The organism is Patescibacteria group bacterium, from assembly GCA_041661625.1.
Classification (GTDB): Bacteria; Patescibacteriota; Patescibacteriia; order JAHIZJ01; family JAHIZJ01; genus JBAZUB01.
Window position 1 is genome coordinate 173,015 of the sequence record JBAZUB010000002.1, and the last position, 57,671, is coordinate 230,685.

At 50.7% G+C, this 57,671-nt stretch carries 47 protein-coding genes and 3 tRNA genes (2 of these 50 running past the window's edge); 38 read left to right on the plus strand and 12 right to left on the minus strand.

Annotated elements, in window-relative coordinates; all coding sequences use genetic code 11:
• From WC734_04305 to WC734_04330, 6 genes are all read right to left on the minus strand, one after another.
• Positions 1-122: the 5' portion of an FG-GAP-like repeat-containing protein gene (locus WC734_04305; protein ID MFA6198343.1), read on the minus strand. It extends 4,228 nt beyond the left edge of the window; only the first 122 of its 4,350 coding nucleotides appear in the window; the start codon lies at positions 120-122; the stop codon falls past the left edge of the window.
• A gap of 244 nt (positions 123-366) precedes the next feature.
• Complete coding sequence (locus WC734_04310) at positions 367-2,103, minus strand: ribonuclease J (protein MFA6198344.1); 1,737 nt, start codon at positions 2,101-2,103, stop codon at positions 367-369.
• A gap of 313 nt (positions 2,104-2,416) precedes the next feature.
• Positions 2,417-2,503: transfer RNA gene (locus WC734_04315), tRNA-Leu, on the minus strand.
• Positions 2,504-2,791: 288 nt separating this feature from the next.
• Positions 2,792-4,579, minus strand: a complete 1,788-nt coding sequence (locus WC734_04320) for an ABC transporter substrate-binding protein (GenBank protein ID MFA6198345.1) — start codon at positions 4,577-4,579, stop codon at positions 2,792-2,794.
• 39 nt (positions 4,580-4,618) lie between these two features.
• Positions 4,619-4,837 (minus strand): preprotein translocase subunit SecG, encoded by a 219-nt coding sequence (secG, locus tag WC734_04325; protein MFA6198346.1) that lies wholly within the window; start codon positions 4,835-4,837, stop codon positions 4,619-4,621.
• 113 nt (positions 4,838-4,950) lie between these two features.
• The gene (locus WC734_04330) at positions 4,951-5,109 is read right to left on the minus strand and encodes a hypothetical protein (GenBank protein ID MFA6198347.1); all 159 of its coding nucleotides are present in this window, start codon (positions 5,107-5,109) and stop codon (positions 4,951-4,953) included.
• A gap of 203 nt (positions 5,110-5,312) precedes the next feature.
• On the opposite strand from WC734_04330, the gene WC734_04335 reads away from it, so the two are divergent.
• Entirely contained in the window at positions 5,313-5,864 is a 552-nt protein-coding gene (locus tag WC734_04335) for a DUF1772 domain-containing protein (protein ID MFA6198348.1), read from the plus strand.
• A 23-nt stretch (positions 5,865-5,887) separates the two neighbouring features.
• Here the strand turns inward: WC734_04335 and uvrC are convergent, their stop codons facing one another.
• A complete protein-coding gene (gene uvrC / locus WC734_04340) occupies positions 5,888-7,705 on the minus strand; it encodes an excinuclease ABC subunit UvrC (GenBank protein MFA6198349.1) in 1,818 nt (605 codons plus the stop codon).
• A 239-nt stretch (positions 7,706-7,944) separates the two neighbouring features.
• Between uvrC and WC734_04345 the strand changes: the two genes are divergently transcribed.
• A complete protein-coding gene (locus tag WC734_04345; GenBank protein ID MFA6198350.1) occupies positions 7,945-8,400 on the plus strand; it encodes a hypothetical protein in 456 nt (151 codons plus the stop codon).
• Between the two features lie 217 nt (positions 8,401-8,617).
• Here WC734_04345 and truD read toward each other — a convergent pair whose 3' ends face one another.
• Complete coding sequence (gene truD, locus WC734_04350) at positions 8,618-10,045, minus strand: tRNA pseudouridine(13) synthase TruD (GenBank protein ID MFA6198351.1); 1,428 nt, start codon at positions 10,043-10,045, stop codon at positions 8,618-8,620.
• Positions 10,046-10,709: 664 nt separating this feature from the next.
• Here truD and uvrA point away from each other — a divergent pair.
• A complete protein-coding gene (gene uvrA, locus WC734_04355; protein ID MFA6198352.1) occupies positions 10,710-13,616 on the plus strand; it encodes an excinuclease ABC subunit UvrA in 2,907 nt (968 codons plus the stop codon).
• 129 nt (positions 13,617-13,745) lie between these two features.
• Here the strand turns inward: uvrA and WC734_04360 are convergent, their stop codons facing one another.
• The gene (locus WC734_04360; GenBank protein MFA6198353.1) at positions 13,746-15,383 is read right to left on the minus strand and encodes a glycosyltransferase family 39 protein; all 1,638 of its coding nucleotides are present in this window, start codon (positions 15,381-15,383) and stop codon (positions 13,746-13,748) included.
• A gap of 278 nt (positions 15,384-15,661) precedes the next feature.
• Between WC734_04360 and WC734_04365 the strand changes: the two genes are divergently transcribed.
• Positions 15,662-16,606: a hypothetical protein gene (locus tag WC734_04365; protein MFA6198354.1), complete on the plus strand. Its 945-nt coding sequence runs from the start codon at positions 15,662-15,664 to the stop codon at positions 16,604-16,606.
• Positions 16,603-17,988, plus strand: a complete 1,386-nt coding sequence (locus WC734_04370; GenBank protein MFA6198355.1) for an O-antigen ligase family protein — start codon at positions 16,603-16,605, stop codon at positions 17,986-17,988. The genes WC734_04365 and WC734_04370 overlap by 4 nt, the downstream gene beginning before the upstream one ends.
• A gap of 110 nt (positions 17,989-18,098) precedes the next feature.
• Here WC734_04370 and WC734_04375 read toward each other — a convergent pair whose 3' ends face one another.
• On the minus strand, positions 18,099-19,247 hold the full coding sequence (locus WC734_04375; GenBank protein MFA6198356.1) for a hypothetical protein: 1,149 nt from the start codon (positions 19,245-19,247) through the stop codon (positions 18,099-18,101).
• Positions 19,248-19,662: 415 nt separating this feature from the next.
• Between WC734_04375 and WC734_04380 the strand changes: the two genes are divergently transcribed.
• The 12 genes from WC734_04380 (at position 19,663) to WC734_04435 (ending at position 29,474) form a co-directional block, all read left to right on the plus strand.
• Entirely contained in the window at positions 19,663-19,938 is a 276-nt protein-coding gene (locus tag WC734_04380) for a co-chaperone GroES (protein MFA6198357.1), read from the plus strand.
• A gap of 19 nt (positions 19,939-19,957) precedes the next feature.
• Positions 19,958-21,613 carry a chaperonin GroEL gene (gene groL, locus WC734_04385; protein MFA6198358.1) on the plus strand — a complete coding sequence of 552 codons (1,656 nt, stop codon included), beginning with the start codon at positions 19,958-19,960 and terminating at the stop codon, positions 21,611-21,613.
• A gap of 542 nt (positions 21,614-22,155) precedes the next feature.
• Positions 22,156-22,344, plus strand: coding sequence for a hypothetical protein (locus tag WC734_04390; GenBank protein ID MFA6198359.1), 189 nt, complete (start codon positions 22,156-22,158; stop codon positions 22,342-22,344).
• 623 nt (positions 22,345-22,967) lie between these two features.
• On the plus strand, positions 22,968-23,435 hold the full coding sequence (locus tag WC734_04395) for a hypothetical protein (GenBank protein ID MFA6198360.1): 468 nt from the start codon (positions 22,968-22,970) through the stop codon (positions 23,433-23,435).
• Between the two features lie 39 nt (positions 23,436-23,474).
• A complete protein-coding gene (locus tag WC734_04400) occupies positions 23,475-23,792 on the plus strand; it encodes a hypothetical protein (GenBank protein ID MFA6198361.1) in 318 nt (105 codons plus the stop codon).
• Positions 23,793-23,871: 79 nt separating this feature from the next.
• Positions 23,872-26,283, plus strand: coding sequence for a phosphoenolpyruvate synthase (gene ppsA / locus WC734_04405; GenBank protein MFA6198362.1), 2,412 nt, complete (start codon positions 23,872-23,874; stop codon positions 26,281-26,283).
• Positions 26,284-26,490: 207 nt separating this feature from the next.
• Positions 26,491-26,826 (plus strand): hypothetical protein, encoded by a 336-nt coding sequence (locus WC734_04410; GenBank protein ID MFA6198363.1) that lies wholly within the window; start codon positions 26,491-26,493, stop codon positions 26,824-26,826.
• A gap of 62 nt (positions 26,827-26,888) precedes the next feature.
• Positions 26,889-27,194, plus strand: coding sequence for a hypothetical protein (locus tag WC734_04415; GenBank protein MFA6198364.1), 306 nt, complete (start codon positions 26,889-26,891; stop codon positions 27,192-27,194).
• 245 nt (positions 27,195-27,439) lie between these two features.
• Positions 27,440-27,526, plus strand: a tRNA-Ser gene (locus WC734_04420).
• A 78-nt stretch (positions 27,527-27,604) separates the two neighbouring features.
• Positions 27,605-28,054 carry an SRPBCC family protein gene (locus WC734_04425; GenBank protein ID MFA6198365.1) on the plus strand — a complete coding sequence of 150 codons (450 nt, stop codon included), beginning with the start codon at positions 27,605-27,607 and terminating at the stop codon, positions 28,052-28,054.
• 60 nt (positions 28,055-28,114) lie between these two features.
• Positions 28,115-28,594, plus strand: coding sequence for an NADAR family protein (locus WC734_04430; GenBank protein ID MFA6198366.1), 480 nt, complete (start codon positions 28,115-28,117; stop codon positions 28,592-28,594).
• Positions 28,595-28,628: 34 nt separating this feature from the next.
• Positions 28,629-29,474: a methyltransferase domain-containing protein gene (locus WC734_04435; protein MFA6198367.1), complete on the plus strand. Its 846-nt coding sequence runs from the start codon at positions 28,629-28,631 to the stop codon at positions 29,472-29,474.
• 36 nt (positions 29,475-29,510) lie between these two features.
• Here WC734_04435 and WC734_04440 read toward each other — a convergent pair whose 3' ends face one another.
• Complete coding sequence (locus WC734_04440) at positions 29,511-29,780, minus strand: hypothetical protein (protein ID MFA6198368.1); 270 nt, start codon at positions 29,778-29,780, stop codon at positions 29,511-29,513.
• 97 nt (positions 29,781-29,877) lie between these two features.
• On the opposite strand from WC734_04440, the gene WC734_04445 reads away from it, so the two are divergent.
• The 21 genes from WC734_04445 (at position 29,878) to WC734_04545 (ending at position 57,191) form a co-directional block, all read left to right on the plus strand.
• Positions 29,878-30,696 (plus strand): ROK family protein, encoded by an 819-nt coding sequence (locus WC734_04445; GenBank protein ID MFA6198369.1) that lies wholly within the window; start codon positions 29,878-29,880, stop codon positions 30,694-30,696.
• Positions 30,697-30,907: 211 nt separating this feature from the next.
• A complete protein-coding gene (locus tag WC734_04450; protein MFA6198370.1) occupies positions 30,908-39,751 on the plus strand; it encodes a hypothetical protein in 8,844 nt (2,947 codons plus the stop codon).
• An 84-nt stretch (positions 39,752-39,835) separates the two neighbouring features.
• Positions 39,836-40,603, plus strand: a complete 768-nt coding sequence (locus WC734_04455; protein MFA6198371.1) for an ABC transporter ATP-binding protein — start codon at positions 39,836-39,838, stop codon at positions 40,601-40,603.
• A 1-nt stretch (position 40,604) separates the two neighbouring features.
• Positions 40,605-41,852, plus strand: coding sequence for an FtsX-like permease family protein (locus WC734_04460; GenBank protein MFA6198372.1), 1,248 nt, complete (start codon positions 40,605-40,607; stop codon positions 41,850-41,852).
• 6 nt (positions 41,853-41,858) lie between these two features.
• Positions 41,859-42,551 (plus strand): hypothetical protein, encoded by a 693-nt coding sequence (locus WC734_04465; protein MFA6198373.1) that lies wholly within the window; start codon positions 41,859-41,861, stop codon positions 42,549-42,551.
• Positions 42,548-43,015, plus strand: a complete 468-nt coding sequence (locus tag WC734_04470) for a hypothetical protein (protein ID MFA6198374.1) — start codon at positions 42,548-42,550, stop codon at positions 43,013-43,015. The genes WC734_04465 and WC734_04470 overlap by 4 nt, the downstream gene beginning before the upstream one ends.
• A 401-nt stretch (positions 43,016-43,416) precedes the next feature.
• Positions 43,417-43,599 (plus strand): hypothetical protein, encoded by a 183-nt coding sequence (locus WC734_04475; GenBank protein MFA6198375.1) that lies wholly within the window; start codon positions 43,417-43,419, stop codon positions 43,597-43,599.
• Positions 43,600-43,665: 66 nt separating this feature from the next.
• A complete protein-coding gene (locus WC734_04480) occupies positions 43,666-44,076 on the plus strand; it encodes a hypothetical protein (GenBank protein ID MFA6198376.1) in 411 nt (136 codons plus the stop codon).
• Between the two features lie 107 nt (positions 44,077-44,183).
• Complete coding sequence (gene dnaG / locus WC734_04485; GenBank protein ID MFA6198377.1) at positions 44,184-45,983, plus strand: DNA primase; 1,800 nt, start codon at positions 44,184-44,186, stop codon at positions 45,981-45,983.
• A 103-nt stretch (positions 45,984-46,086) separates the two neighbouring features.
• Positions 46,087-47,337, plus strand: a complete 1,251-nt coding sequence (gene rpoD, locus WC734_04490) for an RNA polymerase sigma factor RpoD (GenBank protein MFA6198378.1) — start codon at positions 46,087-46,089, stop codon at positions 47,335-47,337.
• A 34-nt stretch (positions 47,338-47,371) separates the two neighbouring features.
• Positions 47,372-47,443: transfer RNA gene (locus tag WC734_04495), tRNA-Asn, on the plus strand.
• Between the two features lie 450 nt (positions 47,444-47,893).
• Positions 47,894-48,094, plus strand: a complete 201-nt coding sequence (locus WC734_04500; GenBank protein ID MFA6198379.1) for a hypothetical protein — start codon at positions 47,894-47,896, stop codon at positions 48,092-48,094.
• Between the two features lie 165 nt (positions 48,095-48,259).
• Entirely contained in the window at positions 48,260-48,604 is a 345-nt protein-coding gene (locus tag WC734_04505; protein ID MFA6198380.1) for a hypothetical protein, read from the plus strand.
• Between the two features lie 449 nt (positions 48,605-49,053).
• Positions 49,054-49,860 (plus strand): ABC transporter ATP-binding protein, encoded by an 807-nt coding sequence (locus WC734_04510; GenBank protein MFA6198381.1) that lies wholly within the window; start codon positions 49,054-49,056, stop codon positions 49,858-49,860.
• Complete coding sequence (locus WC734_04515; protein ID MFA6198382.1) at positions 49,857-50,903, plus strand: ABC transporter substrate-binding protein; 1,047 nt, start codon at positions 49,857-49,859, stop codon at positions 50,901-50,903. Before WC734_04510 ends, WC734_04515 begins: the two co-directional genes overlap by 4 nt.
• The gene (locus WC734_04520; protein ID MFA6198383.1) at positions 50,893-51,672 is read left to right on the plus strand and encodes an ABC transporter permease subunit; all 780 of its coding nucleotides are present in this window, start codon (positions 50,893-50,895) and stop codon (positions 51,670-51,672) included. Before WC734_04515 ends, WC734_04520 begins: the two co-directional genes overlap by 11 nt.
• A 388-nt stretch (positions 51,673-52,060) precedes the next feature.
• The gene (locus WC734_04525; GenBank protein MFA6198384.1) at positions 52,061-52,804 is read left to right on the plus strand and encodes a hypothetical protein; all 744 of its coding nucleotides are present in this window, start codon (positions 52,061-52,063) and stop codon (positions 52,802-52,804) included.
• Between the two features lie 170 nt (positions 52,805-52,974).
• A complete protein-coding gene (locus tag WC734_04530) occupies positions 52,975-53,442 on the plus strand; it encodes a DUF5666 domain-containing protein (protein ID MFA6198385.1) in 468 nt (155 codons plus the stop codon).
• 165 nt (positions 53,443-53,607) lie between these two features.
• Positions 53,608-54,702, plus strand: a complete 1,095-nt coding sequence (locus tag WC734_04535; GenBank protein MFA6198386.1) for a Fic family protein — start codon at positions 53,608-53,610, stop codon at positions 54,700-54,702.
• 190 nt (positions 54,703-54,892) lie between these two features.
• Positions 54,893-56,527: an FtsX-like permease family protein gene (locus WC734_04540; protein ID MFA6198387.1), complete on the plus strand. Its 1,635-nt coding sequence runs from the start codon at positions 54,893-54,895 to the stop codon at positions 56,525-56,527.
• Between the two features lie 10 nt (positions 56,528-56,537).
• The gene (locus WC734_04545; protein MFA6198388.1) at positions 56,538-57,191 is read left to right on the plus strand and encodes an ABC transporter ATP-binding protein; all 654 of its coding nucleotides are present in this window, start codon (positions 56,538-56,540) and stop codon (positions 57,189-57,191) included.
• A gap of 127 nt (positions 57,192-57,318) precedes the next feature.
• Here WC734_04545 and WC734_04550 read toward each other — a convergent pair whose 3' ends face one another.
• Positions 57,319-57,671, minus strand: partial view of a hypothetical protein gene (locus WC734_04550; protein MFA6198389.1) — the 3' portion only. The gene runs 307 nt beyond the window's last position; the window shows 353 of its 660 coding nt (coding positions 308-660); the start codon falls outside the window, past its right edge — the gene reads right to left on this strand; its stop codon occupies positions 57,319-57,321.

Genomic DNA, 57,671 nt, shown 5'->3' on the forward strand with positions numbered 1-57,671 from the left:
GTAGCAATATGCGTGGCATGATCATTAGCTAGTACCGGCTGGTTAAAGGCAATGATTCCTACCGCAAAAACGGCTACAGAGAGAAGCATTGTCCCTAGCTTAGCGAATAATGTGTGTTTCATTTTTTCTGGTTAATGTATTTAACTACTGATATATAAAAAGACCACAAAAGTGTGGCTATGTTAGGCGAGATTATCGACTGACGGGTGGTATTTTTGTTGATTTCCCATTCCTCCGTGTGATTTGTTTCAGCCCGATCTCAGGCAGCAATAGTATTATACACCTTTTTCAGTAAATAGTCAAATAGGGTGTTGATAAATCAAAACGGACCTTAAGGCCCGTTTTGCGTCACGCTTGTTTGTAATACTATACTTCAATCACGACTGGCAGAATCATTGGCCGCCGTTCTGTTTTTTGGAATAGGAACTGGCCGATATCATCCCGCAACTTATTGCGAATGTAGGTATCGTTAAGCGAAGCTTTGGGTTCATGGTCAATCAGGATTTTTTTCACCCGCTGGAGCGTCTGATCTATCAATTGCTGCTGCGACTTCATATAGACAAAGCCGCGGGAGATAATGTCCGGCTGGCCGACTAGGTGGCCGGTTTTACCATGGATCGTAGCTATTATAATCACCATGCCGTCGGCAGCCAGCTGTTGCCGGTCGCGTAAGACCACTTCCGAAACATCTCCAACTCCCAATCCGTCCACCATCACATAGTCGGACGGCACTTTCTTGCTGGTCATCCGCCCGCCTTGCTTGGTGAATTCGAGCACTTGTCCATTATCGGCGATGAATATGTTCTTTGGATCAAATCCAGCCGATATGGCGACCTTAGCGTGGGCGTGAAGGAATGAATGGTTGCCTTCAATGGGGATTAAGTACTTGGGATTAACCAGACGCAGCATCAACTTCAGGTCTTCTTGTTTGGCGTGGCCACCGGAATGAATATCCATCATTTTATAATTGATGACTTCGGCACCCTCACGGTATAGCGTGTCAACCAGGCGCGTGACCGAGCGTTCATTGCCGGGAATGACCGACGAGGAAAATATTACGGTGTCGCCTTTTTCAATGGTGGTAAACCTGTGTTCACGATTAGCCAGCCGCATTAACACGGCTCGATCCTCGCCCTGGGCACCGGTACAGACTATTACCAGACGCTGTGACGGATATCGCTTCATGTCATCATAGGTAATCAGTGTGTCGGGTTTGATGTGCATGTAACCCAGTTGTTGGGCGATTTCCACGTTGGTGCGCATACTGAATCCGTCCAGAATTACTTTGCGGTTATATTTTTCTGCCAGCTGGACAATCTGCTGAACTCGTCCCAACAGCGAGGCAAACGTGCCGATAATCATCCGACCGGGAGCGGTTCGAAAAATATCTTCCATGTTGCCCTTGATTTCTGATTCGCTGAACTGATGTCCCGGCTGGGTAGCGTTGGTACTGTCGGACATCATTGCCAGAACATTTTGATCATGCAGGCCCGCTATCTTGGCAATATCAGTCGGCGTATCGCCCGAAGGCTGAAGGTCAATTTTGAAGTCGCCCGTGTGAACCACAATGCCGACCGGCGTCCGGATAATAATGCCCATCGAGCCTGGGATATTATGACTGACGCCGAAAAACTCAACGTCAAACAGGCCCAGTCGAAGTCGGGATGTATTGTTGATCGCTCGCAGATCCAGCTTGCCGCCCGTTTTGTAGTCATCCTGGCGTTTGGCTATAATGCCCAGGGTTAAGGCGCTGCCGAAAATCGGTGGCCGACCGAGGGCCGGAATCAAATGTGGAATGGCACCGATATGGTCGTAGTGGCCATGGGTGATGATTACTCCCTTAATGTACTTTTCCCGACCTTTGAGATAACTAATGTTGGGGATAATATAATCAATACCGGGCATATCCTCTTCGGGGAATTGCAGACCCATGTCGATCAAGATAATATCATTCTTGTATTCGAGCAAAGTCATATTCCGGCCGACTTCCTCCATGCCACCTAATGGAATAATCTTCAGTTTATCACTCATATCGGTGGGCGGGACTATATTAGGCGTTCGTTTTCGAGCGATTGGTTTTTGTTTCTTTGAACTCATCATCATAATAGTTGATTTAATGCGTGTTAGTGCTGATTATTAATGATATGGACACAATAGTTCATTGACAAACCAGCGTTATCGAATTTGCAATGATTCGATTCAGGGTGCGAAATATATTAATCTAGCCACTACCCAGAGGCCAAAACTTACGAATAATATCTATGTGCCGCGGGGGAGACTTGAACTCCCATGACCTTGCGGTCACACGGCTCCCCGCATGCCGAAGCCATGCGCCTGCCTGTCGGCAGACAGGGCGGGCAGGTGAACCGTGCGTGCCGCGCCTGCCTGGCCGATAGTCGGTTATATTTCGCTTAGATGGTGGGCGAGGAGGGACTTGAACCCTCACTGGATTGCTCCAATACGGCTCTGAACCGTACGTGTATGCCAATTTCACCACTCGCCCCCCATATAGACGCAATACCACTTAGACTTTTCGGCCAGTACGGCGGCCTGCCTGCGCGAAGCCGCTTCGGCGAAGACGGGGCAGGTATGCCAATTTCACCACCGCGGCACATAAACATCATTCTGCTTTTAGGCATAACTGTATAGAACATACCCCCTCCAGGGTTCGGCGGTCTACGACAACGCCTCGCCCGTTGCGGCTCCTCATAAACTGAAGCAGTTCAGTTTATTCGTGGCCGCAACCCATCCCGGCACTGAAGATACAACCTTTGCCAACAATGTATTTTAACTACCTCCAGCGACGCAGAGTCTTGATATACCACTTCTCCACATCGATGAATCGATCGGCTGGTACCGTAATTCTTTCCAAGTAAAATCCTTTTATTTTTTCGGCCAGTCCGTAGGTATACGTGGGATTATACAGGAAGATCGCGGGTAACTGTTCCGCTAGAATGTTTTGAAAATGCAGGTATTTCATCCGACGTTGTTCCGGGTCGCTCGTTTTGCGAGCTTCTTCTAGTAATTGATCAACGTCCTTATTGGCAAAGATTGATAAATTCAATCCCGGATCCTTGCCCTGGGATGAATGCCAGAATGGGTAAGGATCGGGATCCGTACCAACAATCTCGCCTACGAGTAGCGCCTCATAGTCGCGCGGCTTGATTACGTACTTTTCAATTCGAGCCGAATCAATGATCTGCAATTCCACGCCGACACCGATTTTTTCCCAATAATCCTTGAGCTGGTTGGCGGTGGTGACAAAATCAGGCTGGTCGATCGTTGTTAAAGTGAAGCGCAGCTCTTGCTCGCCCTTTTTCCGCAGGGTGCTGCCTTCAGGTACGGTCCAGCCGGCTTTGTCCAGTGTCTCCATGGCTTTGGCGGGATCGTATTCATACTTCTTAATCTCGGGATTGTAACCAATGTAGCCAGGTAATATCGGACCCTGGATTGCCTCGCCTTCGCCGTTCAGCGCGGCCTGGATGATCGCCGGTTTGTCCAATGCATAGGCCAGCGCCTGTTTGATCTCGCTAACTTTTAATAGTGAATTCTTTTGGTTGAGGAATACGGCGGTATATTGCGGTAGGCGTAGGAGCTTGGCGATTATCTCGCGGTTTTTTTCCAACGTGGTACGCGACTCTTTTGGAATATAGCCCAAGCCTTCAACCTTTTTGCTTTTACCAGCGTCAATTTCGCTAGTTAAATCCGGATAAAATAAAAAGGTCATTTTCTCAATATATGGCGCTTGGTTGTAGTAACAATCGTTGCGTACCACCTCATAGGAACGAATGACGCCCGAACGCCCATCCTTTTTTAATACGCGGAATTTGAATGGGCCGGTACCAATCGGTTTAAGATTGGCTTCAGCCAGAGCAAACGAGGTCGCCGGAATGTCGCTCCAAATATGGGCCGGAATAATCCCAAAAGTCAGTGAGTTTAAAAATGGCGCAAAGGGTTCTTTTAGGGTCAGGGTCACGGTTCGGTCGTCGGGTGATTCGACTATGACTCCGTGAAGATTGGGTTCAAGCGGACTGTTGACTTCGGCGGCTTGGATAAAGTCGACCGTAGTCAGTACGTCATTGGCGCCAAATGCCTGCCCGTCGTGCCAGACCACCCCCGATCGCAAGTGGATGGTATAGGTTTTTTGATCTTCACTCAATTCATAGCCTTCGGCCAGGTCAGGCACGATATCACCGGTGGCGTCATATTTAAACAATCCGGAATAAATTAACCGGGTTAAATCCAAATCAGCGTCGTTGGCTTGAGACAAGACCGGATTAATGTATTTGGGATTGCCGACCACGCCCTCCACGTATTCACCGCCGACTTTGGGTTCGACTACGGTATGATGCAGATAAAACCGAATTCCCAGCCAGGCCAGGGCCATAACGCAGGCGATTATCAAGCCGACAAATATTTTTAGCTCAACAGCCGACAACACATCGGGCAACCGGCGCAGCTGGCTCCAAGTCGGCAGACGAAGTTTTTTAGGCAGATCATTGGAACTAGAAAAGCCCGCTCGAAAGCCGGGCAGCTTTCGTCTTTGATTGGACAGAGAACGATTAATTTGGTCGAACAAACGAACCACTAGAAGTGGGTTAGAATTAGAACGTATGAACTATTTTATCATCAAACTGGCGACGCCGATACCAAAAAAAAGTACGGCGACAACGATAGTAAAAATAAACAATACTCGCTCAACACCGCGACGGGTTTGAAAAGCATTACCCTCACCACCAAAAACCCCGCCCAAACCGGAGCCGCGCTGTTGCAGCAGAATAGCCGTTACCAGGAGTACGGCCAGGACGATCATAGCAATGTCTAGATATGTTTGCATAGTTCAACGAAAAAAGCCACTTTGGCTAGGATTCACAATACCAGATGCGGCAATGATTGTCAAGAAAGTATTTCAAGCACACAGCGTAAAAAATAATTCGTGAAGTATTAGTACTATTTGGACGCCTTATTTTCAGCACGCCGTTTGATGGTTTTAACCAAACCAAACACGCTCCGGCTATTTACCTTCATGACCGGGTGTTTTTTGCGATGGCGGCGGGTCGCGCGCTTCTCAACTATTTTTTCCAGCTGGTCAATTTCGGTGTGTGGCATGTTCTTGTAAGTACGTTACACAACTATATTAGCAAATATATCGTAATCGAGGCAATCAGATACTATACATGTAAGATAAACAAAATTGATTCAAGGAGCCATAGTTTCACGTTCACTCTTGACAATATGATTTGGCATCTATATTATGCAAGGTTATCTATTTCGCAGGCTAGTGATAGAAATAATAATTTAATGGTTTAAACATGAGAAATATCAGGTTAGTGCATCTAATATATACTTTCGGTACGGGATTATTTGCCGGGCTATTATACGCGTTTGCCCAGGGCGTAGTGCCGATGCTAAATACCCTGAACGGTTCCGAGTACGCCAAAGTGGAGCAAGGTTTGATTGCCGGCTTGGATGCTTTTCCGACTGGTGTAATCGTGGTAGCGACAATATCCATGCTTTTGCCGCTGTACACGCTAATCAAGCTGCGGAAGCAGCGTTATACCAAGTTTTGGAAGCTGACCTTCTGGGGTTGGCTATTGTTCTTTTTCGGTGTCAGTGTTTTTACGATCGTATTCAATGTTCCGATCAACGAATACGTCAAAACCTGGAATCTATCCAGTCCGCCGGCCGATTGGGAAACCGCTCGGCAAAGCTGGCACACGCTCAACAATATTCGCACGCCGATTAATTTGGTAAGTTTCATCTTATTTATTTGGGCTACCTTTAGCCTAAATGAAATTGGCAATACCAAATCATCGGAACAATGGGAAGAACACGAGGAAAGTAAATCTCGGCCCATTAGATAATCGACGTCTGTTAATATCGGCGCTTAGCTTAGTTGTTCCCGCAACGATTCAGTAAGCTTGGCGCCGATGACGTTCGACAGATCGACATAGTCAGCCCGCCGAATTCCATCAACCGAACCAAACTTTTGCAGCAATTTTTTCTTAATTTTGGGGCCGATACCTGGTATCTCGTCCAGTTGTGATTTCACTGTCGTCTTTCGGTGTGTCTGGCGGTAAAACGATATGGCGAACCGGTGCGCTTCGTCGCGCATGCGTTGGAGCAAGAAAAGCGCCTCAGAATTGGGCGGTAATACAATCGGATTGGGTTTGCCGGGCAAAAAGATCTCTTCTAGCCGTTTAGCCAGTGCGACAATTTTGATGCCGGACAATTCGTTTGAAAGCTCGCGGGTAACGACACCGAGCTGGCCCCTCCCGCCATCGAGGATGATTAGATCCGGTATCGGCCAAACCGATTGGGTTGTACCAGCAGATTCGATACGACCCGCCTGCCGGAGCTGTCTCAACGCAGGCAGGTGTTTCAAGCGTCGCCGCAATACTTCGGCGAGCATGCCCGGGTCATTTGAACCGGTGAATGTATTGATCTTGAACTTACGGTATTCCGACTTCTTAGCTAGGCCGTTTTCAAACACAATCATCGAACCGACCGCGTTCACACCCTGAATATTGGAAATGTCGTACGTTTCAATCCGATGGGGCGGATCGGACAGGCGCAAGGCTTTAGCCAGGTTTTCCAGTGACTGCCGGCCCTTTGCTTGGTCGGTTTCCGCGGCGGTGATTGTTTTTAATAGATGATCGCGGGCGTTAGCTTCGGCCAGTTTTACCAATTTGGCAAATTGACCGCGCTGAACCAATTGGATTTTTAGCTGGAGCAATTTTTCGATCTCTGATGATCGTTCGGGCATTGCCGCCAGCATGACTTTCTTGGGATGATCGGGGGATTGAGTGTAGTATTGTTCGATAAACGTGGCCAGCAATTGAGCTGGTGATTGGTCTTTGATATTACTTAGGATGAAATTGCGCCGATCGATCAGTTTACCATCCCGAAACATGATCACGCTGATACCGGCTTGATTGCGTTCCGGCACCAAGCCAATCATGTCCAGATTGTCCCGTTTGGGCAGAATGACTTTTTGCCGATCCAGTACCCGATTGACCGCCCAGAGACGATCGCGCAGCGCCGACGCCAATTCGTATTGTTGTTTCGAAGCCGCGGTCGCCATTCTTTTTTCCAAGTCGGCCACCACCTCTTCGCCGCGACCCTCTAGGAAACGCATGAACTGCTTGATGATTATCTGGTAGTCGGTCCGGCTAGTGGGAGTTAAATAGTGCCCCACACAGCGGTGGATCTGGGCTTCGAAGCAGGGATCGTCGGGTTTATTCAAACAAACTTTTACCGGAAAGATTTTTTTCATGTGTTTCAATGTCAGCCGGACCGCGTAAGCCGATGAATAAGGGCCAAAGTATTTCGCCGGACCTTTGGATAATCGCCGGACGATGGTGACTGAGGGAAATTCTTCGGCCAGGCCGATTTTCAAGTACGCGAAGTTCTTATCATCCTTCATGATGACATTATAGGGTGGGTGGTATTTCTTGATTAGGGTGGTTTCGAGGAACAGCGCCTCGGTTTCGGAATCGACGATAATATATTCCAGATCGGCGATCAGTTTGACCATGTGCTGTTTGGACGGCTCGAGCGCGGCCGACCGGCGGAAGTACGACGACACGCGATATTTGAGATTGATCGCCTTGCCCACATACAATACCGACCCCTTGGCATTGCGGAATATGTAGATGCCGGGTTGTTTGGGTAGGGAGGCGAGTTTTTGGGAAATTGCCGTCATTGGTGAATTATAGCACGCAGAGAGTTCGTATAAAACATATATTGGTAATGTAATTAGGCTAATATTAGGAAATATACCCGCCTGGCCTCTTGACAATTTTAGTCAGATGCGCTAATATACTACTTCAGTTTAGGAGTGTTCTGTCCAAAACGCCTGTATGAAGCCTGCCTAAATGGGCGGGAATTCGTCGGGCAATACGTTCTACCACCGCGACATAGCTTGCCGCGGAGGAGGTTGCGATGTTCCACCAGATCGTCGAGCTGAAATTCTACGGCGTACAGCTGGCGGAGGCTCGTCCTTTGCCCTCGACGACGTTTGTCACCGACAGCGGTGAACACACGATCGAGGTCGCGGGCGAGACCGGACCGATCTCTATCAAGGGGCTGGCTGCCAGGCTGTTCGACTTCGGCTACAACGTCGAGGGAGTGTACTGGAAGGAGCAGGAAACGCGTCACGGCAGCAAGCAGACGGTCAGCGTCGTGCGCTTCCAGCGCGGCCCCGGCACCCAGCAGCTCCCCAGCGGCATTCCGGCGAACAGGTTCTTCATCTGCCACGTCTGGCGCAACCCGCCAGCTGTCGGACAGCCGTCGGTGACCACCATCAACTTGATCGGTGGGACCGGCAAGTCCCCGAAGGTCGTCCTGACCTTCGATGGCGACAACTTCGCCACGGAGGACATCCCGGCCACCGAGTAGCGCACCACTCTCGCCTCCACGGTAGAACGTCCCCATGCATCCAGGCTCTGGGTGATCAAAATCGTTTCGACTATGTCGATTCGTGAGATCATCCAGAGCCTTTCACTTTTCATGGAAGAATTTAAAAGTCAAATTTTATAATGTAAAACGAAAGTTGCCCCGCGTGACGGGGCTTCAATAATTTTGAATTCTAAATTTATAATTCTTAATTGTCTTACTACATATCCAGCGGTGCCATCGACTTGCCCAGCGCGTCATTGGCCGTTTTAACCGAGCCGATACCGATGGTGGCCTTGATATCTATTTTGTCCCGATCGACCCACTCGGGTACGGGTTCATCGGTAATCAGCGTAAACAGGTTAAGTAGGAAGGTGGTCGCGTAGGAAGCCTTTCCCAGCGTAAAATTGACGATCACGCCTTTGGGCACTGATGTCAGGCTGTGAATATCCGCCTTGATTTTGGTTTCAATATGGTGCCGGGCAATGGCGATTGATGGGAAGGGCTTGATGTATTTAAATATGTCGAGCGTACCGTGCTGTTCGAAGAGGGAACGATAGGGTGCCCGGTCGGCCGTGTCCGGGCTCATCGGCAGGGGCAGCTTCTCGGGCAAGGTACCTTTCTGCGACAGCTCGGATAGTAGCAGATTGAAACAATAACTGACGTATGCCTGAACCCACATTTTAACCTGCGGCTCGAGCATGCACAGCGCACCTAGGCTGTCTTTGGGATTGGCCATCAAATGGCTAACCAGTATCAGCTCACGTTCAAAATAAACCGGGTAACGGCCATACAGCTCGTGTAATTTTGGCCAGTCGCTGTAAATATTTTGCGCCTCCAGCCGAATATTGGCAAACAGCGGCATCTCGTTATCGTTGGTGGCGGTCAAAAACGTTTTCAATGCCTGATCGTATTCGCCGCGGCAGACTAATTTACCCAAGACGTGATTCGAGTGCCGGTTGCCCAGACGGTGCGGCCGATACCCGAACCGCTGGTGGCCGTAGTAGTTCAGGAAACCCGACTGTTCAACCCGCTGGATCGCTGAATTGAAATCCTCTGCCGCGATATCCCGCTCGGTTCGCACCAAAATGGTAAAGCGATTGCCGGCATGCGAGCCGACCCGGATGATATCTTTGCCGTAGTAAAAATTCTTGCAGAAAATACCAGGCAATTTAATGCCCTTAATCTGTTCATACCGAACACCGCGCAGACTTATGAGTTGAGACGTAATGGCTACCTCGTCTTTCAAGCCCGCATATAACACACGGCTTCGGTCAACATTTAGTTCATTGGCCAATCGCCACTGCATGTCGGCCGTACCTACGCCCATCTTTACCACATCGCAATACAGCGTGCGCCGGTCTTCGGCCGTCAAGGTCTCGGGTAGAGTCTCGGGTTCGATCGTGTGAATCGTACCGTCGCGGCTGACCTCCTCCACGATAAAATCTTCCGGGTAAAGCCGGATATAACCCAGCGGCAAGTCTTTGGGCAGCGCCGTCATGCCTAAGAAATTCAACACCTTCGGGTGCAGCGTGACAATGTCGCGATGAAACAGCTCGGGGTGTTGCTGGCGCAGTTCTTTGAGCCGCGCGAATTCCGTCGTTTCCCGTTCGTGCCGGGTGGCTTCGATTGAAGTATCATTGTCCATAATATTATGAGCGTACGCAGATTGAGTCCGAAAGTCAAGATTGAAAAAGTACGAAGCCAATCTTATCGGGCATAATGACCAAATTGAATATTGACTTTTTGAGCGGGTTGCGTTAAGAAAAGTACAGGGAACACCATCTGGGAGGAGGTTCAGATGGCTAGGAGATTTCTGGAGTTGGAACTGCCGACACGCCAGCCAGATCAATGGCCTAAGCGTTGCGGTCGATGGTTGTTGGATGTGGGTTGTGGATGTCTAGGCGTTTTACTTCTTAGTGTGGGTCTGGTGCTGGTAGCCTGCGGTCTCGTCTTTCCTATGGACGATGACGGTGATTCATAGCCCGTGTTGACGCTGTTACGACAGCCTGAAACGCTGGGCTTTTTCTATTTTGTGTCAACCCGCCCCCTAGATACTTGCCAGTATTAACTATGTGCGGTATACTGTCCCGTAGTTATTTTTTATGGTCTTCTGCGTACGCTGTTTTGACCAGGCGTAGTCTGACCCTTAAACAGCTTTGGCTAACTTTTTCGTTGCGGCCTGCGGTTCGGCCTTAGCGTAGCTCAACTACGCTTTCGCCCGAATCCTCAGCCACGCCACGCCTGCCAAAGCTGGCAGCGGCGGGCAGGTCAAATTTAGCTCAAACGCAGAGGTTCAAGATTATTTAAATATGGCTGACAACATTGTTATCAAGGGCGCTCGCGTCCATAATCTCAAGAACATCAGTCTGGAAATACCACGCGATAAGTTAATCGTGATTACGGGCCTGTCCGGTTCCGGCAAGTCATCGCTGGCGTTTGATACCATTTATGCCGAGGGCCAGCGCCGCTATGTCGAATCTCTGTCCGCTTACGCCCGGCAGTTCTTGGGTTTGATGGACAAACCAGATGTTGATCAGATTGATGGGCTGTCACCGGCGATTTCAATCGACCAACGATCGACATCACACAATCCGCGTTCGACGGTCGGTACGGTAACCGAGATATATGATTATCTTCGATTACTTTTTGCCCGAGTCGGTTTGCCCCATTGCCCCAATTGTGGACGGGAGGTGGCGCGTCAGTCAGTGGATCAAATTATCGAAAAGATTATCGCGTTACCAAACGGAACGAAAATTGTTTTATTGGCACCGCTGATTCGCGATCAAAAGGGCGAGCATAAGAATGTCCTGGAAAAAATCCGCAAAGCCGGCTATGTCCGGGTGCGGATTGATGGGTTAATTTATACCCTGGAAGAGGCCGAAGCGCTGAATCTGGACAAGAACAAGAAGCACGCGCTAGAGGTAGTGGTGGATCGGATTGAGATTACTCCGGCGATGCGTCAGCCAATGAAGAAGCAAGAGGCCGAAGGTTCGGATCGGGGCCGACTGGCCGACTCGCTGGAAACGGCGCTCGATCTGGGATCTGGTCTGGTGGCCGTGCAGCACGATGACAATGAAGAAGACATGGTTTTCAGTCAGCATTTTGCCTGTACTAAGTGCGGCATCAGTCTGCCCGAGATCGAGCCGCGCAGTTTTTCTTTTAATAATCCTCACGGCGCCTGTCCGGCCTGCACCGGCTTAGGCACAAAGCTGGAGATCGACGCCGATTTGGTAATGCCCAACAAGAAGCTGACTCTAGCCCAGGGCGCTATCCGGCCCTGGTCGCGCACATCGTCCAATCAAACCTGGTATTTCCGTATCATGGAAGCGGTGGCGAATAAAAATGGTTTTTCGGTCAACACGCCCGTGGAAAAACTGACCGTTAAACAACTCGATATGGTATTGAACGGTACTGGCGATGAAAAGTACGATGTCAATAATGATTTTGACGGCGGAAAAGTGCGCGAGTTCTGGACCACTTTCGAGGGGGTGATACCGAATTTGGAACGCCGATACAAAGAAACCGAGTCTGATTACATCCGCGGTGAAATCGAACGCTATATGCGCATCTCGCCCTGCCCGGTTTGTCAGGGTCGGCGTCTGAAGCCGGCGGCTCTTTCGGTCACGGTGGGCGAAAAGAGCATCGCCGAAGTGGTCAGCCTGACGATTGAACAAGCCGCCGAGTATTTTCAATCGTTAACTGACAAAACGAACCCGCACCGGCTCAATGAGCGCAAGCAAATCATTGCTAAGCAGATCCTCAAGGGGATCCGAGATCGGCTATTATTCTTACGCAATGTTGGCTTGGATTATCTGACGCTCGATCGAGCCGCTACTACGCTGGCCGGCGGCGAGGCTCAGCGCATTCGGTTGGCCACGCAGATAGGCTCAAGCTTAGTTGGCGTGTTATACATTTTAGATGAACCATCGATCGGTCTGCACCAGCGCGACAACGATAAGCTGATCGAAACTTTGAAAAACTTACGCGATCTGGGGAACACGGTTATAGTAGTAGAACATGACGAAACCACCATATTGGAAGCTGATCATGTGGTAGACATTGGTCCCGGCGCCGGCGAACATGGCGGCGAAGTTGTCGCAGCCGGTACGCCTGCCCAGGTCATGAAAGAGAAAAAGTCATTAACCGGCGCTTACCTGTCCGGCCGAATGTCGATTGATCCGCCCAAGAAATATCGTCCCGGAAACGGCAAGTTTATCACCATCGAAGGCGCGGAGGAGTTCAATCTCAAGAATATTAATGTGAAAATACCGCTGGGCAAGTTTATTTGTATCACCGGAGTATCCGGTTCTGGTAAATCAACTCTGATGACCGATATTCTGGCGCGGGCATTATCACAACATTTCTACCGCTCCAAAGAGATTCCCGGCAAGCACAAATCGATCACCGGATTGCAGCATCTCGACAAAGTCATTAACATTGACCAATCACCGATCGGCCGGACGCCGCGTTCCAATGCCGCGACCTATACGGGCGTGTTTACTTACATTCGGGATCTTTTTACCCAGGTGCCGGAATCAAAACTGCGCGGTTACAAAGCCGGCCGGTTCAGCTTCAATGTCAAAGGCGGCCGCTGCGAATCGTGCCAGGGCGATGGATTGAAACGCATCGAAATGCAATTCCTGCCCGACGTCTATGTCGAGTGCGAAGAATGTCACGGCGCACGCTATAATCAGCAGGCCTTAGAGATTCATTATAAGGGCAAGAATATTGCCGACGTACTCAATCTGACAGTGGAAGAGGCCTATGTATATTTTGAGAACATACCGGCGATTCACCAAAAACTGCAAACCTTACTTGATGTCGGCTTGGGCTATATTCATCTGGGTCAATCGGCTACCACACTGTCGGGCGGCGAAGCCCAGCGGATTAAGCTAGCTACCGAACTGTCACGCCGCGCCACTGGCCGCACGCTCTACATTCTCGACGAGCCGACCACCGGTCTGCACATGGACGATGTTAAACGGTTATTGAGCGTCTTGCATCAACTAGCCGACAAAGGTAATACCGTTCTAATAATCGAACACAACCTCGATGTCATAAAGTCAGTCGATTGGATTATTGACCTTGGACCTGAGGGCGGCATAAAGGGTGGGCAATTAGTCGCCGAGGGCACGCCCAAAGATGTGGCCAAGGTAAAAGGTTCGTATACCGGTCAGTACTTAAAGAAGATATTTGATAAGTTGGCGAAGAAATAAAAAACTGGGGTTGGTTTGTTAAAATTTTCGATAATTTAGCATTATGCCAAAAGGTGATTTGAAACGAGAAACAAGTATATTTATACAAAAACACCTTTTGACCAAAAGGTGAATCGTCTCCTGCAGCTATTATGGCTGGTACAACTTGAATATCTGTACATACGGGCCTCGTACTAAATCGAGCCGGAATGTTTTTAATACTACCCAATCGTTTGATTCCACTAGCCGTTTAGTGGTTCGGGCAATATCCGTCGGAATTTGATAAACTAACGCGCTATTTCGTTCTAACTCCGTATAACCCTTTAGCGCGTTGCTAAAGTTCGTATTCGAACCTAATCGATCAACCTCACTGGCCATCACGCCTTTGACATTTTCATTGGGAATAAAGTATTCAATGCCTTGGGTCCGATACCAGGTTAAATCGTGCCAACTCAAATTTGGCAGGCTGATAATCTTGTATTGATTGGTCGGCAAAGCTGGCGAGTAAGGTTCGACAGCGACGGTAGAGTCTGGCGGAATATTATTTATCGCCCATCCTTGAGCCGAAGCGACCGTATAGGGATGGCCGTAGCCAGACATGGTTCGAATCAGCCGCAGGGCTGGCCCGATGACCAGAATAAGCAGGATGGCCACCAATAAAACCGGTCGATGCCGCAGGCGATGGATTATTCTATCAATGGCGTGAGCGGTGAAAAAAAATAGTAACGGAATTAGCGGAATTACCCAGCGCTCCCAATGCAGATTCAGTACTGCCAGGCAGCCTAGATAGCTGGCCATAATGGCGATAACCACCGCAGCGTAGATATCATGCTCACTGTTAATTCGGCGTCGGGCAATTTTTACCAGAATCAATCCTACTACAATCAGCGTTAATATGAACAACAGCGTACCGATCTCCCAATCCAGAGCGTGGGTGAAGTACCAGCCCAGATTACCAAAGAAGCCCAAACGATCGTGACCACCGTGGGTATCGCGCCCCTCAATGATTACGTCATGCAACACTCGTACCGGGTCAAGATATAAAAATGGTCCGGTAATAAAACTGGTAAGCAGCGATATGACAGCAGCGAGCAACCATCGGCCCCAGCGAAATAGATGGCGGATTTGGAGAATAATCAATAGCACGCCCACCCCGGGTAAAATAAACAGCGAGGGATACTTTGTATTCACCGCCAAACCAAAGGCCACCCCAATCCAGATGTACCATTTTGTAGTATTCGGTTGCCGCAGAACTTGAAGCAAACCGTAGCAGACCCACAAGATCAGAAGCGTTTGAACAATGTCGGGCCGGATCACGTGGCTATGGTCAACCAGATAGAAAGATGTGGCTGTTAAACCGGCCGCAATCAAACCGATTCGCTTACTCCACAACTGTCCGATTAAATACACCAGAGGAATCATGGCTGCTCCGGCCAAAGCTGGCAGCACCCTGCCCAAAGTTTGAAACAGGGTAATGTGCTGATGGTAATCGTCCAAGAACGACAGATGAAAACCACCAATTACCCGACCGATCCAGTGTAATAACTTAAAGATAATTCCGACCCCATAAATGACGGTTTGTCCCGGGGCGCCGAACCAGCCGGGGTTGATGTGCCCCTGAGCAATACGCAGGGCAGGATCAACAAAAAACTCCTCGTCGATTTGGTATAAATCCGGCAAGCCGAAGCTGAGCGAATAAAAACGCAGAGCAGCTCCCACAGCGATGATACACCAGAGTATAAAAGATATTCGGTGATTCGAGATGTACGAACGGATTGATGACAGCATGTTTTTGGACAACTAGTTGAATAGTGGAATTATACAATTATTATCGTCAAATTGGCCAATACAACATACTCCATCAAAACCGTTCCTGAAAACCTCCCCCATACTAACAAAATGTGAATATGTTTAGGGGTACATTGATACTTTAATCTGTCCCCTCCTCAATTGAGGAGGGGACAGATTGTATTACCCATAATCCAAGGGATTACAATTGTAGCCTGTTAGTATGGGGGAGGTTATGGTGGGTTGCTTTTCGGCTGATTTACGGGCATAATTGTTGTATGAGTCAGCCCACTGAATTAGCACAATCGATCCTGGAAGAGTTGGCCTATTTTGATATATTTGACTTCCCGCTTACTCCCATCGAGCTTTGGCGATATAGCCGGATCGAGGGTGCGGCGATCGCAGATATCTACCAGTCGTTGGGGTCAGATCCTTGGCTTGCCGATCGAATTGGTGAACGGCACGGTTTCTGGCACTTGGCCGGACGATCGGAAATTGTGGAATCGCGTTTACGCCGTTATCGCGAATCCGAGGCGAAATATCAAAAGGCGCTAACTTATATAAAGCGACTAAGTCATTTTCCTTTTATCCGCATGATCGGTGTGTGCAATTCGTTGGCTTACAGCAACTCGCGCCGGGAAGCCGATATCGACCTGTTCATCGTGACTCAGCCTGGTTGGATTTGGACCAGCCGAATGTACGCGACCAGCTATCTTCGGTTGTTACGGCAAAGACCCTATGACCGACGCAGCACGGTTGATGCCATATGTCCCAGCTTTTACATCACCGAAGACAATCTCAACCTGGCATCGCTGCGGCGCGGCCAGCCGGACATATACCTGGCGCACTGGGTATGGCAACTAATGCCGCTCTATGATTCGGGCGATACTTATCGCAAATTCATCTCGGCCAACGGCTGGACGAGAACGATATTTCCCAACGCCTATCACAGCCAACCCACTGAAACCCGCCGTGTAGCTAACGGCACGCCGGCGCAGCGGATAAAAACGTTAATTGAATCTGGCCACAAAAATGCTTTGGGTCGGCGCTGGGAAAAATGGAACGAACGATTCCAGCGTCGTGTCTTGCCTCGACAGTTGAAAGATTTGGCCAATGTCGATAGCCGGGTAATGTTGTCAGATCAGATATTAAAATTCCACGAAAACGACCGTCGGGATGAGTACCAGCGTCGTTGGGTGGACAGCGTAAGCGCTTTGCGATGAAGAATATATCACTAATTTTGTCACGCTGGCTGCTATACGCATTGGTATTCCTTTTACCGTGGCAGACGCGTTGGATCGCGAAGCTCGGTGAGCTGAACCGCGGTATCTGGGAGTATGGCACTTATGGTTTGTACGCTTGGGACATTTTAATGATCGTGGCTGTCATCTCGGTATTGATCCAACGACACAGCCAACCCCGGCATAAAATAAGCAGTTTAGATTTCTCTATCTGGTGTCTCTTGGGTGTGGGTGCGCTGTCGTTTTTCTGGGCGGTTAATCGAAGTCTGGCCTTATTTGCCTTGTGGAAAATAGCCGAAGGCGCGCTATTGCTCTGGTTGTTGGGCGCGGTAATTATTTCAATGCGCAATATTGCCCGCTGGTTTGTGGCCGGCGCGACCCTCCAGGCGGCGTTGGGTTTGATTCAATTTATCTCCCAACAAACGTGGGCTAGCAAATGGTTCGGTCTGGCCACCCACGATCCCAGTCAGCTGGGCACCATCGTGGTTGAAACCGGCCAACTGCGAATCCTGCGCGCCTATGCCGCCTTGCCGCACCCTAATATGTTGGGCGGCTTGCTGGCGGTGGGGATAGTTATTTTATTTGGCCTGTACTTTGATCTATTCGGGCGGATCAACACTTGGTGGCGCGGGGTGGAACCAAACCTGCGCGGTCGTCATCGTTGGCAAAAACATCGACGCGCGATAGTCGGCTTCATTACCGAAATAGCCTGCTATCTCACGGCTTTGATTCTAATGACCGCCGGCCTGATGGTCAGCTTTTCACGCAGCGCCGGCATCGGGCTGGTTATCGGATTGGGTGTGATCGGCGGATACACATTAATAAGAAGCCAGTCGTATCGCCGGATAGCTTTTGGTAAGCTGGTGGTAGTTGTGGCATTGACAGTGGGTGTTACGATCGCGATCTTTCCGCAACCGTGGTTAACGCGCTTACAAGTTGACAGCCGACTCGAGCAACAGTCAATCAATACTCGAGAGACGTACCAAGAACAAGCCTTTCATCTATTCAAACATTACTGGCTGGTGGGCACCGGGCTGGGAAACTATACGGCCGGACTGCACGAAAAGTATCCCAATCTAAATCCCTGGGAGTACCAGCCGGTGCATAATATTTTGTTGTTAGCCGCGGTCGAGCTGGGATGGCTGGGAATTGTGGTCTTTGGTTTTTTTCTTTATGAACTTTGTCGCCGGATATATCGCGGACTGGTGCGAAGTATGGGTGACAGTCCCTGGGCGATGACTTTTTCCGCCGCCTTAATCAGTTTGTTAATCATCGGCCTGTTCGATCACTATCTCTGGTCGTTGCATTTCGGTATTATGTTGTGGTGGTTGGTGGTTGGGTTATTAAGGCGAGAGACACGGTAGATATACAATTATTACGTAGGTGGGCAAACGTTTGCCCACCTACGGGAATAAAAAAGCCCTCTCCATATTTCAGAAGAGGGTGGGTGGTCGCACCGGTAGATGTTGGGACTCTATCGGTACGAAGCCTTGATGTCGCCCCAGGGGTTTCCCTCGTACCGTGGCCGGGGGCGCTCGGGGTTATTTGTCGCGATTCGATAGACTGGCCTGATCACGCCCCAAGTGGTTGGTGGGCACCCCGACGTATCAGGCACCGGCACCTCAAGCCGATATACCGGTCTCAGTGTCTGCCACTCCAGCGCGATTCCATTGGACGTGGTCGGCGGTCGGCTGGCGGCGAGTCCGGTAAAATGAGGAACAACGAATTGCGCGGGCGATTCCAGGTTGACCTGTCCGATCGGCCGGGCATTGATGTCCCAGAGCCGACGCTGCGCCATGATGTTCAGCGGCGTGTTGGGATCGGAATTGATCAGTACATACTCCCAGTCGTCGGTGGTGTCTCCACGAGACTGGCAATGTGTATCGATCCTACCGGCCAACTTTTGGCGCAGTTCCTGATCTTCGGACGTCTTGTAGTCCGTCAGCAGGGCACTGAGCGGCCGTTCTCTAAGCAGCTGGGCGAGCGCGTACTGGTGCAGTGGAAGTTTGTTGTCGAACAGCGCGTAACACTGAACCCAATCGACATCCGGGTGATGCCGGGCAACTTCTTCGTAGAAGTGTCTTCCGATGGCCGATGAATTGTTGTAAGCCTCGCAGAAACATTTCCACCATTTGCCATCGAGAATCTCGTTGACGTTCTGGGTCCAGGAAGCCGATCCCGGCGGTAAATGGTTCACCAGCCATTCTCGGCCGACATTGCTCTGGTTGGTTCGAATCATGGTGTCCATAGCCATGCGCATTACTTCGGTACGATGGCGGTCCGAGGCCCACTCGTAGATTGATTGACCATCTTCAAAGCAGTTGGCACTGTCGATCATACGCGGCAGGTAGTGTTGCTGCAGTGAGTCCGGCAATGCCCGAAAAGCATCCCAGCAAACTTTGAAATGCGGGTTGTTCTCAATGATGTGGCGCTGAAGCGTCAGGAGACGATCATTAACTTGGCCGAGTTCGTAAAGATAGCCCATCCGGTTGTGGAAATCTATCAGGTCGCTGGAGTACTCGATGATCTCCCCGATCTTGGTCAATGCGAGCAAACGCTCATGGTCGTTCTGAGCAGCAACGTAGGCCTTGTTGTAATCACCCACGGATGTGGCGTAGCTCATGATCTGGGTGAATTCCGACTGCTTCTTGGTGCATCCGGCCACCAGCACGAACACGGCCACGAAGACGACCGCGAAAGCGTAGAGCATTCCACGACGATTGAACATGTTCCCGGTCCCCCTTTCAGGGCTGTGGTTTTGGGACGGTACGATCGCTATCTATGTGTGGCGGCTATGCTTATCTCCAATAGGGGAAAGTATCAGAAATTACCATAGATGTCAATATTGGGCGGATGGTGTGACTTTAACCTTTTCGCGAAAAGGTTAAAAGGTTAGCTGCGGTCCCGCTTGAGCGCCCCCTTGACTTCCTATCAGATTCTGGTAAAATGAAATGACCAAATTAGCACTCAATTATTATGAGTGCTAAAAACGGGCTCAAAACAACCTAATATATTACTAATTTATCCACAGTACACCTATGCAACTCAAACCATTGGGTGATCGCGTGATCATCAAACCTCTCGTGGAAGAGGAGGTAACGAAGTCCGGGATCGTATTACCGGACACGGTCGAAAAAGAAAAGAAAGAACAGGGCGCCGTCGTCAGCGTCGGCAATGGCGAAAAAATCACCAAGCTTGGCCTCAAAGCCGGTGACCGGGTGTTATTTGGTAAATATTCGGGTGAGGACGTGAAAGTTGATGATATCGAATACAAAGTTCTTAAAGATGAGGACGTCTTAGCTATTATTGAATAACGGTAATTAATCTACACTTATGGCAAAGCAACTTCTATTTGACGAACAGGCGCGCGACGCGCTGCGACGCGGTACCAACAAGCTGGCCGACGCCGTAAAAATCACATTAGGACCGAAAGGTCGCAATGTGGTTTTAGATAAAGGTTTTGATTCGCCCACCATCACCAACGATGGTGTGACGATCGCGAAGGAAATCGAGCTGAAAGACAAATTCGAAAACATGGGCGCCGAATTGATCAAAGAAGTCGCCTCCAAGACGAACGACGTTGCTGGAGACGGAACAACCACGGCGACCGTACTGGCCCAGAGCATAATCAACGAAGGTCTGAAGAACGTTACGGCCGGTACCAATCCATTGGCCATCAAACACGGCATCGAAAAATCCGTGAAAGTGGTCGTGGAGGAACTAAAGAATATGTCGAAGCCGGTTTCGGTTTCCAATCGGGACGAAGTCGAGCAGGTCGCCTCAATTTCCGCCAACGATCCTGAAATTGGCAAGGTGATTGCCGACGCTATGACCAAAGTCGGCAAAGACGGCGTGGTTACGGTCGAGGAATCGCAGTCATTCGGCATGTCGACCGAGTTTGTCGAAGGCATGCAGATCGATAAAGGCTATGTCTCGGCTTATATGGTGACAAACACCGAGCGGATGGAAGCCGTGTACGACAATCCCTACATTCTGATTACCGATAAAAAGATTTCCGCGGTTAATGAAATATTACCGCTCTTAGAGAAGCTAGCCCAAGCCGGCCGTAAAGAACTGGCCATCATCGCCGAAGATGTCGACGGTGAAGCCTTGGCCACGCTGGTGGTGAATAAGATTCGCGGCACATTCAATACGCTGGCCATCAAAGCGCCTGGCTTCGGTGATCGCCGCAAAGAGATGTTGGAAGACATCGCGATTCTGACCGGCGGTAGGGTGATCTCGGAGGAAGTCGGTTTGAAACTCGAGAATGCCGACCTAGACATGCTGGGTAAGGCTCGTAAAATAATTGCTACCAAAGAAAATACCACGATCGTCAAAGGTGAGGGCGAGGAAGCAAAGATCACAGCTCGGATCGAACAGATCAAAGCCGCGGCCAAAGAGTCGACCTCGGACTTCGATCGGGAAAAACTTCAGGAGCGATTGGCCAAGTTGTCCGGCGGTGTGGCCGTACTCAAAGTCGGCGCAGCTACCGAAACCGAGTTGAAGGAAATCAAGCTGCGCATTGAAGACGCGCTGTCAGCTACCCGAGCGGCCGTGGAAGAGGGCATTGTAGTCGGCGGCGGTGTGGCCCTGATCCGCGCCCTGCCATCATTAGAAAAGTTAAATCTAGTGGGCGAGGAAAAGATCGGCCAGCACATATTACTGCGCGCGCTCGAAGAGCCGTTACGTCAGATTGCCCGGAATGCCGGCGCCGAACCATCGGTTGTCGTGGAAGAAGTTAAGAAGCTAACCGGCAACGCCGGTTACAATGCCGGTTCCAATAAATATGAGAATCTAGTTGATAAAGGCATCGTAGATCCGACCAAGGTGACCCGTTCCGCACTGCAGAACGCCGCCTCGATCGCTGCGATGATCCTGACCACGGAAGTCTTGGTCACCGACCTGCCTGAAGAAAAGGATAAAGGCGGTATGCCTGGTGGAATGCCGGGTGGTATGCCGGGCATGGGCATGGGCGGAATGGATTACTAGAATTACCGCACTCGCCGTCTGCCAACGGGCAAAGCCCGCTTGAGCAGACGGCATCGCCCTACGGGTTTGGCCGACTGCTTCGTTGCCGTTTCCGGTTCGACCTCGACGTACCAGCAAGTACGTCATCGGCCGAACCCTCAACGACGCTCCCGCCTGCCAAAGCTAACAGCGGCGGGCAGGTCGCATTCGAATCAAATGCGATAATCCTGATGCAAAGCTAAAAAACAAAGCGGGCTTCAGCGCCCGTTTTGTTGTATAGGGAAGAATTCAAAATTAATAATTGATAATGTATAATGAGGGAACCGTTTATTCATTCTCGTCATTGCGAACCCGCTCAGCGGGTGAAGCAATCCCCCGGTTAGCACCAGGGGACGAGGGGATTGCCACGTCCTCCTCGCTGCTCGGAGTCCTCGCAATGACTGGTTCTGCATGCCTTTAGGTTTGTCGGCTTTAGCCGTTGGTGTTAAGATGTTGGTGATTTCTGAAGGACTCATACGGTAAGATTTGGAAACACTGGGTCTGGAAACCGAAGGGGGCGCTCATTGTCATCAAAAATGGATCAGTATCGCGAGCTGTTCGATCCGGATCTCGGTGCTTTGCTCGACGGTGTGTTGGCCACGGCAGTATTACGCCACTTAACTCCGATTTCGTTTCACGACAACAAGATCGAGTGCTGGAAGTGGTCTGTCGGCGGCGGCTGGGGAGGTGGCACGATGTGGCCAAATTCCTAACCTATAGTCTTATTCCTTCGAAAGTGACACTAGGTATATGCGCGATGGCTGCAGTGATTCTCGTGATCAGTCCACACAATGCGCAGCGGCTGCTATTGTCCGCGCTGTTGTTGTCGCTAATCATTACCGTGGGTGAACAGATTGTCGGTCAACATTTCAGAAGTTGCTACGGTCGATGGGAATCGTGGTCCGTACTGCAGTGGATGGAGGAGGGGCTATGTCGTTTTTCAGGTACGAGGGCCGATTTACGCATAGACACTGGATCATTTGTGGGTTTTTGTTCGTGCTTGGGTTGGCTTGGACGCTGACCATAGTCCTAGCCTGTATTCAGGCTTCTGAAAATGATCGCCAAATCGAAAAGTCAGATCTGTCGTTGTCGTCCCAACCAGCCTCTTTAAGTTTATCGGTCTTACCCCCGTCTCCATCTGAGATGGGGTTTTCTTTTAATAAAGATCTTATCGTAGGCGAGCAAACGTTTGCTCGCCGACGGGTATGATTTGATTGATCGCAGAAAATCCTTGCCAAACGTCAAAAAATAGTGTATAATAATGGATGATAGCGTTAGCCCAGCCCCTGAAGCGTAGCGAATGGTGCTGGGGAAAAATCAATATCAAGACAAATGTATGGAAAAAACCGAATCAACAGTCAACGAAATCACCACGGCCCAAGCGGCTGAAGCACCGCAGACCGTTGTGGCCGGTCGGCCGGTTCGACAGTACCTCCAGCTCATCATTGGGCCGGTGTTTTTATCGTTGGTGGTGCTAGCAGCCGCCGAATTTACTGAAGTATTCCCAGGTTTCGAGTGGTTGGTCTACCTGGTCATCTTTAGCTATTTGGGTTGGGCGTTATATTCGCGTCAACCGGCTCGTATCTGGCAGTCGGCATTCGCCGGCGCGGCTAGTGGCTTTTGGCTCGGTTTCATGATCGCCCTGTTCCGTTTTATTATTCATCCAAAAGTCTACTTATTTTTCGAGATTATCACCTGGCCGATCATGCTATCTTTGATCGGATTTGCCATTGCCGGTGCCGCCTACTGGCTGGCATCGGGTGAATTCAGAAACTTTAAATTACTTAATCTAATTAAAAAATAATCAGATTGGCGCACGAGCCGATCCCAAGGAGTTCATAACATGGACAAGCCAACAAATGAGTCCAAATCGAACGGTGTCAGTCAGGACGACAAAACAACCGGCGCAATCAGTTACATCTGGATTGTGAGTTTGATTATGCTGGTGACTAAGAAGGACAGCGAGTTTGTGAAATTCCACGCCCAGCAGGGGTTTGTGCTATTTGTCGCCTCAGTCATACTGGGCTTTATTCCTTTCATCGGTTGGATAGTCTGGCCTGTTTGCATCATCGGTATGATTTACGGTTTCTACAATGCCATGAACGGTCTGAAGCGTGAAATTCCGGTGATTGGACAATTTGGCAAGAAAATCAATTTCTAATCGGGTGACCTCGCTGGTTGGCATGGATATCATGATAATTAATTTGTCCGCGTAAACCGCGGTGCGAAAGTTTTTTCTTATGCCTTTAAAATCAAACAAATCCCGCAAGCTCGTTCTCTGGTTCAAGGAACTAAACCGTCAAGACGTAAAATACGTCGGTGGTAAGAATTCCAGTTTAGGAGAGATGTATCGCTATCTTACACCCCGGGGTGTGTTGGTGCCGAATGGTTTCGCGGTTACGGCCGCGGCCTATCAGCATTTCTTGAAAGACGCGGGCATAAAAAAAGCCATCGCCACAATTTTAAAACAAACCAAGATCAGCGATATCACCAGTTTGGCCAAAGGTGGTTTGGCCATCCGGCAGACGATTCTCAAATCCGAATTCCCCGAAGATTTAAAGGAAGAAATAATCAAATCATATCGCCAACTGGAAAAAGAGTTTGGGCCAAATTGCGATGTGGCGGTTCGTTCATCGGCCACGGCGGAGGACCTGCCCGACGCATCGTTCGCCGGCCAGCAGGAAACTTTTCTCAATGTGCGCGGTACGACCGAGCTGATGCTGGCCTGCCGGAAATGTTTCGCTTCGTTGTTCACCAATCGGGCGATATCTTACCGGGCGGACAAACATTACGACCATTTCAAGATCTCCCTGTCCATCGGCGTGCAGAAGATGATCCGCTCTGATTTGGCCACCTCGGGCGTGATGTTCAGCCTTGATACCGAGAGCGGTTTTAAGGATGTGGTATTAATCAATGCCTCATACGGCTTGGGAGAAAATATTGTACTGGGCAAAGTTACCCCGGATGAGTTTTTTGTGTATAAACCCGGCCTGGCCAAGGGTAATTATCCGATTCTATCGCGCCGGCTGGGCACCAAAAGCGTAAAGCTGATTTATAGCGGCGATGCCCACAATCCAACTGTCGATGTGCCAGTGCCGGTGAAAGATCGAGCCAAGTTTTGTCTGACTGATCGCGACGTGATCAAGCTGGCCAAGTGGGCGGTGATTATTGAAAAACATTATGGCCGGCCGATGGATATGGAGTGGGCCAAGGACGGTCGCACAGGTCAGCTCTACATTGTGCAAGGCCGGCCGGAGACGGTGCAATCCCAGCGCGACTACACGGTGCTGGAAGATTATACCTTGTTGGGCAAGGGCAAAGTTCTGATCACCGGCTCGCCGGTCGGGTCGCGTATTGGTGCCGGCGTGGCGCACGTGCTTAACGAAGCTAAAGATATATCAAAATTTAAAAAAGGCGAGGTGCTGGTCACCGACATGACCGACCCGGACTGGGAACCGATCATGAAGATCGCTTCGGCGATCGTGACCAATCGAGGTGGCCGCACTTGTCATGCCGCGATTATTTCCCGCGAGCTGGGCATTCCCTGCATTGTCGGAACCGAACACGGTACCGCCAAGATAAAAACCGGCCGGCCGATTACCGTGTCCTGCGCGGAAGGCGAGATCGGCTCGGTATATGACGGCCAGCTGAAATTCAAGGTTACCAGAACCAGCATCAAGAACCTCAAACGCCCCAAGACTAAAATCATGATGAACCTGGGCGATCCCGACCAAGCCTTCTCATACAGTTTCGTGCCAAACGATGGTGTCGGTCTGGCGCGCGAGGAATTTATCATCAATTCGTACATCAAGATCCATCCGATGGCGTTGTTGCATTTCCATCGGCTCAAAGACCAGAAAGCCAAGCGTGAGATAGCCAAATTGACCGCCGCCTATCCCAACAAGAAGCAATACTATATCGATCAGTTGGCGTCGGGCATTGCCATCATCGCCGCCGCCTTCGCGCCCAAAGACGTGATCGTGCGGCTGTCGGATTTCAAATCAAATGAATACGCCAATCTGATCGGCGGCAAGGAATTCGAACCGGTCGAAGATAATCCGATGATCGGTTGGCGCGGCGCCTCGCGGTACTACGATCCGAAATACCAACCGGCCTTTGAACTGGAATGTCAGGCTTTGAAAAAAGTCCGCGATCTGATGGGTCTGAAGAATGTCAAAATCATGGTGCCATTTTGCCGAACCGTGGACGAAGGGAAGGCGGTTTTGAAAGTCATGGCCGCCAATGGTTTGAAACGCGGTGTCGGCGGATTGCAGGTCTATGTGATGTGTGAAATTCCAGCCAACGTTATTCTGGCCGACGAGTTTTCCAAGATCTTCGATGGCTTCTCGATTGGTTCCAATGATCTGACCCAACTGACACTCGGTCTCGATCGCGATTCCGAACTCGTTAGTCATATATACGATGAGCGCAATCAGGCGGTGAAAGACCTGGTCAGCCAGGTGATCGTCAAAGCCAAGAGGAATAAACGGCATATGGGTTTCTGCGGCCAGGCGCCATCGGACTTTCCGGAGTTCGCGCGATACCTGGTTACCGAAGGGATTGATTCGATGTCGCTAAACCCCGATACGGTCATTCGTACCACGCTGGATATTATCAAACTGGAAAAGTCGCTGCGTCGAAAGAAAAAATAAACATAGTTAACCTATAGCAAGAGCGCAAGAGGACGGCGCTCTTGTTTGTTTTGGGCGTATTATACATCTGTTTACTGTCGAATACGATTGACATAATCGTTTATGTGTAGTAGCATCGGAAGTACCACATCGATATAGCTTTCGGCGGGATCCGATGGCCGTATCGAACGCATCTGGCTGGTTCAATGAAGAACGGGAGGGGAACCAATGCAGCGAAGACTACGTGCCGCGGAGACTACTAGCAGGGCACGAATCACCACTCCGGTGATTCCGGTGCTGGTCGCCAAGTTTGGTGGGCCGGTGCCATTTCTGCCCCAACTGCCTATCGGCGGATGCACCTGCATCCGCGCTGGGAGAGCGGGAATACTCCTGCACACCGTCTCTGCGAATCGGGTCGTCGTCGATGGGGTGCGCATCAAGCGAGGTTCAGCGCACGTGATTCCGTCGGGTACATCGGTCATGATCGGGGGGCGCGCTGGCAAGCTTCACCTTCTGTCGGTACCGACCGTGTTTAGCCGGCCGCCGGCAGAAACTGTCCGGTAGTCGGTTCGGGATACTCACTCGTCAACACAGTATCGCGGATTCCCACAACTAGCAGTTTGGCAATGCCCAGAGGAGGCACTATGGGTGGTAGCAAGAGGCAGAGGGTCGGTGGTCGAGTCGCAACAGTCACGCCGCCCCGTTTGGTGGTCAAGATGAGCAATGACGTGGTCTACGACCCCAATGCAAGCGACCGTCCCAAGGGGGTGGGTATCTACCCCGCCGACGGTGAGGTTCAAATCCGGAACATAAGCGGAACGGTCGTGGTGGGCGACAAGTTGGTTGATCGCAACCAGACCGAGTACGCTGGGCCCGGGGTCCGAGTTCAACTCAACGGTCAGTACGGCCGGGTAGTCGTATCACGCGGCTGATTGACCAGATCGGTGTCGGCGGCAAATGATCTCTGTGGAAGCCCGCCACGCACGCTCTCCATCCTACGGGGAGCGCTTTCTTTTTCCGAGGAATTTGGTTATAGTGTGTAGGTTGAAAAGCGGAATTATGGAGGCGTGCTAGACCTGCCCGCCATGCTACACAAGGCGTGGCAGGCGGGGCGGTTGTCAGCCAAAGGCTGATCCGCCTTCGGCGGAAATAGGCGTCCCTGCCCCGCACCTAGATTGGAGAGGTCGCATAGTGGCCGAGTGCGCTTGCTTGGAAAGCAAGTATACCTGAAAGGGTATCGCGAGTTCGAATCTCGCCCTCTCCGATCTGGTGCGGGGTCGCCTCCGCCAAGTTATATTTCAGCGAAGTTTTGGAAGTCTGAAATTATTGATATAATTATTATATGAAAGAAAAAATAACCCTCAATGCCAAATGGCATATCAAGGCCCCACTTACGGAAGTTTTTAATATAATGACTGACTTTGAAAAATGGCCCGAATATTTTCCAAAAGTTGGAGAATCCATACAAGTCACGACGCGCGAAGGAAATAATTTGGAAATGGATGCGACCGTTAAATCGTTCGGTCGAAGGTTTCCAGTAAAGATGAAAACCCAGATCCTCCCTGGTAGGGGGTTCATTTCGGATAATGATAGCCCTAAATTTGGAACTTCTGGCCACGAAGAGTTGTTGCTCTCTGAATGTCCGGAGGGAACCATGATCGATTACACTTATCAGGTTACCATCCACAAACTCTGGCTCCGTATTGTGGCACAACCATTGATTGGCTGGTTTTCCATGAAATACTGGGAGAAAGCAGTCATAGATGAACTAAGAAAAAGGCTCGAGAGATAAAATATTGAGGATCATTTGGTCTTTATATGAAGGCGCATTGTTCCATTAATAGCTAAATCCGTGTATCCAACCTCCAGCGCTGGTTTGAATAGAGAAACCGATACGGCAGTATATTTTTTCACGGTGGCGTTTGAACCGTTGAATAACTATTCTGCCCATACAGTTCGGATTTGGGATAAAACATTTCCTACTGCCGAGCACGCTTTTCAATGGAAGAAGTTTTCCGTTGAGCACCCAGAAATCGCACAACGTATATTTGAGGCCGGCAGCCCGGAGGCGGTTAAGAAAATATCTGATGCAAATAGGGACAAAGCTCCTGTGACATGGCTGGAAGATAAAGTCGCAATTATGGAACAGATTCTTCAAGCCAAGGCGGAACAGCACGAAGACGTACGCGAGGCACTGTCCAGAGCTGGTGACAGGCTCATAGTGGAAAACTCGCCAGTCGATTCGTTCTGGGGTGACGGACCGGACGGAAATGGAGAGAATATGATTGGGAAAATCTGGATGCGGATTCGAAAGACAATTTTGATCAGCTGAATATTTCACTGTGGTAAGCAGTGAACGATAATCCATGAATACTGATCAGCAAAAAGTTGTAGCGTACTTCTCACGTCCTGAATCGCGGTGGGGCTATGACTTGATATTACGCGGTTCGAAGCATTTTGGATATTACCCGTCTGGCCAGGCCGACATCACCGAATCAGAGGCTCAGGTATTGATGCAAGAATTGGTAGCCAAGAATTTAGATCTCAAACCGGGCCAAGCAGTATTAGATGCCGGGTGTGGTCAAGGTGTCGTTTCGACGTATTTGGCCGAAAAATACCACGTTAATGTTATTGGTATTACTATTGTCCCATTTGAAATAACGAAGTCGGTTCAACGGGCGCACAAACTTGGAGTAGGCGGAAATGTCGAGTATCAAATCATGGATTATTCGGCTACGGCATTCCCGGATGGCCATTTTGATGCTATCTACACCACCGAAACGCTCTCACATTCTCCCGATGTGGCCAAGACACTGCGCGAGTTCTATAGAATATTAAAACCGGGTGGTCGTATAGCGTTTTTTGAATACGCCATAGCCCACGACGAACAATTTACGGCTTGGGAAAAGAAAAATTTTGATATTGTTATGGAGGGCTCGGCCATGATGGGGCTCAAGCAATTCCACTATGGGCAATTCACTCATTTGCTGCGGGTAGCTGGAATTGAAAATGCCCGAGAGGAGAGTATAACCAACAATGTCCGTCCATCATTCTATCGCTTACATAAGCTGGCGGTTTGGCCATATCGAATAGTTCGGCTGTTCCGGTGGCAGAAACATTTTGTCAATATCACAGCCGGATTTGAATATTACAGAATGGTTGAGAAGGGGCTGTTGCGGTATAGTATTTATACTGGAAACAAGCCGAGCTGATATAATTGGTATCATCGGCAGATTCTATATGATGGTTTACGCCGCTGCCGACATTTCCGGTTTGGTCTCGGCTTGCAGGCGGGCGATAATCTTATCAAGCGAGTCTCCGCTGCCGTCGATCACCAATCGGGTGAATTCAGGATCAGACCGGACTAGTCTTTGGAAGACCTTTGAATAACGAAGAGCCCAGTCTTCTTCAGACATTTCCGGTCCAATCATACGAGCCATGGCGCGACCCTGCATTAGCATGTAGTTAACCCGTTTATCTGGGGTAAATCCTAAGTTGTCTAGTTCGAAGTGTTCCATAGAATAAGTATGACTAATCACGATAATTTTGTCTAATGGCTACCTGTTCGCGTAATGCCATGATATACTTAGCGCATAGAATATCAAATCGAATACCATGAAACAAGCATATTGCGCTTTCGATATTGGCGGTACTAATACTCGCATGGCTATTTCCCGTGATGGCCTTACGATTGATAAAATATTGACCGCGCCAACCCAAAGAAACTACCAACGGGGGATGCGGGTTGTGAATCGGCTGTACAAAGCATTATTCGGTAATGATCGAGCCAAACTCGCGGCCGGTGGAATAGCCGGCACTTTCAATAAAGACAAAACCAAGACCCTGGATTGCCCGCAGTTACCTGGCTGGGTGGGGAAGCCAATGAGACTTGATCTGACAAAATTATTTCACTGTCCAGTGATTCTGGAAAACGATGTGGCGCTGGGTGGTTTGGGCGAAGCGGTAGTCGGCGCGGGTAAGCGGGCGAACATCGTGGGGTATTATTCGGTCGGTACGGAAGTGGGCGGTAGCCGGATTGTGGAAGGTCGGGTTGATCGGGTGGCATTTGGCTTCGAACCCGGAAAGCAATTATTCAATCGCCATGGTCGGTGGCAAACACTGGAAGAAATTATCGGCGGCCGGGGTATTCAACGATACTATCGATCGAAACCGGAAGATATCGACGATCAAAAAGTCTGGCGTGAACTGCGCGAGTACCTAGCGCTGGGTTTGCGCAATGCCATCGCGCTCTGGTCGCCCGATGTTATGATACTCGGCGGCAGCGTAATGAAAAAACTTTGGCCAGTAACTATAAACAAACGATTTTCATCGGGGTTAATCTGGCCAATGATCAAGCGGGGACGGCTGGGTGACCATGCGACTTTGATTGGCGCCCTGGTTCATCTGAAAAAATATGGTCATTTGGTAGGGTAGTTCGTAACACAACACATAACATTGTTGTGCCCAGGCTGAATCTGGGTGGCACTTTTTGTATTACAACAAATAATTGACATTGTACAAAATACGTGCTATACTGTATATAGAAATCTGGATAATTATACACAAAAATCGCTACAAAAAGCGAGGTTGTGTATTCTGCTGGAATTGGTTTGTGTTACGGGCGAAAATTAAAACGAAATCAGCCTTGAAGGGGCGAAAAACGCGAGAAAAACTAAAAAGAAAAACGACCATCGACCGGAAAAAACAATGGCAGGTCGGATTTCGACATCTGTCCAAACGCAGACGGTCCGATCGGAAGGATAACAAGACTTCAAATACGCGACGACGGACCACATTATTGGTCGTGCCGTCGTTTTGGTATCAATTAACATTCCGGGTGCGGCAGTTCAATCGCTGGCAGCTCGCTAGTATCGCAACGCTCGTGCTTCTTTTTGGTGGCGCGGTAGTTTATTATTATACAAACTGGGTCAGCGCGACTTCGGAACAAGCGGTGCTTACTACGCGGGCTGATTGGGAGGCTGGCGAATATCAGCCCGGCACCATAGACATAACCACGACCGCAGGTTCAATGACGGTAAAGAGCGGCGGGGTCGGTAATTGGGATGTATCCACGCCGCAGTTTCCAGAAGACATTCGGGGTCGATTTGATCTTGGTCAGGAACCAGCTGATATCGGAACTGACATCGTAAGCGATGGTACCTATTTGTACATGATCATCGGTGGACACCAGCCGGAGTTTTTTCGCTACAATCCTGATTTGGCAACTTGGAAGCAGCTGGCCAATGCGCCGACCGAATTTTATCATGGTTCGGCCCTGACTTATCGCAACGGTGTTATCTATGCGATTAACGGCAGTGATGGCACCCTGACAACTGACGCCACAGCCCATTTTTTTGCGTATGATATTGCCACGGACACCTGGTCAAGCTTGGAAGATGCGCCTCAGCCTTGGTTGTACAACGCTGACCTGGTTGCGGCTGGCAACAATAAAATCTACGCGGTTCAGGGCGGGAACGACGTTAATGTCTTCGTATATAATATTACTACCGCTCATTGGTCGGTCGGTACTTCCGTGCCAGATCCCATTTCGGGCGCGGTATATTATCACCCATTGGTCTATTCTGATGTCGTATACAGTGATACATGCAATCTTGGGTGTGTCTACGCGTTCCAAGGAAACTCCACTGCTTTTTTCCGCTTTGACATCGAGACCGGGACTTGGTTCACGGGTTTTGCCAACGCGCCGGGTACGATCAGTTCCGGTTCGGCTATGGCTCTGGACGAGGCCAACGATGTCATTTACGCTTTCCGGGGCAACAATGTCGACTTCATGAGCTATTCGCCCGGGTCCACCTGGGTGACCACCCCGCCTGATCCGGGACGCGCGATAGCCAATGGCGGGTCAATGGCATATTTGAATGGTTTTATCTATGCCACATTCGGCGGCGTACCGGAGATCGGTCGTTATGATTTGTCCGCGCCCGCCCACTGGGATGTGATTCTCAATCCGTTGGCCGCAGGCACGAACGCCGACGGTCTCATAGCGTACGTTTCCGACGCGGTGGACAGTCCTGATTGCAACGACGGCCAGACCGGCACGCGTACCGGCTGTTTATATGTTGTCCAGCCGGCCAGCAGCGGGTTCCGCCGTTTCCGGATCGGAGATAACGCTTGGGATTCATTGATCGCCCTGAATGACGCGACCAACACTAACGGCGGAAGTACGGGCGCGGGCGCTTCGATCTGCTATGACACGAATAATAATATTTTCATTTCCCGCGGAGCGGGCGGCAATTATATCCATACATACAATATCGGCACCAACACTTGGGGCACGAGTATTGCCACCGGAGTAGCAGCCAGCTACGGTTCGTCCATTGCCTGCACGGCCGACAACACTTTTTACTGGCTGCGCGGCAACAACACGGATGATTTTTACCAGTATGTCGGCGCGGCCTTCACCCAGAACGACGATTTTCCAAACACCGGCGAAACTCATACCGAAGGTATTTATTACGGCGGCGCCCTGACTGCGGGGAATAATAATTATGTCTACGCTCTGGCCGGGTATGACCGCGGGAATTTTTTCATGTTCGATCCAGCCCAAGCGTCGGGCTCGCGTTGGATTAAAAAAACCGACCTGCCTACAGCCAGTTATTATACCGGCGTGATGGATTATGACGATAACGCTCTGACTGCGGACTTTATCTACGCCATTCCAGGCAAGTATGAAAAAGATTTTTGGCGTTACAGCGTAGCTAATGACTCGTGGACCAGAATCGCTGATCTGCCAAAGCGCTACGGGTATTCCCAGTCGATCGCGCACGATGACGTGAATAACATCGCGTATATCGGCGCGGCTGGCGCTCCCGGCACCAGCTCGGTCGGAATTCACAAGTTCAACACCACCGAAAACGAGTATATACCCGCGGCTACTTGGATTTCTGCCCCGATAGACTTAGACTACGTCGGCTCGTTTACCTCACTGACCGCAACCACGACCTTGAACGGCAATACTATCACGTTTTCAACGCGCACATCAGCTGACGCGGTGGTCTGGTCGGCTTGGGATGAGGTCGAGGGCGATGACGCGATCGACTCTAGCCCGGCTCGTTATATCCAGGTGAAAGCAGTTTTAAATTCAGCAGCTGGGGACGATGCACCGGTGCTGTCGGATTTGACTATAACTTATGAGAAGGATTCAACAGCGCCAGATAATCCAACAGTTGATGCTTATGCTGATTCTAGCGAAGCGGTTGGACTGACGGACAATGCCGGTACTTATTATTACGTTAATCCGCATTTTAAATTTACCAGCGTGACTGAGCTCCAGTCGGCGTTGAGTGGATATTACGTGGCCTGGACAACTACGCCAGGCCTGGATCCGACGGGCAGCGAAGCGTATTTTCAGACGGGCAGTACCTATACAGTCAACACTCCCCTACAGACCGCTGCGCCTGGGCCGACATATTATTTGCGGGTCGCAACCAAAGACGCGGCAGGTAATGTGTCCGTGCCAGTTACGCTTTATACCTATACATATACCGGTATCGCGCAGGCTATTAGTACGGGTTCGATCTGGACCAGCCAGGGAGATTGGTCGACGGGTACGACTCTTTCAAATACCACCGCAACAACAGATGGCACTATGCGCTTAACTGCTGTTACCAACGGTACTTGGACCACTGAGGCGGCTCTACCTTGGACCGTGAATAATGGCGCCAGCATAATCTTCGACGGAACCGACACGTTCTACATCTTGCGCGGAACCGCTACCCAGACATTTGCTTCGTATTCCAAGACCTCTAAGACCTATACGAGCTTAGCGAACTACGGCTCCAACGTTACCACTGGGTCAAGCTCCATATATATCCCGGCCAATGGTACGTCGTGCACAGACGTGACGGGCTGTTTATTTGCTACGCGTGGTACTGGTACGACCACATTCCAGCGGTACAATGTTGGCGGTAACGCGGGCGAAGGCATAGCCGCCAATACTTGGACGACTTTGGATACCACGGACATCAATCTTGGGTCAGGCAGCGCCATGGCTTGGAATGGAGACGATACCATCTATTTACTAGCAGGAAGCACCGCACCAGGAATCAATGTGTACAAGTATAAAATATACGGGACTGGGGCGAATAATTGGACCCAGCTATCCAGCGTCGACCAAACCATCGGGCTGGGTGGGACGCTAGTTTATTATCCCACTGGCGCCGGATGCGAGGATTCAGGCGGCTGCTTGTTCGCCACGCGTGGTAACAATGACACGGATTTTTATAAGTACGGTATCACGGCGAATTCTTGGGATTACGTCGCCAATGTGCCGATCTGGATCGGGGATGGTGCTTCAGCTCGGCGGGTCGAGGGATATGTGTATCTGAGTCGCGGAATAGTATCAAATGATTTCCTTCGTTACGATGTGGTCAACAATTCATGGGAATGGATGGCTGACACGCCGACTGCGATTTATTACGGGAGTGAGCAGGGTATGGGGTATGTGCCTGCCGAGCGCACCTTGTATTTGTTCCGCGGTTATACCGAACAGGCGGTATATAAGTACGACATAGATGAAAATACTTGGGCGGATACTCCAGGCATCCCGTACCAGTACGCGACCACCGGTTATAATAACGCGATCCTGGTGACCGACCCGGCTACCGGCTTGATTTACACGTCTAGGGGTAATGGATATTCGGAGTGGTGGTCGTTCGATCCGCGGACCAACGTCTGGGTTCAGCTGACCGACATCCCGCACAATCTCGGCGCTGGGGCGGATGGCGAGTACGTGAATCATTCTAATAACGCTCTGGATGGAATTTACGTATTAGCCGGGACAGAGGGACAGGCTGACCAGCTGGGATATTTTTATCGCTACAGCATTGTGTCTAACACTTGGACCAGGCTCGATAATTTAAGCCATACGGACGGAACTCAGTATGAGCCGGTCCAGGGGGCTGACTTGGTGTTTGACGGGACTGACAACATCTACGCGACTTACGGGAACGGTTCGGCCAAGTTTTTTTCCTACGACATTACCGACGATATAGCAGGCGACGGCTGGACCGACATCAGCGTGGCGCCGATTTCCGATCCAGTGCCGGCCGCGGTCGGAACAGGCTCTTGCGCCGTGAAATTGACTCATGAAAACGGGACAGAGAGTCCGGCTGACGACGTGGATTACATCTACGTGGTCCGTGGTTCCGGCACGACCAATCAGCAGGTCTATCGTTACCGGCTGACGGCCGGAGACGGGCAGTATGCCTGGACCAGCGATGTGGAAAATACGCCCAACCCGGCGCCGATCGCGGGCAGCGCTTGCGTTGTCGACAGTCTGAACAACCTGCTTGTCCCGGTTGGCACGACCAATACCAATATGTACGTGCTGGATCCAGACGGAGACGCGAATGGCGTATGGACGACGCAGACTGTACTACAAACGTATTCGGCTGGTGATATGGCCGCTTGGGACGATCCCGCCACACCGCTGGTGAACGAGAATGTTATTTTTGGCGCACGGGGTGGGACGACCTCCGCACTTGATCGGTATGTCGTGGCTACGGTTGATGGCAGTGGCAACCCCGTTACCGGATTCGAGCGGCGTGGCACCTGGACATCTGGCATCATTGATTTCAACAGTGGCGGTAACAGCCAGGGCGTGTATGGATACAGCGGGCTGGAGCTGGTCATGACCGAAGCGGCGGATACGTCATATACAATCGAGACGCGAACCTGCTCCAATGACGCCTGTGCTGACGACGCGAATAATGTCAACTGGGGGTCGTGGACCGACGTTACAAACAACAGGACGATTTCCGGAGTCGATTATTCGACCGTGGCTTCGACCGTGGCTCGGTATGGCCAAGTCAAGGTATCTTTAAAGTCGGACCAGGTTTTGACACCGTTAGTTGATTCAGTGACCTGGAAGTATTATTTGGACGCGATCGCCCCGGACAATCCGTCCGCGCCGGTCAGTGCGTTCACGGATGATGACAAAGTTACATCGATCACTGATGACGACTGGGCTAATGATCTGACTCCGTATTTCGAATGGACCACTAGCGACAACGCGGGCGGTATTGGTCTGAATGGTTTCTATGTATACTTTGGTACCGATGTAACAAAAGATCCCGTGAATAATGCCAGTGACGCAACGAATCTGGCATATGTAAATAATACTAACTTTTACAGTGCGGTCGGTGGTACAACCGGATCCTGGTTCGCGGAAACGCAGAGTCGCGCCGCCCTGACTAGCGGTACTTATTACTTGCGCTTAAAGACTGTGGATCGCAGCAACAATATCACCGATTCGGCCGTGACCGCGTTTACATTCAAAGTTGATAACGGCCTGCCATCCAAACCGACCGGACTATCGGTCAACCCATCGAGCTATTCGTCTACCAATAGTTACGCGTTTGCTTGGTCGGCCAGCTCGGACACGGGTGGGTCGGGAGTTTTGGAGTACTGCTACAAAGTCGGTGAAGCCGGTACGGAAAATTGCACTTCATCGTTGTCCGTTTCCGGTGTCCAGGCGGCCGATACCCGCGGGAACACTTTCTATCTCAGATCGCACGACAATGCCAACAACTATTCATCTGATTATGCGACGATCGTTTTCTATTATGCGGGCGATGCACCGACCGCTCCACAGAACCTAACTGCCGATCCATCAACGACCGAAATGGCTCCTCAGCAGGACACAAACAGTTTCTCGTTTGAGTGGAATTTACCTGCCACTTGTTTGGGACAGACGCCGTGCGACGCGGCTGATATCCAGCGCTATTGCTATACGATAAACGAGGTGCCCAGTCCGACCAATTGCGGCACGAACTATGGTGGCAGCGCGACTCCTTCTGCTGATGGCGGTTGGACGACCAGCTCTCAAACCAGCACCAGAATATTGCCCTCATTTTCCGCTGCTAAAATTCAGGGGATGAACACAATATATGTCGTAGCTCTTGATGTCATCAATAATATTGATTATGACAATACGATCAGCCTGCCATATTACTTTAGTTCCAACGCTCCGGGCATACCCGCTGGTTTGCAGGCTATCGACTCATCGGACAGGGCCGCGAATCGCTACTCAATCACGCTGACCTGGGATGAGCCGGAAGACGTCGGCTCCGGTGTCGCAGGCTACAATGTATACCGCTGTGAACAAAGCGGCACGAATTGCGATAGCCCGTCGGCTATCGACAATCCACCGGCAAATTATGTCAATATTGCTACGGTCAACACGCTGGGATATCTCGACACCGGGCTGGACAAAACCATAACTTACCAATACTTAGTTCGCGCGACTGGCAGCGGCGACACAATATCTGGCAATTCGGCGGTCGTGGCAATGAAACCGGAAGGTAAATTCAAAAGCGCGCCGCTGATGAGCGGACAGCCATCGGCACAGGCTCGCATACGATCCGCCACCATCCAATGGTTGACGCTGGATGACACGGGACAGGATGGCGAACTGATTGCGCATCCGGCATCGTCGTTCGTTGAGTACGGAACTACTTCGGGTTATGGCGGAGAAACGGGTACCTCCGAACTGGTAAACGAACACGAGGTAGCATTGACTGGACTAACCGCCGATACAACCTACCACTACAAGGTAAAATGGACTGACGTTGATGGCAACGAGGGCGAATCCTCCGATTACACTTTTGAGACCTTAGGCGCTCCCTCGGCACCGATTAATTTAACCGCGACGCCCACCACCAATACCAGCAACTCGTTCAAATTTAGCTGGTCTCCGCCGACCGATGAGGGGGTGACAGTTTCGGGATATTTCTTCGTGGTTAACACGATACCGACGGCTGATAACGTGCAATTCACCACCAGTACTTCGTTCGGTCCTTACGCGGCAGCTACGCAACAAGGTAAAAATACGTTCTACGTCGTGGCAGTTGATGACAGCGGAAACGTAGACTATTCCAGCTATGCTTCGGTCGATTTTGAAGCCTACACCACGCCGCCCGGCCTGCCGCGCAATACCACTATAATTGACTCCTCTGATCGTGATGCGAAACGATTTAGTATCACATTGACCTGGGATGCGCCAATCTCTGCGTCGGGTGAGGTCCAGTCTTCAGATGCGGCTACCAGCGATATAACTTACACAATCTATCGTTCGGACGATGACGGAGCTACCTATACCATGATATCGGAAACACGATCAACGGGTTATCTTGATACAGGGTTGAATAACGAGAAAAAATATACCTACAAGATAGTCACAAAAGATTCAGCTGGGGCCAGTTCGGTGTCAACTACGCCGGTATCAAAGAAACCAGAGGGGCGCTTTACGCAACCACCGGCTTTCACCGTCGCGCCGTCGGTAACGCCGGACTCATTCTCGGCCAGTGTCAAATGGGAGACCGAACGCGTGGCTTCATCATTCGTCGAATTTGGACTGACGAAGGAAGGGGTCAGCAAGGAACAAGGTACGGCCGATTTAGTCATCAAGCACGAAGTAAAAGTAACCGGCCTGAAGGCTTCGACCAAGTATTACTACCAGGTGAAGAGCATCGATGTGGACGAAAACATAGCTTTGTCAGAAATCGGAGAATTCATCACCCTGGAGGCGCCCAAAGTGTCCGATGTCAAGATTTCTGATATCCGGTTGAGTGACACAATGATTACGTGGAGTACCAACAAGGAAGCAACGGCGGTGATTAGTTATGGCACAACGGCCAATTATGGCCTCTCATACACGGACCTATCCGGTTCGTACGCATTGGCGCACACGGTCAAATTAGAAAACTTGAAAGATGGGACTATGTATCATCTGCGGATCGGTGGCCAGGATCGCAATGGTAATCCAATTGCGTCCGACGATTATACCTTTACCACGCTGACTTTCCCGAAGATCACCGAAGTATCCGCCAAGAATAAATCAGCCGGACAAACCGAGGTGACGTGGAAGACCAACGTGCCCACCACGTCCAGTGTCGAATATTATGGCGACGTGATTCCGCCTAAAACCCAGGGCAATACGGCTCTAGTTACCGAACACTCGATCTTGCTGTATGGCCTGGAAGACGCTACCCGCTATAAATACAAAGTACGCGGCGCCGACCAGTTTGGCTACGAGGCGATTTCGCCTGAAAGCGAATTCACCACACTCGAAGATACCACCCCGCCCGAAGTATTTGGGGTAAAATCGGAATCAAATACAATCGGCTCCGGCGAATCATCGAAAATACAGATTATTATCAGCTGGAAGACCAACGAGCCAACCACCTCACAGGTTGATTATGGCGTGGGCCTATCAGGCAGCGACTTCACCGATCAAACCGAGGAAGCCGCCGAGCTGGTTATGGAACATCTGGTTGTTATTGCTGAGCTCTCACCCGCCAAGACTTATCATTTTCGAGTGGTGTCAAAGGACAAGGCCGGCAACCAGACAAAATCCGGTTCATATTCAGTGCTGACGTCTCGAAAGCGTGAATCATTCCTCCAACTGATTATTGGTAATTTGGAAGAAACATTCTCCTGGGTGGGGAATATCGGGAAACTGTTTTAGGACAGTCCTAATATAGTCACGCCGATTATGTGTTTTTGGCGGGATGTGTTATAATATGCGCATCACTTTCTTAAAATCTGAGTGATGCCTGATGTTGTAAAAACAAAATCGAAACCATTACCCCCCGTACCTGATACCGTACCGATTTCTGCGCCGGTTGAACCCGCGAAAAAGCCGATCATCGAGGTAGTGGGCGTAAATAAGATGTTTAAGGTCGGTAAGAACATTATTCCGGTATTAAAAGACGTCAACGTCAAACTATACCCGGAGGAGTTTGTATTGCTACTGGGTCCGTCTGGGAGCGGCAAATCAACTCTGCTCAATACCATGCTGGGTTTAGAAATCCCCACGTCAGGCAAGGTCATGCTCCAGGGGGTGGATATTACCAAAAAAAAGATGAATGAAATGGCGCGATACCGCCATAAGGTCTTTGGCATTGTCTTTCAGAAATCAGACTGGGTACGTTGCGTCAATGTTATCGAGAACGTAGCCTTGCCTCTGGCCATTGAGGGTCGGCCGCGCAAGGAAAGAATGCCCAAGGCCTGGGCGCGTCTCAAAGAAATGGGAATGGATGATCACGCCCACTACATACCGAGCGAGCTATCGGGTGGACAGCAGCAAAAAGTATCATTAGCCCGGGCGCTGATTAATGATCCGCCGGTCATTGTCGCTGATGAACCAACCGGGAACCTGGATTCTGTTTCGGCGGACAAGGTTATGCGTTTTTTTAAGGAATTGAACGAGAAATACCATAAGACCATTCTTATGGTCACGCATAATATTGAATACGTGAGTTACGCTTCACGGACGATCTACGTCAAGGACGGCGTTATCACCGAGGGCATGGGCTGATATGAAGCTGACCTATACATTTTTTCTGGCCGGATCGAATTTGAGGCGCCGAAAATTTCGAAGCTTTTTAACGATTGGCGGTATGGCAGTCGGTATCGCGCTGATCGTGTTTCTGCTTTCACTTGGCTTCGGACTCCAGAATATGATCAAGAGCCAGGTAACCAACGCCGAGGCATTAACCGTATTGGATGTTTCCAAAGGCGAATCGACCTTACTCGAGCTGAATGATAAAACTATCGATCAATTCAACAAAATCAACAGCGTTCAGGATGTCAGCCCGTCATTAAGCTTATCGGGCCAAATCGCTAATCAAGACGCCGTTACCGATGTTGCCATCTATGGCATTGACCCAAAATTCATCTCATTGGAAGGGTTAAAAATAAGCTTTGGTAAAGAATTTACAGCTTCGGATGCAAAGGAAATATTCATCACGACGACGGCGTTGAATCTTATCAACATCGGAGATCCGGAAGCGGCGGTCGGTGAAAAAGTTAAACTGAAGGTATTGGTACCGGAGAAGCTCGAAGGTACTACGGAAGAGAATTTGGTTAGCAAGGAAATCGACGTTACCATTGCCGGTGTGATTAATGACGAGGAGCTGACTATTGTTTATGCGCCGATCAAGTTTCTAGAAACCATCGGTTTCACTCCAGAGTACAGTGCCGCCAAGGTGAAAGTTGATCCGGAAAAAGTAAAAGAGTACAACCTCGCTCGGATCAAGGTAACCGACGAATCTAAATTACCCGAAGTGCGCAAACAAATCGAATCGATGGGGTATCAGGTGGACTCCGTAGCTGATACGGTCGGCCAGATTGACAAGATATTTATGGTATTTGAAATTATTATGGGCGCGTTCGGCGGAATTGCCATGTTTGTCGCCGCGGTCGGCGCGTTAAATACCTTAACCGTATCGCTACTTGAACGTACTCGTGAAATCGGTTTGATGAAATCGCTCGGAGCCGCTTCAAGCGATATATACCGTTTGTTTCTAGTGGAATCAATAACGATCGGTATGGTGGGCGGTATTATTGGCATTGGTGTGGGCTTCGCCATGGGCGAGGGTGCGAATTATGGACTGAATTTTCTTGCGCACAAAGTCGGCGGTGATGGAGTGGATATATTTTATACACCGCCGATATTCATCGCCATCGTGCTAGCTGTCTCATTCGTAGTCAGCGTGATTACCGGTTATTACCCCGCCCGGCGCGCGTCAAAGATTAATCCGCTCGATGCTTTACGTTACGAATAAAAATATATGGCAACCAAAATAAATGATAGTTTGCCGCGGCTGTATGTCAAGCGGAAAAGGCGGACACTGGGCGAGTTGCTGCAAGGCGCCAATGTAAAAAATTCCCAAAATTGGGTATCGATCCATCGGTCATCAAAGGATTTGTTAACCACTTTCGAGAGTGAGGGGCTGGTGGTGTCTATCAACGGCAGCGGTACCTTGAGTCCCGATCATCCAGCCAACAAAGAAGCCGCTGCGGTGGCGGCAGCGGTAATCGAGCGCCAGGGGATAGTTATCAATGGCGGCCGGAACACGGGCATAATGCAAGCAACTGCCAAAATAGCCGGTGACAACCTGATGGGTATAATATTTCCAGAACTAAAAGATCAGATAACAAAAAAAGGTAAATTCGCTATTGTGAATTCACCAACGCCGCGAATCGAATTATTAGCCACGTGCGCGCCAATTGTCGTAATATTTCGCGGTGGTTTGGGCACGCTGATGATCCTGATGCGGGCGATCGCCCACCTGCGCAATCACCGGTTCCACCCGAACCAGCCACCCCAATTGATATTCGTCAGTAATTATTGGATTGGCTTGCTGACGACGATGATGAATATGGGCGCTTTGCCCCAGGAGTTTTTATCCGAATTAAAATTCTTTGTCCGGGCGGATCAGGTTATCAAGCAATTACCCATTATTCAAAATAACCCATCATGAAAAAGCAATACATCGTAATAATTGCCGTTATCGTAATAGTGGCGGGTGGTGTGGCAGCGTACTTCTGGTTAAATAATAAAGATATTACCAATCAAAACGCAAACACCAATAATAATGCAGTCGCTAATATAAACAACAACGCCAACTCGAACAGCAACACGAACGTCAATGAAAATGACAATGCTAATGACGTAAACGTGGTGACAAATAACGAAGTAACGGTTGAGGGAACGGTGTTCGTAAAGGGCTACAAGACCCCCAGCGAATCATACGGTATTCTCACTACCAATAATCAGGAAGTCGGCTTGGGCAGCTATGATTCGGCGCGGGAACAATTTCGCATCTTCGTGGGTGATAAGGTTAGCGTTACATTTGAAAAAGTCTGCCGCAGCAACCACGAAAACTGCTGTCGGTCATTATTTTTCTACTGCGGGACGGTAAAAAATTATAAAAGCATTAAGTAATAAGTCAACCGCCATCGAGAAGGTTTAGCCGATAATTCTATAAGACTACTCAGAGCCACCCGTGTAACGCTGTATCTAATTGCGGCATTTTGGGTAGTTTTTGGTGCAATGTGGCTGTTTCGAGAATCAGATTATCGATGGTTCTATTTTACCGGCGCAATTGGAAATGCGGTTCTGTTGACAATGCTGACATATCTCATGAGTCGCGGAAGCAAGTTGGCCTATTGGCTGTTAGTCTGTCTTATGGTCGCGAACATAATATTAACCTTAGCTGACCAGATCGGGTGGTTCGATATTGCGTATCTGTTGCCAGCCATCGCGGTACTTATAATGTTGCTGCGGGTTAGAAAAATCAATCCTCAACTGAGCTAATTATGAACATAATTAAATAAACAATATTCATGTCCCACGAAATGCAAAAAAGCGGACCGGCCGGTGCGGTCTACGGACTGGGTTTGGTCGGCGCGGCGGTCTATTACATCGGTCACGCGGCCGGGTTTTGGCTGGGCGTGCTGGGTTTTCTCAAGGCGCTGGTTTGGCCGGCGATGCTGGTTTATCGGGCGCTGGAAGTTCTGTATCAATAGACGATCAAAAACAATCGGCGTATAATTACTGTATGGGTGATTTCGGTATAGCCCAACCGAATATTTATGAAAAAACCACTAATAATAATTATCTCGGCGTTCATCTTGTTGGCCGCGATTGTAGTGTTTTTACGTTTGGTAGTGGGTGGCGATGAAGACACTTGGATCTGCTCGAACGGCGCGTGGGTAAAGCACGGCCACCCCATTTCTACCCAGCCGGATACTATTTGTGGCAACACGACGAACACAAATAGCGCCACAAATACGAACAGTGCGAGTTCGGTTCACATCGTAAATGATTATAAAACAAAAGTAGTTTACACAATTGTTGCTCCCGAAGCGGCAGAAATAGCCGCCTACGAAAACGACTGCCGACAGCGGGGCGGGACTTTTCATACATGCGGAAGCATTTGTGAACCGAGCGCTAGAATTTGCGCGTCAGTATGCGCGTACACGTGCGATAATATTTCGGAATAGCCTGTTTGGTTGTTAACCTTTTAATTAAAAGGTTAGCGTAATCACTCTTGCCAAATCGCCCAAAACCCCGTACTCTCAAGGCAGTTAATGCCTAATTTTGTCGTCTGATGGACAATCAAGTCGAAGAAATAAAACAGCGGCTCAATCTGGTTGAAGTCATCCAGGAATACGTTAAGCTGACTCCGGCCGGCACTAATTACAAAGCCAACTGCCCATTCCACCAGGAAAAAACGCCGTCTTTTATGGTGTCCGAGGATAAACAGATCTGGCACTGTTTTGGGTGTGGTGAAGGCGGGGATGTGTTCGGTTTTGTGATGAAGATGGAGGGCATGACCTTTCCCGAGACTTTGCGCCTATTGGCCGAGAAAGCCGGAGTGCAGCTGCGCCGGCGCAATCCCGAGAATGAGAATCGCAATACCCGGCTACTGGAAATAAACCAGGCGGCGGCGGGTTTTTATCATCAGACTTTGTTAGAACGACCCGAAGCCCAGCCGGCGCGGGATTATCTCAAGGAGCGGGGCGTGTTGGCCGAAACTTTGGAAGAATTCGAAATCGGTTTCGCTCTCAAGGCCTGGGATGAGTTGGGAAACTTTCTGCGGAGCCAGGGCTACTCCGACGATGAAACGTTTTCAGCCGGCTTGACGATAAAGAAGGATAAGGGTAATGGACACTACGATCGTTTTCGGGGCCGAATTATGTTCCCGCTGGCCGACGCGCACGGCCGGGTGGTTGGTTTTGGGGGTCGAATACTGCCCAGCTTGGACGATGGCCAGTCCGGTAAATACGTGAACTCGCCTCAAACCGCGATTTACAATAAGAGCACTATTCTTTTTGCGCTCAATCTAGCCAAGCAAGAAATCAAGAATCACAAGATAGCCGTAGTCGTTGAAGGCTACATGGATGCGCTGTCTTCGCATCAAGCCGGCATTAAGCACGTCGTAGCTTCGGGCGGTACGGCGCTAACCAACGAACAGATTCGGTTACTGAAACGATACGCGTCGGCCGTGGCCTTGTCTTTTGACATGGATCCGGCCGGATTCGAAGCCGCCAAACGCGGTCTGGAAGTGGCCTGGCAGCAAGAGATGGAGACGCGGGTAATCCAGCTGCCCTTTGGCAAAGACCCGGACGAATGTATCCGCCGCGATCCGGCCGCTTGGCAGCGAGCCGTTGAGCAAGCCAAGCCGTTCATGGATTATTTCTTTGCCAAGACATTAGCCGATCATCCACCAGCCACGGTGCAGGGTAAAAAAGACACGGCCAAGATTTTATTGCCACTGATTGCCCGGTTGCCCGATCCGATTGAAAAATCCCATTATTTGCAACAGCTGGCTAATGCCATTAACGTTCCCGAACAGGCTCTCCAGGACAAATTACGGCAAACTCGACCTGGCCAGACCGTTCGCACCCAAGCCGTAGCTAATGTCGCAACCACCATGGTCAAGAATCGTCCGGAACAACTGACTGATTTGGTGTTGGGCCTGCTCTTATTAGCTCCAGATCAGCTGGAAGGAATCAGCCAGCGGCTTGAGCCGGAACAGTTGCGGGGTGAGAACCGGGACGAACTTTACAAGCAGATGATAATATATTATACTAAAAATCAGCATTTTGGCAGTGAGGAGTTCGTTCAATCACTCGTTCAACACAGCCCCACATTAACCCAATTAGCGGAGCGGTTGCGTCTCTACGCCCAATCCCAAACGGGTGAGCTGTCTGAACCGGTCAGCGAACTAGCCCGAAAGACCTTTGCGGAGGCTCTGCCGTTCCTCAAACGGCATCAGCTTCTCGATACCATTTCACGCCTGGAGCGGCAATTGCACCAGGCCGAGGCGGATCGGAAAACAGAGGCCATTGATACATTGACGAAGGAAATTACACACTTGACTGAATCAATCAGTCAATCAGAGTAAGGTTTTTAATTACACTAACGCCGCCTCCTCGGGGGCACCAGTTTCCTGATCCCGGTCGCTGATGACATGGGCAATCGGGCAGCTGGGAAGTTAGGACTTTTCTATGCCAAAAAAACCAGCCAAACTCAAGAAGAAGCGACCGGCTCGGCCGATTGTCCACAAGAAGAAACGACCAGCGTCGAAACCCAAGCCAAAGTTCAAGAAACGCCCGATTAGAAAACCTCATATTCGTGTCAAGGCTGTGAAGAAAATAGCACCCAAACACGAATTGGTCGAACTCGACGAGCACGCGGTCAATATGTTATTGCACAAAGGCCGGGTGCGTGGTTTCGTGACTGAAAAAGAAGTACTGTACGCGTTTCCAGAGGTGGAGGAATACATGGACCGGTACGAGGATTTTCTGGATCGGCTGGATCAGCAGGGCATGCAGGTGGTTGAATCCGACGCCGGCATACTCGATACGCACACTACTCAGGCAACCAGTACAAAGGCGACCGAACTGGAAAGTCAGCGTTACGATTTGAGCGATATTTCCGACGACTCCATTCAGATGTACTTGCGGGAGATCGGCAAGGTGCCGCTGTTGTCCACTGAAGAAGAAGTTCAGCTGGCCAAGCGCAAAGAACGCAGCGATGTGGAAGCCGGCAAGAAGATGGTTCAGGCCAATCTAAGGCTGGTGGTTTCGATCGCGAAAAAGTTTACCGGACGCTCGCTGTCATTGCTCGATTTGATTCAAGAAGGCAACATCGGCTTATTCCGTGCCGTAGAAAAATTTGATTATCGCAAGGGATACAAGTTCTCGACTTACGCTACCTGGTGGATCCGTCAGGCAATCACGCGCGCCCTGGCTGACCAATCGCGCATCATCCGCATCCCGGTGCATATGGTGGAGACGATTAATAAATTCCAGCAGATTGAACGCCAACTGATCCAGGATTTGGGTCGGGAACCGCTACCCGAAGAGATTGCCGCTGAAATGGGCCAGGAGGTGGAGAAGGTCAGGCACATCATGAAGATTTCCCAGGAGACCGTATCGCTGGAAACATCCGTCGGCGAAGAGGAAGATGAGTCGACTTTGGGAGATTTCATTGAAGACGATAAAACTCTATCACCGGACCGGGTGGCCGCCCTGCAGTTGCTAAAAGACCACGTCCACGATATTATCAAAGAATTACCCGCCCGGGAGCAGAAAATACTGGAAATGCGCTTTGGCTTGCTGGACGGCGTATCGCATACGCTGGAAGAAGTTGGCCAGGAGTTCGGCGTCACCCGCGAGCGTATTCGGCAGATCGAAGCCAAGGCTCTGGAGAAGATTCAAGAGCACGGCGGGATGAAAAAGCTGCGGGATTACTAGACAAATTACCTTCACAATCGAATCCCTATAGCGCTCCGCGATAGCTCAATGGTAGAGCAACCGGCTGTTAACCGGTAGGCTGTCGGTTCGAGTCCGACTCGCGGAGCGCTATAGGGATTTTGTAATTAATCGATAGCTCAATGGGTCCCGCGAAACGGGACGGGCAGGAGTGAGCAAACCGGCAGGCACAGCGAACGCCGATCGCTCCGAGCGGGCGCAGGAGCGAGCGCTGCCCAGGAAGAGCAACCGGCTGTTAACCCCGCAAGAAATGCGAAGCAGGCCGGTACCCGCCCGCTACGCCTGAGCTTCGCTCATGCGAAGCGATGACGGGCGGGGGCTGTCGGTTCTCCGCCACCTTGAATTTTGATATATCAAAGAAAGGCGGACCCCGCCTTCATGGCGGGGGAGTCCGACTCGCGGAGCGCTATAGGGATTTTGTATTCGGCTGGACAACAGGATTGCTTCGCCCGATGCAGACATCGGACCCGCAATGACGAGTGCTGTGCGGGCGGTTGAGATGTGCCCAAGCTATCTTAAATTGTGCTATGATGCATTCATGGAACCGACCATCGAAAAAAAACTAACCGGGCAGGAAGTGTTGCTCCAGAAAGTGCTCCAATCCACTGAGCGCACCCGCAAGTATATTCTCTGGTCAATCATCATTGGCCTGGCGGTGTTTATTATCCCGCTGATTGCGATGATGTTTATGCTGCCGGCTTATCTTAAAGCCATCGACTTCACCGGTTTAGGTTTGTAGCCGATTGCTCAAATATTCGCAGAATACATTGGCATGTTTAAGACCAGCTGATTTTTAGGATAGTTGACACCGAATTATTTATCGTATAGGATACACACGTTCATACCGGTTGCGGATGCAATTCGGTGGGTTCGGGGTGACTTATCTCACAGGGAGGATTGACCTATGCTGCGTGCAGTGGCCGTGGTGACAGGATGGGAACTCGTCGATGTCGATGACGATGCGACGATCGAAGCGGTGCTGGCAGCCGCCGGGTACGTGAAGCGCGATGACGATGAGGTTTGGACCGAGCTTGATTCCGGTCCGAGTCTGGGCCGGACAATCAACTCGGAGCAGGTCGTGATCATCCTGCGGGAACCGCCGGACCTCGACCAGACCGATGACGATGGCGAGGATGACGAGGACGAGGATGAGGACGACGTCGACGGCGCGAAGTCCGGAGCGGACGGTGGCGAGACGGACGGCGCGGGAGGCGGCACCGACGGTGGCGGCGAGGGCAAGAAGGACTAGGCCGGTCTAGCGGCCGATCCCGGTCAACCGACCTAACGGTCAAAAACTCACAAGCTTTTTGAGGGAAAGCAGGTGAGTTCTTTTTATACAGAAATTAAAAATTAATAATTCCCGCCTGCCACTGCGAGGCAAGAGCGGGCAGGCAAAATACAAAATTGATAATGCAAAATTGCGATGAAACTGCCAACATAGTGATAATTGCCCCGATACTATCAGACAAGCAAGTAGGTATTACTAAGGGTTGCCACGCCGTTGTATGTCTAAAAACAGTGAATTATTAGGACAATAATAGTATCTGAAGTTAACCAAATAGCCTAATACACCGGCCGGGTATTGCATTTTTTAACGTCCGAGTTACAATACTACGGATGCCCACATGCATGCGGGCCGTCATTATTTAACCCCCCTGGACACGCCGCCGGCTCCAGCCGCACTGTCCCCATATCTCCATGCTTCAGCTAGAAAATGTCGGTAAAACCTACCAGGAGGACGATAATTTTGCCGTACTAAGCAACGTAACCCTGTCAGTTCATGACGGGGAGTTTGTGTGCGTACTCGGGCCGAGCGGTTGCGGCAAGACGGTTCTGCTAATGCTGCTGGCCGGCTTGATCATGCCCACCTCCGGCGCATTGACCATGAATGGACAGCCCATCACCCGGCCGGATCGGTCGCGGATACTGATGTTCCAGCACAATGTTCTGTTGCCCTGGAAGACGGTGCTGAGCAACGTACTGTTCGGAATGACGAACATGGACATGTCGGAGAAACAAAAGCTGGAGCAGGCGCTGTATTATATCGACCTGGTGGGACTAAGCCAGTTCAAAGGCTGGTACACCCACAAGCTATCAGGCGGCATGCAGCAGCGGGCGGCGCTGGCCCGGTCGCTGGCAGCCAATCCGCAGGTACTGCTGATGGACGAGCCATTCTCGGCGCTGGACATTGATTATCGCAGATTTTTTAGAAAAACGCTGGAGCGGATCTGGCAAATGCGGAAACAGACCATCGTCTTGGTCACTCATGACATTGAAGACGCAGTTCGTTTGGCCGATACGGTGTATATATTGACGGCCCGGCCGGCCATGATCAAGTCGGTGTACCATATAGACCTGGAACGACCGCGCAGCCGGCGGGGTACGCAGGCGGCGGATCTGGAAAGCTTCTCCAGGCGGATCAAGCACGATCTGGCGGGAGAATTTAACAAGTCGGCAGGAGAACCTGAGTTGGACGAACAATTATTAACTCAATATCAATTATGAGGCGCAACATCATGCTTGGTTTGTCAGTCGTCATCCTGGGTCTGGGTATCGGCTGGATGGTTACCCGGAACAAAGTCGACCCAAATGACGGGTCGCTCAAATCAATCAAAATCGGATACAATTATCAACAGAGCACCATAGTGGGTCCTGTCATCGTAGCATCCGAAAAAGGTTATTTCCGGGACGCCGGTTTGGACGCGGAATTGGTTCCGTTCCGGTCCGGCAGCGAGATCAAACAGGCACTGGCGGGCGGCACGGTGGATGTCGCTTCACTGTCCACCGTCGACCTGCTCATATCCGTGGACAAACAGGCGCCGGTCAAAGCCCTGGCTTTTTCCAGCTTCGGTCCGCATTTTCTCTACGTGCGGCCCGAGGATAGCGACCAGCCGCTGACATATTTTGCCGATAAGACATTTGCCACCCGCGCCGACGGCAACGGCGGTCTGGTCGTCAGTACGGCATTGCAACAGCTGGGCGCCGACGTGAAAGCGATAAAATTTCTGGACGTGGACAAAGCGGCCCGCGGGCTGGCGCTGATGCAGAACCGGACTGTGGACGCGGCCACGTTGCAATACGACCAGCGTCAACAGATGCTCGACGCGGGCGCGGTCCCGCTGAAAGCCTGGCAGGACGGGGGATACGCCAGCGCGCAAGATCCCAAATACACCACCGTTACCATGACGCTGATCAATACGGATTACCTGTCCGGCAATGCCGACGCCGCCTCGGCGTTTATTGACGCCATCATCCGCGCCCACGAATACACCGATGAGAACTTGGAGGCCAGCGCCCAGATCATCGCCGACTATACCCGCACCGCGTCGGCCGGGGCGATCGACCTGTCCGTCGATGACATTGCCGGCTCATGGCGCGACCAGGTCATCAACCGGCATATCTGGCTTGATCCCACCATCCTGGACGCGTCCATCAAGGCGGCATATGGTCTGGGCATAATCAACCGGGAGATGCCGGCGGCGGAACTTTTTGACCTGCGGTTCCAGGACCGACTGCGGGCGGCCGAACAAAACATCTATGGGCAATAAAGCCAAAACAATCGGCTGGGGGTTACTGCCGTTCATCGTGCTGCTGCTGGTCTGGTTTTGCGTGACTGAATTTGGCTGGGTATCGAAATGGCTGGCGGCTACTCCGTACGACACCGGCCGGGCCTTCATACGTCTGATCGGCAACGGCCAGCTGTTGAAGCTGATCGGGATCAGCGCGCTCAATGTTATTCCGGCCTATCTGGCCGCGTTCGCTCTGGCATTGGTTGCCGGCATCGGCATCGGCCTATCGGGCCGAGCCCAAAAAATCGCCGGTCCGATTCTGGCGGCATTCTACGCCATGCCGTCATTAACCTGGCTGCCGTTCATTGTGCTGACGCTGGGTTTCACCCGCAATGCCATCTGGTGTGTGGTGGCTATTTCCGTATTCCTGCGGGTGATCCACAATGTCATCGGCGGGGTGCGCAATGTGAATGCCTACTGGATCATGTCGGCGCAGAACCTGGGTTTGTCCCGCCTTCAGATCATCCGGTCCGTGGTGATACCCGGCGCCCTGCCGCAGATTATCGTTGGCTTGCGCCAGGGGTTTCACTCGGCGTGGCGGTCGCTGATCGCCGCCGAGATGCTGATCAGCACATTCGGCGGGCTGGGCAAATACATCTGGTCGGCGCAATGGACCATGGACTATGCCAAGGTCATGAGCGGCATCATCACCATCGCCATCATTGGCGTAACGGTGGAGCAATTGGTTTTCCGCCGGCTGGAGCGGGCCACGCTGGTGAAATGGGGCATGGTCCGTGAGGGGGCATAAAGTGAAGTTTGTACTACTCGGTTGGGGCGGGAAGCGGTGCTGGTGGCGGAGAAGTAGCAATAAAATATACTTAAGTTAAAACATGATAACACCGTGATAGCCGGGGTATTTTGGGTTTTAGTATTGACAAATTTAATAAAATATGAAATACTGCCGAATCCATCGAGTAAATATGAGATGGTTGGTGTCATAGACCGGGGTCACGCAAGAGGAGGGCGCGGAGTTGGCACAGAAGAAGCGCAAGATTCGGAATCGCCGCCGATATGGGCGGCTGCTCATTCCCATCATTCTGCTCGGCATGGTCGGAGGGCTACTGGCGACGCGACCGCTGATGCGCGATCGAGTTATGCATCGACTTACCACATCGCGGTATATCCTCGATGGGCCTATGGTTCCCGCGGACACCGCCAAAGCGGCCTTTCTGCCGGACTCGGCCTTCCTCGCCCAGTTCTGCAATCTGGATGATCTGCGGGCGCCTCTGCAGAATTGCATTCGCAATCTGCCAGCCTGGCATCAACTGGTCAGACAGACTTGGAACGAAACCCTGGGCTTGCAGATTGACGTTATCCTGCAAGAGCATTTGGATGCCAGCGGTCGTACGGATCCAACAGAGCGGATGGCGCGCAGTCAAGCAGCGATCCAGTTGATTCTGGAGCGGGAAGCCTATCCGGTAATCGGTATGGAAGGCTGTGATCTGACCAGGATCGACGGTGAGAGCCAGTATCAGCTGCTGCGCGCTTTCTATCAGAAGCGTGGCTTACCGTTACCCGCCGAAGAAGAAATGCGCGGGCGGGTCTCGATGTTTATGCAATCGAATGGTGGCACGCGGTATGCTCTCGAACACCGAAACACGCTGGTCTTCGGCTGCGAAGTGGAAAGCCTGCTGACAGCCGAAGGGGTGTTTGTGGAGGGGAAGCTGGATCAGTATCTCAGCGACCCTTACATCAACAACCTGCTGACGGTATTGGGTGCCAGCCGGAGCGTCATGGCTGTGGCTACTACGATCCGCACTTTGCGGGCACAGCATCAGACGCGGGGCGTCATCATCTTTGGTGCCGCCCACGAGCCGGACCTGAAGTTCATCCTTCGGAGCTTGGGCATCCGGTCCAAGTTCTACAATACCACAGCATAGTCTTATTGCCCGCCGGGTTACACTTGGCGGGCATTCTTTATTATCACCCTTGATACGAGCGATTCTTTTTTATTCAGCCCGCTTTCAGCAATGGGGCATAAATTAAAAGTGGATGAATATTTTTATCATGGAACTAACATATTACATACTTTCATTAATCGACCCGAGACATGCCCACAGCCATGAAGATTACATTAAGCATCGCTATCACCGCCGTGATTTGCGGAATCGGCGGATTCTTTGGCGGATACCAGTATCAGAAGTCACACACTAAGGTCGCGGCCGTGCCGGGCTTCAATCAACCGATGGGCGGTGCCGGCAGTCAGCGTCCGGAAGGTATTAATGGCGGCCGTATGGGAGCGGGTGCCGGTTTCCGGCCGGTCAGCGGGGAAATCACCGACTTGTCCGGTAGTACCGTCACGGTTGTTGACAGCAATGGCATCACCAGCCAGGTTAAGGTGTCCAACGCGACGGAAGTCAGTCAGACCACCACTGGCACGTTAAACGACTTGCAAACCGGAGACCAGGTGTTGGTTATGGGGAGCCAATCTTCCGACGGTTCCATCGCCGCCGAGAGCATCCAACTCAACCCCGCAAACACTTTTGGGGCAGGGATGATCCCGAACGGCGTGCAATAACCCAGGTCTAACAATTAAACCCAAAACAACCTCTGGAGGATGAGGGGTTGTTTTTGTCACACAAATGTTTGTTATTCCATCACACTGGAAGCCAACTTGACTAGTTCCATTATTACTGTTAATATTGGAATAGGTGTTTTTTAACTCTAATCGATTGGAATAATAATGAAACCATTTATTCCCCCATTATTACCGCCAAAATTCAGTTACGAATTGCTGATAAAGGATATTGGAGAAGCGCGGGATGCGTTAGGTGAGCTGCGTGGACTTTTAACTCATGTCAAGAATCATGCATTGTTGACAGCTCCTTTGTTGACCAAAGAGGCGGTAACTAGCTCATCAATTGAGGGTACGCAGGCAACTTTGGAGGAGGTCTACAGGTATGAAGCAGAGCAGAAAACTAGCCAGATAAGTGAAAAGGATAAGGATATAAGGGAAATCATTAATTATCGTTGGGCAATGCAAACGGCAGTTTCCGAAATGAAAGTACGACCTATTGGAGAGAACTTATTAAAAAAGATACACAGCATACTACTAAATTCTGTAAGAGGAGCAAATAAGGATCGTGGAAATATTCGTCGTATTCAAGTGCACATAGGGGTGCCAGGACGACCAGTTGAGGAGGCAAGATATATTCCGCCACCACCCCAAGTGATCTCATCACTACTGCACAATTGGGAAAATTATATTCATAGTAAAATGGAAAAGGATCCAGTTGTAGAGATTGGGGTAGCGCACTACCAGTTTGAAGCTATCCATCCTTTTACAGATGGTAATGGTAGAATTGGTAGATTGTTGATACCGTTGCAATTGTATCAAAAAGGAATATTACCCTACCCCGTGCTTTACACAAGCCAATATTTCGAGCGTCACAAAAAGGTATATTACGATCAACTACGTTCGGTGAGTAGTGATAATGATTGGACGGGGTGGCTTCAATTCTTCCTAAATGCAGTAACAATACAATCTTTAGAGACAAAAAAAACAATTATTCAAATGATACGCTTATACGATAATCTCAAGGAAAAGACCGATGACATGCAGTCTAGATATGCCGTTGGGGTGTTAGATCTTATATTTAAAAATCCTGTAATTTCGGTCTCGACGATACGCAAAAATATAGGTGCCAAGAGTCCACAAACACTATATAATTTAGTCGATAAGTTTATTGCCATGAAAATATTGCAGCCAGCCGGTTCCAGGAAAAGAAATCAGATATATGTGTTTCGTGCGCTATTGAAGATTGTAGATGGCATATAACTCATATACTACACCTAATAACTAATTCAGCCTCCCTTCAGCTTCGTGGAATATTCTCCTAATATAGGAGGATATTTTTCTGACTACGCTCGTCGCGGACGTCGAGCTTCGTCAGATAAAACTGGCTACTATTTGACCTTATTGCACAGCAATTACCCATTCATATACTCAAATTTAATCCGCATTTATCATGTTTGTACTCAAGTATCTCAAAGGTGAGCTGCTGCACCGGCCGGGCAAGACGGTGACAGTGGCGCTCGGACTGGCGATGGCCAGTGCCATTATTATTACGATCGTGTCGATCTCGCAGAGCCTCTCGACCGCTCAAAAAACGGTATTGAATCCGCTGTCGAGCGTCGGCACCGACATCATGGTCAGTCGGACGGTGGATCAGGAGAACATTGCCACGTTGGACGATGCCACGCGTCAGGAAGCCATGGAAAGTAATCGAATCAAGATGGACTTCGCCACGCTGGGTCAGCCGGGCGAAAAGTTTTCGGCTGACACGATGATGCCCGGCAGTTTATTGACGTTTGATTCCGCCGAGACATCGAAGATCGACAGCAGTCTGGTGCAGTCGTACGCCGGGGGTTTGATATTGAGTGTCGCTCATCAGGAAGGCACCATCCCCGACCTGGCCGTGAATGTGGAAACGGGCGGACAGTCGATCGGATTCAGCCAGCGGTTTGAAATGACTGATGAAATGCAGAAAGAATTCGCCGACGCCCAAGCCAAAGCCCAGGCCGATCTCAAAGCCAAAGGTATCGATCCGAATTCAGCCGCCGGTCGGGAGGCCTTGCGCGAGGCGATGCCGCGGCCGTCCAGCATGGTCAGTGGTACGATAGAGGTACCCAAAGAAGTAATCAACCAGCGGGTGGGTTCGTTCAGCACCGACGTTAATTCCGAGAATTTTACACTCGGCGGCGTTGATACGTCGAAAACCGACATCGGTCTAATTCTGCCCAGCCAGATCGTGGAAGGCCGCTATTTGGAGAATGCCAACGAGATCGTAGCCACGCGCGCCTTTGCCCAAAAGAAGAATTACGCGCTCAACGGCACGGTCAAGATTAATAATCAAGATTTTACCCTGGTCGGCATTGTCGATCCGAAGCTGTACACCATGTCGGCTGATATATACATGTCGCTGGCCGATGCGCAGACGCTATCGGATCGCGCCGGCCGGATCAATGTATTGCTGGTTAAGGCGACCAATGCCGATAACGTGGATGCCGCTGGCACGAGCGTGGCCGCGCTATTCACCGGCGCCAAAGTGACCGATGCGTCGGAAACGGCCGACCAGGTGACCGGCAGTCTAGTCAACGCTTCGAATCTGACCAACAAGTTTATCGGCATCACCAGCGTCGTGGTGGTAGCCGCCGCGCTGATCATTGTGTCGCTCCTGACGGTGCTGTCGGTCAATAAGCGCGTGCGCGAGCTGGGCACGCTCAAGGCGATCGGCTGGAGCAACGGCATGATCGTGCGCCAGATCGTGACCGAAAATATTGTGGTGGGCATCATCGGAGCGGCGGCGGGCATCGGATTGGGTCTGCTGGGTTTATTCCTGGTCAATCATTTTGACATCCAGCTGTCGGCCACGTTCCAGAAGACGGCCAGCGAGGGATTCGGCTTCATGCGTCGGTTCGGCGAGGACAGCCAAGCCGCCGCCGGTACGACTACCGCGGTGCCGCTGCACGTTAATCCGTCGGCCATGGTGCTCGGCCTCGGCGCCGGTGTGGCCATTCTCGGCGCCATTGTCGCCAGCTTGTTCGCCTCGCTCAAGGCGTCGCGGATGAAACCTCAGGAAGCCTTACGAAATATCGAATAACCCTATGGCTATCATCGAAGCAAAACAACTCAAGAAGCATTACCAGCAGGGCTCCAAGACGATCAAAGCGGTGGACGGAGTTGATCTGGTCATTCAGGCGGGAGAATTCGCAGTCGTGGTCGGACCGTCCGGCTGCGGCAAGTCGACCTTGTTACAGCTCCTGGGCGGCTTGGACCGGCCGGGTGAAGGCAGCGTGACGGTGAACGGTTTGGATATGGCCAAAGCCAGCGACCGGAAGCTGACCAAGCTGCGGCGCGAGGGGATTGGGTTCATCTTCCAGAATTTCAATCTCATTCCCACTCTGACCGCCAGTGAAAATGTCGAATCGGCGATCGCCAAACGCACCGGCAAAGACCGGGAGCGATCCGATGCTATTCTAGACAGCGTCGGATTGGGCAGCCGGGCGCATCATTTGCCGACCAAGCTTTCGGGCGGTGAACAACAGCGGGTGGCGATTGCTCGAGCCTTGATAAATGAACCGGCCTTGATTTTGGCGGACGAGCCGACCGGCAATCTCGACAGTGATACCGGCGAGGAAATTTTGAACATTCTAAAGACGTTGAACAAAGAAAAAGGCAAAACCATCGTCTTGATTACGCACAACGATTACGCCAAGAAGTTCGCCTCGCGCGTGTATCACATGAAGGACGGGAAAATTTCATAGTCCGTGAGTATAATAAAATACGTAGGCGAGGATGATCATCCTCGCCTACGGTTAGTATTATTAATAAAGAAAGCCACCCGAGTTTGAAGGGTGGCTGGTTGTCGTTGTTTTCGACAGCGAAGTATTGTCATGGCTGCGGAGGTGAGTGCCGAAACGGTTTTACGATTAGGTGGGCGATTGGGCTGAACAGAACCGCGATGGCCCAGATGATCACGAAGGGCAGTGAAATCGGATTGAGCAGCAGGAACTTGGTCCGCATCTCGATCCGTTGTTCACGTGATGCCGTGCGCCAGACCGCGCGGGAGCAGGCGGCCGCTGCCAAGCGATAGGTGCCGCTGGCGACCAGAATGACGGCGACCAGAGCGGCTAGACTACCGACGTAACAGTTGGCCGAGTACTTCGGTACGAACGGGTTCGTCGGAATCACGATCCGCTTGGAAGAAAGGAACACGGAGAAAGCGGCTAGCAGCACCGCCCAGA

Coding starts and splice junctions, on each gene's coding strand:
- WC734_04345 (MFA6198350.1), top strand. CDS start 7,945: ATGTTCCACCAGATCGTCGAGCTGAAATTCTACGGCGTACAGCTGGCG.
- WC734_04455 (MFA6198371.1), top strand. CDS start 39,836: ATGCCTGATGTTGTAAAAACAAAATCGAAACCATTACCCCCCGTACCT.
- WC734_04515 (MFA6198382.1), top strand. CDS start 49,857: ATGAGGCGCAACATCATGCTTGGTTTGTCAGTCGTCATCCTGGGTCTG.
- WC734_04400 (MFA6198361.1), top strand. CDS start 23,475: ATGGACAAGCCAACAAATGAGTCCAAATCGAACGGTGTCAGTCAGGAC.
- WC734_04465 (MFA6198373.1), top strand. CDS start 41,859: ATGGCAACCAAAATAAATGATAGTTTGCCGCGGCTGTATGTCAAGCGG.
- WC734_04440 (MFA6198368.1), bottom strand. CDS start 29,780: ATGGAACACTTCGAACTAGACAACTTAGGATTTACCCCAGATAAACGG.
- WC734_04370 (MFA6198355.1), top strand. CDS start 16,603: ATGAAGAATATATCACTAATTTTGTCACGCTGGCTGCTATACGCATTG.
- WC734_04535 (MFA6198386.1), top strand. CDS start 53,608: ATGAAACCATTTATTCCCCCATTATTACCGCCAAAATTCAGTTACGAA.
- secG (MFA6198346.1), bottom strand. CDS start 4,837: ATGCAAACATATCTAGACATTGCTATGATCGTCCTGGCCGTACTCCTG.
- WC734_04470 (MFA6198374.1), top strand. CDS start 42,548: ATGAAAAAGCAATACATCGTAATAATTGCCGTTATCGTAATAGTGGCG.
- WC734_04510 (MFA6198381.1), top strand. CDS start 49,054: ATGCTTCAGCTAGAAAATGTCGGTAAAACCTACCAGGAGGACGATAAT.
- WC734_04415 (MFA6198364.1), top strand. CDS start 26,889: ATGCCCAGAGGAGGCACTATGGGTGGTAGCAAGAGGCAGAGGGTCGGT.
- WC734_04445 (MFA6198369.1), top strand. CDS start 29,878: ATGAAACAAGCATATTGCGCTTTCGATATTGGCGGTACTAATACTCGC.
- groL (MFA6198358.1), top strand. CDS start 19,958: ATGGCAAAGCAACTTCTATTTGACGAACAGGCGCGCGACGCGCTGCGA.
- WC734_04480 (MFA6198376.1), top strand. CDS start 43,666: ATGAAAAAACCACTAATAATAATTATCTCGGCGTTCATCTTGTTGGCC.
- WC734_04380 (MFA6198357.1), top strand. CDS start 19,663: ATGCAACTCAAACCATTGGGTGATCGCGTGATCATCAAACCTCTCGTG.
- WC734_04310 (MFA6198344.1), bottom strand. CDS start 2,103: ATGATGATGAGTTCAAAGAAACAAAAACCAATCGCTCGAAAACGAACG.
- dnaG (MFA6198377.1), top strand. CDS start 44,184: ATGGACAATCAAGTCGAAGAAATAAAACAGCGGCTCAATCTGGTTGAA.
- WC734_04505 (MFA6198380.1), top strand. CDS start 48,260: ATGCTGCGTGCAGTGGCCGTGGTGACAGGATGGGAACTCGTCGATGTC.
- WC734_04375 (MFA6198356.1), bottom strand. CDS start 19,247: ATGAGCTACGCCACATCCGTGGGTGATTACAACAAGGCCTACGTTGCT.
- WC734_04540 (MFA6198387.1), top strand. CDS start 54,893: ATGTTTGTACTCAAGTATCTCAAAGGTGAGCTGCTGCACCGGCCGGGC.
- WC734_04335 (MFA6198348.1), top strand. CDS start 5,313: ATGAGAAATATCAGGTTAGTGCATCTAATATATACTTTCGGTACGGGA.
- uvrA (MFA6198352.1), top strand. CDS start 10,710: ATGGCTGACAACATTGTTATCAAGGGCGCTCGCGTCCATAATCTCAAG.
- WC734_04500 (MFA6198379.1), top strand. CDS start 47,894: ATGGAACCGACCATCGAAAAAAAACTAACCGGGCAGGAAGTGTTGCTC.
- uvrC (MFA6198349.1), bottom strand. CDS start 7,705: ATGACGGCAATTTCCCAAAAACTCGCCTCCCTACCCAAACAACCCGGC.
- WC734_04425 (MFA6198365.1), top strand. CDS start 27,605: ATGAAAGAAAAAATAACCCTCAATGCCAAATGGCATATCAAGGCCCCA.
- WC734_04395 (MFA6198360.1), top strand. CDS start 22,968: ATGGAAAAAACCGAATCAACAGTCAACGAAATCACCACGGCCCAAGCG.
- WC734_04360 (MFA6198353.1), bottom strand. CDS start 15,383: ATGCTGTCATCAATCCGTTCGTACATCTCGAATCACCGAATATCTTTT.
- WC734_04525 (MFA6198384.1), top strand. CDS start 52,061: ATGGTTCCCGCGGACACCGCCAAAGCGGCCTTTCTGCCGGACTCGGCC.
- WC734_04410 (MFA6198363.1), top strand. CDS start 26,491: ATGCAGCGAAGACTACGTGCCGCGGAGACTACTAGCAGGGCACGAATC.
- WC734_04365 (MFA6198354.1), top strand. CDS start 15,662: ATGAGTCAGCCCACTGAATTAGCACAATCGATCCTGGAAGAGTTGGCC.
- WC734_04520 (MFA6198383.1), top strand. CDS start 50,893: ATGGGCAATAAAGCCAAAACAATCGGCTGGGGGTTACTGCCGTTCATC.
- ppsA (MFA6198362.1), top strand. CDS start 23,872: ATGCCTTTAAAATCAAACAAATCCCGCAAGCTCGTTCTCTGGTTCAAG.
- WC734_04435 (MFA6198367.1), top strand. CDS start 28,629: ATGAATACTGATCAGCAAAAAGTTGTAGCGTACTTCTCACGTCCTGAA.
- WC734_04475 (MFA6198375.1), top strand. CDS start 43,417: ATGTCCCACGAAATGCAAAAAAGCGGACCGGCCGGTGCGGTCTACGGA.
- rpoD (MFA6198378.1), top strand. CDS start 46,087: ATGCCAAAAAAACCAGCCAAACTCAAGAAGAAGCGACCGGCTCGGCCG.
- WC734_04330 (MFA6198347.1), bottom strand. CDS start 5,109: ATGCCACACACCGAAATTGACCAGCTGGAAAAAATAGTTGAGAAGCGC.
- WC734_04530 (MFA6198385.1), top strand. CDS start 52,975: ATGCCCACAGCCATGAAGATTACATTAAGCATCGCTATCACCGCCGTG.
- WC734_04460 (MFA6198372.1), top strand. CDS start 40,605: ATGAAGCTGACCTATACATTTTTTCTGGCCGGATCGAATTTGAGGCGC.
- truD (MFA6198351.1), bottom strand. CDS start 10,045: ATGGACAATGATACTTCAATCGAAGCCACCCGGCACGAACGGGAAACG.